Below are 57,671 nucleotides of genomic sequence, written 5' to 3'. Positions count from 1 at the left end.
CGGTCACCGGTGCCGGCGTCGCCCCGGCACCAGACGCCGAACTCTCCCGAGCCCTCCGTCAGCCGCGCCGAGCCGCTGACGACCACTCCCCCCTCGGGCTCGTCCGGTGCGGGCGCCGACTTCCACAGCCGCCAGCCCGGATTGACGGTCAGGAGGTAGGACCCGTCGGTGACATCCGCCCGCCCGGCGGCGCTGGAGCCCACCGACCAGGAGTGATCCGCGCTGCCGAAGTCGGCGTGGAAGGGCCACTCCCCGCCGGGGGAGGCCACGGCCCGCCACGCCACCACCCCTGCCGCCGCCACGGCGACAACGGCCAGCCCGGCGAGCAACGGCGTCCGCCACCCGCGCCGGGAGGCCGGGACCGGGCCGCGCCCGTCGGTCACGGCGGCCGAGGGGCCGAGATCGCGCCCGTCCACCATGGTCGGCGCGGGACCGGCATCGCGCCTCCCGGCCGCATCCGGCAACCGGCCCTGTCCGGCCGCCCCGGCCGCATCTTGCGACCAGCCTGCTCCGGCCGCATCCGCTCCGGGCCGTCCGGCCGCGCCTTCCAACCGGTCCGCCCACGACCGCTCCGGCACACCTGACGGCCGGTCCGCCCACGACCGCTCCGGCGTGTCCCCCCGCCGGCCGGGCCGGGTCTCTCCGAGCGCGTCCGGAGGCCGGCCGGTCCAGGTCCGCTCGACCACCTGGGTGGCCGTCGCCGGAGTCATGTGCCGGCCGCCGACCAGCTCGCCGAGCAGTTCCGGGGCGCTCGGCCGGCGGGCCGGGTCCTTGGCCATGGCCCGCTCGACGAAGCCGCGGATCCGCCCGTCCAGGCCGTCGAGGCGCGGTCCCTCGTTGACGATCCGGTAGAGGACCTCCGCCGGCGCCCCGCCGCCGAACGGCAGCCGCCCGGTCCCCGCGAACGCGATCACCCCGCCCCAGGCGTAGACGTCGGCGGCCGGTGTGGGTGTTTCCCCGCGTACCTGCTCTGGGGCCATGAACGCCGGTGTCCCCTGGATCCCCTGGCTCACCAGGCTGTCCCCGTCGACCAGCTTCGCGATCCCGAAGTCGATCACGCGTGGGCCCATCGGCGACAGCAGCACGTTCGACGGCTTGAGATCCCGGTGGATCACCCCCGCCCCGTGGATCGCGTTCAGGGCGACCGCGATGCCGACCGCCAGGGCCTCCAGGTCGGAGCCGGTCATCGGCCCCTGTTCCCGTACGGCCTGCGCCAGGTCGGGGCCCTTGACGTATTCGGTGACGAGGTAGGCCACGTCCCCGTCGATCCCGGCGTCCAGCACGGGGGCCGTGCAGAATCGGGCCACCATTCGGGCGGCGGCGACCTCACGCTCGAAACGCCGCCGGAAGGCCGGGTCGCGCGCCAGCTCCGGGTTGATCACCTTCACCGCGGCCAGGCCGCCGGTCGGGGTGCCTGCGAGGTACACGGTGCCCATGCCGCCGCGCCCGAGCACGCGCCGGAGCAGGTAGCCGCCGATCACCTGCGACTCGCCTGGTGCGGCCCGTTCCGAAGGGTTCATCGGAGTTAGCGTAGCTTTCCAGCGTTCCTCCCATTTTCCGGGTGTTCCTCACGCGCCATCGGGGGAGGTCACCGTCAGGTCTGGTCGATGGTGCGCATCAGGAACTCCGGATAGCGGTCGCCCGAGGCGGTCCCCAGTGCCTCCAGCGCCTCCAGCTCCCCGGGGGTGAGCACGAGACCCGCAGCCGACGCGTTCTCCTCGACCCGGGAGGCGCGCCTGGTCCCCGGGATCGCCACGACGTCCTCACCTCGCGACAGCACCCAGGCCAGGGCGAGCTGGGCGGGCGTGACGCCCTTGGCTCCGGCGAGCTCGGCCACCGCGCCGGCCAGGGCCCGGTTGAGGACGAGGTTGTCCCCCTGCAAGCGCGGGTCCCCCCGCCGGAAGTCCCCCTCGGGCAACTGGTCGGGGCTGGTGACGGAGCCGCCGAGGAACCCGCTGCCCAGGGGGCGGTAGGCCACCAGGCCGACGCCCAGCTCGCGCAGCGCGGGAAGGATCGAGGCCTCGACGTGCCTCTCCCACAGCGAGTATTCGCTCTGGAGGGCCGCTATCGGGTGCACGGCGCAGGCCCGGCGGAGCGTGGCGGCGCTCGCCTCGCACAGGCCGAGGTGGCGCACCTTGCCCGCGGCGACCAGCTCGGCCATGGCACCCACGCTCTCCTCGATCGGGACGCGGGGGTCGACCCTGGCCAGGTAGTACAGATCCACGTGATCGGTGCCCAGCCTCCGCAGGGACCCGTCGATCGCCCGCCGGATGTGGGCGGGGCCGCCGTCGACGCTCATCCCGCCGGGACCGCGCACGCTTCCGGTCTTGGTGGCCAGCACGGCCTGCTCCCGCCTCCCCCGCAGTGCCCTGCCGACGATCTCCTCGCTCACCCCGCCACCGTAGAAGTCGGCCGTGTCGAGCAGGGTGACGCCCAGGTCGAGCGCCCGGTGGACCGCGTGGACGGACTCGCTCTCGTCGGCCGGGCCGTACGAGCCGCCCATGCCCATCGTGCCGAGGCCGACCGCGCCGACGCCGAGGCTTCCGAGCTTCCTCATGACCGTATCGCCTTTCGTTTGCCGTCTATTGACATGGCAAAAGCTAACCGGCTAATCATTAGCCGTCAAGTCATTAGCCGACGAGTTACCATCGGGAGGTGACCGAGATCCTGGACCTGATGACCATGACCCACAAGGCCCTGCGCGCCGTCGCCGAGGAGTCGATGCGCCGCCACGGCCTCCACCTGGGCCAGAACCTGGTCCTGGCGGCCCTGTGGGAGCAGGACGGCCGCACGCCCGGCGAGCTCGCCGCCCTGCTGAACGTCACCACCCCCACCGTGGTGAAGATGGCCACCCGCATGAGCGCCTCGGACCTGCTGGTACGGCGCCGCGACGACGCCGACAACCGCCTGGTCCGGCTCTATCTCACCGACAGGGGGCGCGCACTCCGGGGGCCGGTCACCGGCGACCGGGAATCACTCGAACGCCACATCACCCAGGGCCTGACCGGCGACGAGCTGCGCGCCCTCGCCTCCGCCCTCGCGAAGGTCCGCGACAACGCCCGCTCCCTCGGCGCTCCCCCCGCCGACCACACGGACGAGGCCTGACCCCCCGCGAGCCGGACGGCGGAGACCTCCGTTCCGGTGCGAGCCGCACAGAGATCCGATCCCGCACGGAACTCGACCCGCACGAGAATCCGGCTCCCGGATATCGCCATCAGAGATGTGCTACTTCATGGCACCAGGTAGCACCTCGGGCGTACGGTCGACGCATGGGCACGCCTGAGCTCGTCAATCCGGCGCGGATCTCACGGCGTGATCTGCGCAACCGTTCGGCGGAGATCATGGACGCCCTCGAACGCGGCGAGCGATTCGCCGTCACCCGCAACGGCGACCACATCGGCGATCTGGTGCCCATCCGTCGCAGACGGCGCGCCGTCTCCCGCGCGGAGTTCGCCGCCATGTCCCGTGGCATGCCACGCCTGGACGACCGGGAGTACCGCGCCGACCTGGATCGCCACGTCAACGACGATCTTTATGATCCCTATGACCGCGCGTACGGCAGGGGCGAGTTCACCGAGGGCCGGCGGTGACCCGCCCCGGGCTCGGCCCTCCGCGGTGAGGTGTCACGCCGTACGACGGAAGCGGGGGGCGTGATCCACGGAGCGAGGACCAGCGGGGTGGCGGCCGCAATGCGCCGCGGCCGGGCAGGCGGGGGCCGGAAATGACAACAGCGGCGTCCCCCCGAGGGGGGCGCCGCTGACAGGGGGTCGCCCGCCCCGGCTCGGGTGAGCCGGTGGCCGAACGACACCGAGGTGGTGGAGGTGGCGGGAATCGAACCCGCGTCCTTCAACTCCAAGACAGGGCTTCTCCGGGTGCAGCCTGCTGTGTTTTTCTCAGCCCCGGCGTTCACACAGGCAAGACGCCGACGGGCTCAGCCACTGTTTGATTTCCCGATCTTCCCCGTGGCCGGGTCGATCGGTTGAGCCTCCTAGCGATGCCGGATCCGGGCCGGAGGCGCTCCCGGGCCGGCAGAAGTCACTCGCTGCTTAGGCGGCGAGTGCCAGGTTGCCCTGGCTGACTTCGGAGTGCGTCTTATTGGCACTTGTTGGTCGCGGTCACAGTGTTAACGAGGTTATGTCCGCAGTCCTCGACCCGCTTCCCCTGAATTGCAAAGTCAAAGTCGAAACCAGTCACCCCCCTGTTGAGTTGTCAACCCGGTCCCGCGGGACCGAGCTATCCGAAGATACCTGTTACAACACGGGTAACGCCAACTGAATTCCCGTCCGGCCGGCCCTCCCCGCGCCCGGGAGGCCCCGCGGGGCCCGGAACCCCGGGGGCGCGGCTCTGCCGCACGCGCCCCCGGGGCCGACCGGCAGGGTCGAGCCGGTCCGGACGGCAGGGCCTCCCCCGAGACGAGGCCCTGATCTCATCACGACGACTGAGCCGCAACCCCCAAGCGGTACCCAGTCACTTTGAAGGACGCAGACAGGGCACGCGATGGTTGCTCGGAGTGATGGAAATATTCCACTGGGTCACAGACCGGCGTGCAGGCCCCGGAAGAACCGCCCGGCGATGGCCGCTCCCGCCGTGGAGTCGGTGCTCTCGGCGAGCACCGCCACCGCCACGTCCTCCTGCCAGCCAACGAACCAGGCCAGCGGCTTGCGGCCCTGCGTCGCGGAGGCGGTGATGCCGGAGACCGGGTCGCCCGGAGCCGCCGCCAGGCGGGCCGACCCGGAGGTCACTCCGGCGCGCATGAGCGTCTTGAGCGCGCTGATCGTCTTGTCATCGATCCTGATCGCGTCGGGGGTCTTCGCCGGCTCGGCATCGGCCGAGGGGTCCGGCGTCTTCGGCTCGATGACCAGGACGGGCGGATGCCAGGTGCCCGACGCGACCGCCCCGGCGACCAGCGCCATGGAGAGCGGGCTGACCGAGACGTTCTGCCCGGCGATGGCCTTGGCCGTGGCGGCGTCGTTGGTCAGCGGCCGCATCCTGCCGCTGAAGGTCTTCAGCGGCAGGCTCCACTGCGCGCCGATGCCGAACCTCGCGGCGCTGGCCGCCAGCTCGGCACCGTCGATCTTGCGGGCCAGCGAGGCCAGCGCGGTCACGCAACCGCTGGCGAAGTTGCCCTGGAGGCTCAGCGTGCTCCCGGCCGGCGGTGCGGCCTGGTGGAACTGCGCGCCGCCGACGGTCCGGTCGACCGGGCAGGCGAGCTTCTGCTTGAGACTCACCTGAGCCTTGAGGAGCCCCTCGACGGACATGATCGAGAAGAGGCTGCCGGCGTGGAACTTCCCGGCGAGCGCGTGCCGCTCCTGGTGGTACTCCTTCGTGCTGGCGACGGCCAGCACGTTGCCGGTGGAGGCCTGGACCGCGACCAGCATGGCGGGCGAGCCGCCGAGCAGGGCGCTGTCGGCGGCCTTCTGCATGGGGCGGTCGAGCGTGGTGCGCACCGACGAGGTGGAGCGGCCCGGACGCCACTTGCGCAGCTCGGCGACCGTCTTCGACGTCTTGACGTCCAGGATGATCACGCTGGTCTCGGTCGAGCCGGTGAGGTATTCCTGGTAGGCCTTCTGCAGCCCGCTCCGGCCGACCGTGTCTCCGGCCCGCTGGGGGCCGCCGAGCTGCTGCTCGGTCTCCGGGGTGACGGCGGTGACGGCGCCGACGATCTGGGCGGGCGAGTCGGGGGCTACCGGCAGCGACTCCGGGGTCATCTGGAGGCCCGGGATCGCCTCAAGCTGGGCACGGAGCTGGGCGTACTTGGCGCGACCGAAGGTGACCAGCGGGACCTGGACGTTGGGGATCGCCGAGCGGATCCGGCTCAGCAGCCGGTCCTGCGGGAAGCCGGTGATCTTGGAGAGCTGCCTGCAGACCGCAACCTCGTCCTTCAGCAGGGACGGGATGACGTTGGCCACGTAAAGGGTGGCCTCCTGCTGGAGCGGGTCGTTGTTGCGGTCGAGGATCGGCTGGCGCCCCTGCGGCTTGACGTCCACGGCGAACCGCTGGCCCTCGCGCAGCTGGGGGTGGATCACGCTGGGCGACCAGTGCACCTTCCAGCGGCCGTCCACCAGGTGGAGGGGGAGCTTGCCGGCGTACTCCCAGAGGGGGTTGTTCTCCCCCAGGTCGACCTCGGCCGCGAAGTCGGCCTCGGTCTGCTCTCCCGCGCTCCGGATCCCCTTGAGCTTGAAGCGGAACGAGGCGGCGTCGAGGTGGACCTTGGCGTCCTCCAGGGCCTGACGGACCGCCTTCTGGTCCCCGTCGGTGCGCCGGGCGGCCGCGGCGTAGTCGCCCGTCTGCCACCCGACCAGGAAGTCGCGCACCGCCTCGTGGGCCGACGGCTCCTCGAAACACGCGGACAGCATGGGGACCGCCGCCGCCAGCGTGAGCGCCGCGGCGACGGTCCGCCGAGCCTTCCCCGTCACAATTACCTGTTCCTGTACCTCAGTGAGCGGGCCATCTCACGCTTGGCCTGATTCTCGGCCAGCGTCTGCCGCTTGTCCCAGTCCTTCTTGCCCTTCGCAAGACCAATCTCGATCTTGGCCTTGCCGTCCTTGAAGTAGATCGCGAGCGGTATCAGTGTGAGACCGCCCTCCTTGGTCTTGGAGACCAGCTTGTCGATCTCCTTACGGTGCAACAGCAGCTTGCGGGTGCGGCGTGCCGCGTGGTTCGTCCACGTCCCCATGGTGTATTCGGGGATGTGGACGTTGATCAACCAGGCCTCGCCGTCCTTGATGACCGCATAGCCGTCGAGGAGGGAGGCGCGGCCAAGGCGGAGCGACTTGACCTCGGTGCCCTGTAGCACGAGACCAGCTTCGTAGGTGTCCTCGATGTGGTAGTCGTGCCAGGCACGCTTGTTCTGGGCGATGACCTTCCGCCCGGTCTCACGTGGCATGCCCACGAGCCTACCGGGGACCGGAGCGGCGAGCCGCGCCCGAGAGCCCGAGAGCGCCCGACGGGCGACCCGTCAGCACGGCCGCGTCACACCCGCAGGTAGCGGCGGAGCGTGACGAACGAGGCGAGCACACAGATGACCACACCGATGATCATCGTAAGGGTGATCACCCAGGCGACGGTCTCCCACGTGAGCGGGGTGTTGGCCAGGTACGCCTGCACCTGGTCGAAGAGGAACACCTTGCTGACGATCAGCATCAGCGCGGCCACCACACCGCCGAGCAGGCCGGCGATGACCCCCTCCATCACGAACGGGAGCTGGATGTAGAGGTTGGAGGCGCCGACCAGCCGCATGATCCCGGTCTCACGCCTGCGGTTGTAGGCGGAGAGGCGGACCGTGTTGCCGATCAGCAGGGCGGCCGCGAAGACCAGGATGATCGCGACCACCAGGGCGGCCCAGCGGAGGCTCTCCAGCAACCCGAAGAACTTCTCCAGGATCGCCTTCTGGTTGACCACGTTGGAGACCCCCGCGGCGCCCTTGAGCGAGTCGATCACCGCCCCGTAGGTGTCGGGGTCCTTGAGCTTGACCCGGAACGACTCCGGCATGTCCCCGACCTGGATCGCGGAGAGCATCACGGTGTTGCTGGCGTTCTGCGCGCGGAAGTTCGCGTAGGCCTTCGCCGCGTCCTCGAACTCCACGCTCTGCACCTGCGGCAGGGACTCGATCTGCGTCTTGAGCGCGGTCTGCTCCTGCGCGTTCACTCCGCCGCTGCCCTTGCACTGCGGGAAGGGGTCGTTCTTCTTGCACAGGAAGACCGAGACCTCGACCTTGTCCGACCAGAAGTCCTTCATGCCGGAGATCTGAGAGTTGATCATCAGACCCACACCCAGCAGCGCCATGCCGATGGCCACGGTCACGATGACGGCGATGGTCATCGTGAGGTTACGGCGGAGGCCAATCCAGACCTCGGAGAAGATGAAGTTTGCCCGCATGCTCTTCCTGTCGCTCTTCTGGTCCTGGTCTCAGTACGCCTGGCCGTACACGCCACGCGACTGGTCACGGACGATCTTGCCGTCCTCCAGTTCCACTACGCGCTTGCGCATGGAGTCGACGATGGCCGCGTCGTGCGTGGCCATGACGACCGTGGTACCGGTCCGGTTGATCCGGTCGAGCACCTTCATGATGCCGATGCTCGTCGCCGGGTCGATGTTTCCGGTCGGCTCGTCGGCAAGCAGGATCATAGGCCGGTTGACGAAGGCTCGGGCCATCGCGACCCGCTGCTGCTCGCCACCGGACAGCTCGTCGGGCATCCGGTGGGCCTTGCCTTCCAGGCCGACGAGCTCGACGACCTCGGGCACGACCTTGCGGATGAACCGGCGCGGCTTGCCGATGACCTCCAGGGCGAACGCGACGTTCTCGTAGACGTTCTTGTTCGGCAGGAGCCGGAAGTCCTGGAAGACGCAGCCGATCCGGCGGCGCAGGTGCGGGATCTTGAAGTTGGACAGTCGGGCGAGGTCCTTGCCGGCCACATGGATCGCTCCGGAGTTGGGGCGCTCCTCCTTCAGGACCAGGCGCAGAAAGGTCGACTTCCCGGACCCCGAAGGGCCGACGAGGAACACGAACTCGCCCTTGTCGACATCGACGCTGACGTGGTCCAACGCGGGCCGGTTCTGGTTCGCGTAGACCTTGGTGACATTATCAAAATGGATCACGGGCGCATCACGGCATGCCAGTCTAGGGGTTAGGACGGTCGCGGGAGTGGCAGAGGTCCACTTCCGCCTCTCGCCGGCCGGGGGGCGCCGGTCTTTACTCTTGATCGACGTTCCGGTTGGCCGGAGCCCAGTCTAGGGGGAAGACTGGCATGGAAAGTCCATAACGGAAACAAAACGATTCGGCGCCCGGTAACGACCACATAAAGTAGTTCTTACCTCGGAGAGGGAGGACATCATGAGCTGTGAGGACCTGGTCTGCGCGGGGTGCGCCCACCCTGTGGCGGAGGGCCGCTGCCCGCTGTGCCGCGCCAACCGCGAGCGGATGCACCATCACGGACTGGGCGGGATGACCCCCGCGCTCGTCTCCCTGGCGCTGATCGCGCTGTTCTTCCTCACCCTCGCCCTCAAGCACCTCTCGGGCGCCTGAGGCGCCTCACGGGGCGCCTGAGACGCCCCCAGGGCACCTCACGCACCCGGGGTGCCCCCTCACCGAACCGGCCGGCCCTCACCGCACCGGGCAGGCCCCGGCGGCCGGCTACTGGTCGACGCCCGACTCCTGGCGGCGGGTCCACCGGATCTCGGACTCGATGAACTCGTCGAGGTCGCCGTCGAGCACCGAGCTCGGGTTTCCCGCCTCGGTGCCGGTCCGCAGGTCCTTGACGATCTGGTACGGGTGCAGCACGTAGTTGCGGATCTGGGTGCCCCACGAGGTGGTGGCCTCGCCCCGGATCTCGTTCAGCGCCGCGGCCTCCTCCTGCCGCTTGCGCTCCAGCAGCTTGGACTGCAGGACCGCCATCGCGGTCGCCTTGTTCTGGAGCTGGGAGCGCTCGTTCTGGCAGGAGACCACGATGCCGGTGGGCAGGTGGGTCAGGCGGACGGCGGAGTCGGTGGTGTTGACACCCTGGCCGCCGGGGCCGGAGGACCGGTAGACGTCGACGCGCAGGTCGTCCTCGTTGATGTCGATGTGGTCGGTCGTCTCGACGACCGGCACCACGTCGACGCCCGCGAAGGAGGTCTGGCGGCGGCCCTGGTTGTCGAACGGGCTGATGCGGACCAGCCGGTGCGTGCCGTGCTCGCCGCGGAGCGTGCCGTAGGCGTAGGGGGCCTTCACCGTGAAGGTCGCCGACTTGATCCCGGCCTCCTCGGCGTAGGAGGTCTCGTAGACCTCCGTCGGATAGCCCTTGCGCTCGGCCCACCGGATGTACATCCGCAGCAGCATCTGCGCCCAGTCGGCGGCGTCCACGCCACCGGCCTGGGAGTTGATCGTGACGACCGCCTCACGCGCGTCGTACTCGCCGGAGAGCAGGGTGCGGACCTCAAGGGCGCCGATGTCGCTCTTCAGGGAGGCCAGCTCGCGGTCGGCCTCCTCGCGGGTCTCCTCGTCGTCCTCGGCCGCGGCGAGCTCGTACAGGACGGTCAGGTCCTCCAGGCGCTGCCCCAGGGACTCGACCCTGTTGACCTCGCCCTGCAGGTAGGAGAGCTTGCTGGTGACCTTCTGGGCGTGCTCCTGGTCGTTCCACAGGTCGGGCGCGGCGGCCTGCTCCCCGAGCTCCTCGAGCTGCTTGCGTATCGCGTCGAGGTCGAGCACGTCCTGAATGCTGTTCAGTGTGCCGGTAAGCTCGGTGATCTCTTCTGCCGGATCGATGAGTGCCACGTCTGTAAAGGGTACGCGACCGCCGAACCCCGTTGTGTACGGCTCGCGCCCCCGCCATGGCTAGCATGGGCCCGCGAGGGGACCATCGGGAGGCGGACGTGCGAGAACGTGGGCGACGGGATCTGCTCGTGCTCGCCCTCGCCCTGGTGACCGCGACCGCCGCGTGCTCGGGCTCCGGCGCCCCCGCGGGGAAGGGCCGTCCGGCGACCGGCTCCTCCCTCACCCCCGCCGCCCTGCCCGCGCCCCGGGTCACGCTCGCGGAGGCGGAGAAGGAGCTGGCAGGTTTCCTGGGCGCGCAGGAGGTGCTGAGCCGCGCCACGCCGCGCCAGGACGCCGACGACAGGAACATGCTGGAGCAGACCGACGACGGGCAGGCGGCCCTCGCCCAGGTCGCCCTCAACGGCCCGGCGGGCACCTCTCCCCCGCACTACACCTGGGGCAGGCCGCAGCTGCTGGTCCCCCGGGCGCAGCGGAGCCCTTTCTGGTTCGCCGCGGTCGTGAACCGCACGGATCCGGCGGGCGAGGTGCGCCCCGCCGTACTGACCTTGATCAAGTACGCCGGGGAGCGGTGGACCCTCAGCTCCGCCTCGCTGCTGGCGCCCGGCACGCGGATACCGGAGGTCGCCAAGGACGCGGAGGGCTACGCCACCGCGCTGGACTACGAGGACACGAGCGTCGAGATCAGTCCCCGGCTCATGGCCCCGCTCCACGCGACCTCCGCCGAGGAGGGCACCGAGGGGTTCACCGCCGGGCTGATCGAGGCGGGCCCGCACACCACCGGCTACGCCGACGAGATCGCGGCCAACCGGCTGGACTACAAGAAGGAAGACTGCCTGGGCTACGACTCGATCTTCGCCGCGAGCAACTACCCGGTGTACGCGCTGCGCACCGTCGGCGGCGGCGCCCTGGTCACCTACTCGCTGGTCAGGACCACCACCGTGACCTCCAAGGTGGAGCCCTGCGCGGAGATCCTGGTGCCGCCGGACGCCAAGCGGCTGGTCAAGGAGCGCCGCGCCCCCAAGGAGCTGCGCACCGTGGAGCTGCAGCAGTACGTGAGCACCGTCCCGGCCAAGAACAGCGGCAGGCCGGCGAAGATCATCGGCTATCTGGGCGGCATCACCAAGGTGTTCGTCTCCTGAGGCTCCCCAGCGGGGAGGCTCCCTCGGAAGACCCGGTCCTTCGGAGCTCCGGTCCCCGGAGCCCCCGGCCCCGGGCCCCCTGGACATCCGGCCCCGGCTCCTCGGGAGACCGGGAGCCGCTCCCCGGAGACCCTGCCCCTGACGTCCCCGGGAGCCTCGGCCCCTGGGCGCGCCGGAAGACCCGGCCCCCGGGTCGGGGGCCGGGTCGCCGGCGGGCGGTCAGGCCTCGCTGCGCGGCAGGTTGGTGGCGGCCACCAGCGTGCGGATCGCGCGCAGCGCCACCGACAGCGTGGCGAGGTCGAAGTTGTCGCTCTCCCAGATCTCCGACAGGGTCTGCCGGGCCCGCGCCATCGCCGCCGAGTTGGCCTCGGTCCAGCGCGCCAGGCGCTCCTCCGGCGACAGTCCGGGCTCGCTGTGCGCCAGGACGTCACGGGTGAGAGTGGCGTGCGCGGCGTAGAGGTCGTCGCGGAGCGCGGCCCGTGCCATGGAGTTCCACCGGTTGTCCCTGGGCAGCGCGATGATGCGCTCGCGCAGCCCGGAGAGCTGGAGCCGGTCGGCCAGGTCGAAGTAGACCTCGGCCACCTCGTTCACCGGCCTGCCGGTGTGCACGGCCGCCTCCACCAGGTCGAAGGTGGAGTAGGCCGGGACCATCGCGGCGACCCGCTCGGCCAGCTCCGGTGACACGCCCCGGGCGGCGAAGCTGTCACGCCGCTCCTCGAACGCCGCCAGGTCGGAGCCGGTCAGCAGCTTGGGCAGGTGCGCCAGCAGCCCGTTCATGCCCTTGGCGAAGAAGTTCACCGTGGAGGCCAGGTCCAGCGGCGCGCGGCGGTTGCCGAGCAGCCACCGGGTGCCGCGCTCGGCCAGCTTGCGGGCCTCCAGCTCCATCGCGATCTGGGTGGAGGTGTCCACCTTGTTGTCCAGCTCCTCGATCTGCCGCCAGAAGCTGGCCAGGTCGAAGACCTCGCGCGTGACGAGGTAGGCGCGGGCGATGTCCGGGGTGGAGGCGCCGCTCTCCTCGCCGAGACGGAACATGAAGGTGGTCCCGCTGGAGTTGACCAGGTCGTTCACCACGCCGGTGGTGATGATCTCCCGGCGGAGCGGGTGGGCGTCCATGTAGTCGCGGAAGCGCTCGCGCAGCGCCGTCGGGAAGTAGGACACCAGCCAGGAGGCCAGGTAGGGGTCGTCGGGCAGGTCGGAGCCGAGGATCTCGGCGTCCACCACCAGCTTGGTGTAGGCCAGCAGCACCGAGAACTCCGGCGCGGTCAGCCCGAGTCCGGCCTGGCGCCGCTCGGCGAGCGTCTTGTCCGACGGCAGGTACTCCAGCTCGCGGTTGACCAGCCCGGCCCGCTCCAGCTTGCGGAGCTGGCGGGAGTGGATGTGCAGCATCTCCGTCGCCTGCGCGCGGGCGGCGGCCAGCACCACGTTCTGGTCGTAGTTGTCCCGCAGGACCAGGTCGGCGACCTCGTCGGTCATGTCGAGGAAGAGCTGGTTGCGCTGCTTGTCGGTGAGCTCCCCGTCACGGACCGCCCGGTCCAGCAGGACCTTGATGTTCACCTCGTGGTCGGAGGTGTCCACGCCCGCGGAGTTGTCGATGAAGTCGGTGTTGACGAGCCCGCCGTTGAGCGCGAACTCGATCCGGGCGAGCTGGGTGAAGCCCAGGTTGCCGCCCTCGCCGATCACCTTGCAGCGCAGCTCGGAGGCGTTGACCCGCAGGCCGTCGTTGGCCTTGTCCCCGACGTCGGCGTGCGACTCGCCCGACGCCTTGGCGTAGGTGCCGATGCCGCCGTTCCAGAGCAGGTCCACCGGGGCCCGCAGGATGGCGCTGATCAGGTCGTTGGGGGCCAGCGAGGTCACCCCGTCGGCGATGCCGAGCGCGGTGCGCATCTGCGGGGAGACCGGGACGGACTTGGCCGTGCGCGGCCAGACGCCGCCGCCCTGCGCGATGAGCGAGGCGTCGTAGTCGGCCCACGAGCTGCGCGGCAGCGCGAACAGCCTGGCCCGCTCGGCGTAGCTGCGCGCGGCGTCCGGGGCGGGGTCGACGAAGATGTGCCGGTGGTCGAAGGCGGCGACCAGCCGGATGTGCTGGGAGAGCAGCATCCCGTTGCCGAACACGTCACCGGACATGTCGCCGACACCGGCCACGGTGAAGTCGGTGGTCTGGATGTCGACGCCGGCCGTGCGGAAGTGGTATTTGACCGACTCCCAGGCGCCGCGCGCGGTGATGCCCATGGCCTTGTGGTCGTAGCCGACCGAGCCGCCGGAGGCGAAGGCGTCCCCCAGCCAGAAGCCGTACTCCTTGGCCACCGCGTTGGCGATGTCGGAGAACGTCGCGGTGCCCTTGTCGGCGGCGACCACCAGGTAGGTGTCGTCCTCGTCGTGCCTGACCACGTCGGCGGGCGGGACCACCTGGCCGTCGACGAGGTTGTCGGTGATGTCCAGCAGGCCGGAGATGAACATCCGGTAGCAGGCGACGCCCTCGGCCAGCACGTCCTCCCGGGCGCCCGACTTCGGCGGGTTCTTCACCACGAAGCCGCCCTTGGACCCGGTGGGGACGATGACGGTGTTCTTCACCATCTGCGCCTTCACCAGGCCGAGGACCTCGGTGCGGAAGTCCTCCATCCGGTCCGACCAGCGCAGGCCGCCTCGCGCGACCTTGCCGAAGCGCAGGTGCACGCCCTCGACCCGGGGCGAGTAGACGAAGACCTCGAACTTCGGCCGGGGCAGCGGCAGCACGCTGATCGACGGCGAGTCGAACTTCAGGCTGATGTACGGCTTGCGCTCGCCGTCCACGGTCTGGAAGTAGTTCGTCCGCAGCGTGGCATTGATCATCTCCAGGTAGGCCCGCAGGATGCGGTCCTCGTCCAGGGAGGCCACGTCGTCCAGGGCGCCGAGGATCTCCTCGTTCAGCGCCTCGCCCAGGTCCGACCGGACCTCCTCCGAGCGCCGGGGGTCGAGCCTGGCCTCGAACAGCCGCACCAGCAGCCGCGCGAGCCGTACGTTGCCGAGCAGCACCCGCTCGATGTAGTCCTGGCTGAACGTGGTCCCGGCCTGGCGCAGATACTTGGCGTAGATCCGCAGGGTCTCGGCCTGCTCCCAGGTCAGCCCGGCGGCCAGGACGAGCGCGTTGAAGCCGTCGCTCTCCACCCGGCCCCGCCACAGCGCGCCGAACGCGTCCTGGAACAGCCGCTTGAACTCGTCCCTGTCCACCTCCGACGAGGGGGTGTAGCGCAGGCCGAAGTCGTAGATCCAGGCGTCCTTGGTCTGCGCGTCGCCGTCGCGGTTGATCTCGTACGGCCGCTCGTCGACCACCTCGACGCCCATCCGCTGGAGCAGCGGCAGCACGTGCGACAGGGAGATGGCGGCGCCGATCCGGTAGAGCTTGAACCGGCGCTCGCCCTCGGCGGCGTCGTAGGGCTCGTAGAGGTTCATCCCGATCTCGTCGGAGGAGACGGCGAGCGCCTCCAGGCGGCGCAGGTCGGCGACCGCCATCCGGGCGGGGAAGTCGGCCTTGTAGCCCTCGGGGAACGCCGAGGCGTAGCGGCGGACCAGGCCGGGCGTCTCCTCCTCCGAGCTCAGCTCGGCGATGGCGGTGGCCAGGTCGTCCTCCCAGGAGCGGGTGGCGGCGGCCAGCTTGGCCTCCAGCTCCTCCACGTTGACCGCCTCGGCGTTCAGCGGCCTGCCCCGCTCGCCGCGCACGACCACGTGCAGCCGGGCGAGGGCCGACTCGCCGATCATCGCGCTGTAGTCGAAGGAGGTGCCACCGACCACCTTGAGCAGGATCTCCTGCATCTTGACGCGGATCTTCGTGGTGTAGCGGTCACGCGGGAGGTAGATCAGGCAGGAGATGTAGCGGCCGTAGTCGTCCGGGCGGAGGAAGACCTTGACCTGCTTGCGCTCGCGGAGCCTGAGCACGCCGAGCGCGATCGGCAGGAGCTGCTCCACCGGGGTCTGGAAGAGCTCGTCGCGGGGAAAGGTCTCCAGGATCTCGATGAGGTCCTTGCCGTCGTGGCTGTCGGGGGCGAACCCGGCCAGGTCGAGGACCTCGGCCAGCTTGCGCCGGAGCACCGGGATGCGGGAGATCGACTCGCTGTAGGCCACGTGGGTGAACAGGCCCAGGAAGCGCCGCTCGCCGATGACCTCGCCGGAGGCGTCGAAGAGCTTCACGCCCACGTAGTCGAGGTAGGCGGGGCGGTGGACGGTGGCGCGGGTGTTGGCCTTGGTGATGATCAGCATCTGCTGCTTCTCCCGGGCCTTGGCCCGCAGCTCCGGGGAGAGGGCGGCGAAGCTGTCGGAGCCCGCCTTGTCGTGGCGGAGGATGCCCAGCCCGGTCCCGGCCACCGGGCGCAGCGTGTCGCCCTCCGGGGTCTCCTCCAGGCGGTATTCGCGGTAGCCGAGGAAGGTGAAGTGCCCGTCGGCCAGCCAGCGCATCAGCTCCAGGCTGTCCTCGACCCCCGCCAGGTCCAGCGGCGGCGGGTTGACCGACACGTCCTCGGCGGTCTGCACGGCGAGGGCCCGCATCTTGACGAAGTCCTCGACGGCGTAGCGCACGTCCTCCAGGACGCGCTGCAGGTCGGTTTCGAGCTCCTTGAGCGTGGCCGGGTCGGCCTGCCTGTCGATCTCGAAGTGCATCCAGGACTCGACGAGTGTCTGCCCGGTGACGTCGTCCTGCTCCCGGCCGAGCAGCTTGCCCGTCATGTCCCTGCGCACCCTCATCTGCGGGTGGACGACGAGCTGGGTGCCGATCTGGTGCCGGTCGAGCTCCATCGTCACCGAGTCGACGAGGAAGGGCATGTCGTCGGTGACCACCTCGACGACCGAGCAGCCGGGGTCCCAGCCGTGCTCCTCCAGGCTCGGGGTGTAGGCCCGCACCATGGCGCGGCCCTGGGGGCGCCTCTCCGCGAGCTGACGCTGGGCCATCGCCGGGCCGTACACGTCGACCGGGTTCCGGCTCAGCAGGTCTTCTGTCGCGACATGCCGGTAGTAGAGCCTGAGGTAGGCGAGCGCCTCCTCAGCACCCACGTGGTCACTGCCCGGTGTGTGCGCGCACATCTCGGCGGCACTCCTCAGCAGCTCGTCCTTGGCCTCGTCGAGCGGCATGTCGCTCTCACTCCTTTGTGAGGGGTTTTTCCACATTTGATTAGGGATCTAGGACCAAGTCCGTAGTTCCCACATAAGGGGGAGGTAATGCGGGCGCGGGCGCCTTCCGGGGCACGACGGCCCCGGCTCCGTCGCGATCCACGGCTCGGCCGCCGACCGCGGACACGTCCGCGGCGGGGCGGCGGTCTCGTCATGGGTGAGCCGGTCCTCGGCCAGTCGCCGCGGGTCTTCATGTGACCCGCGGTCCCTCGCCACCGTCAGCGGAGAACCGGAGGTCTCCTGGTCGGAGACGGCGAATCCTCGCTGGGAGAGGGCGGTGAGGCCAGCATCCCACAGGGTGGGCTCGGAAGAGCGGCGACGGCGCCAGGCGAGTCCGGTCACACCGGCGCCCCTCGGACGGTCCAGACAGCTCACGTCACTCCGCTCACCGGACATGGCCCGCGGCACAACACCTCCAGCGGCCACCTGCCCCGATCCCCGTTGACCGGAACATGCCGCCGCTCCTGAATACCACCCGAAAAGCCGTAAAACGTCAACGTGGCAGCCCTGCCGCCGCTGAGGAGATCGAAAGGTCCCCGTCGGCGGTGCCCGGCGGCCATGGCGTCGCACCCGGCTCCCGGAAGGGAGGATCTCCTCCCCACCGCCAATCGTAGGGGTCCGCGGCGGGTGCGGTCGATGTGATGCGAATGTGACCAACCAGGCGGGCCAGGCGACCGTCTCAACGGGCAGGAAAACGGCAACCCTCGGGGAGACGATCATGCGGCCCGCTCCGGACAGACGGACATTTCTTCGGATCGGCGGCATGGCCGCCCTGACCCTGGGAGCCGGGATGTCCGCGTCGGCAGGTCCCTCCCGATCGGATTGGAACGCTCTGGCGGGAGGGCTGGACGGCAGGCTCATCAGGCCGGGCGACGCCTCCTACGACACGGCCCGCCGCCTGTTCAACCCCTCCTTCGACGGGGTACGGCCCGCGGGCGTGGCCTACTGCGCCACCCCCTCCGACGTGGCCGAGTGCGTCGGCTTCGCCCGGCGGACGAACGTGCCGCTGGCCGTACGGTCGGGCGGGCACTCCTACGCCGGATGGTCCACCGGCACCGGCCTGGTCATCGACGTCTCCCCGATGGACAAGGTCAGCCACGCGTCCGGCCGGGCGACCGTCGGGGCGGGCGCCAAGCTCGTCGACGTCTACGAGAGGCTGGGCGCGAGCGGGGTCAGCATCCCGGCGGGCACCTGCCCCACGGTCGGGGTGAGCGGGCTGGCCCTGGGCGGCGGGATCGGCGTGGTCTCCAGGAAGTACGGCCTGACCTGCGACGTGATGGAGTCCGTCCAGATCGTCACGGCCGACGGCCGGCTGCTGACCTGCGACGCCGACCACAACGCCGACCTCTACTGGGCCTCGCGCGGCGGGGGCGGCGGCAACCTCGGCGTGGCGGTCTCCTTCGGCTTCCGGACCCACCGCACGCGTGAGGTGACGGTGTTCTTCCTGCACTGGCCGTGGGCCAGGGCCGCCAAGGCGCTCCGGGCGTGGCAGGCGTGGGTTCCCTCCACGCCCGACGAGCTGTGGTCCACGATGCATCTGAGCCGCGACGGCGGGACGGACGTGCAGATCGGCGGCCTCTACCTGGGGGACAGGGCGGGCTGCGAGCGGCTGCTGGACCGGCTGGCCGACCGGATCGGCGCGGTCTCCTCCAGCTACGTCCGGCAGACCTCCTACCGCCATGCCATGATGATCATGGCGGGCTGCTCCACCCTGTCGGTCTCCCAGTGCCACCGGGGCGGTTCCCTGCCCGGCCAGACCCGCGACGGCAGGCTCTCGCGGGACAACTTCACCGCGAAGTCGCACATGGCCTACCGCCCGCTGTCGGAGGCCGGCGCCAGGGCTCTGGTCGCCGAGGTCGCCCGGCCGGGCAACCACACCGTGCTCCTGGACGCCCTCGGCGGCGCCGTCGGCCGGGTCCGCCCGGAGGCCACCGCCTTCCCGCACCGGGCCGCCCTCTACAGCGTGCAGTACTACGCCCACCGCGCCGGGGCGGCGAGCTGGGCCAGGACCGCGCACGCCAGCATGCGTCCCCACTTCGGCGACCACGCCTACGTGAACTACGTCGACGCCGAGCTCCGCGGCTGGCGATCGGCCTACTACGGCGCGAACGCCGAGCGGCTCGCCCGCGTCAAGGCCGCCCACGACCCGGGCCGCCTCTTCCGCCTCCCCCAGGGGATCTGAGACCGGTTGGGCGGGAGATCTGAGACCGGTCCGGGCAGGGGATCTGAGACCGGTTGGGCGGGAGACCTGAGACCGTCCGGGCAGGGGATCTGAGACCGGTTGGGCGCCGCTCCGCCCGTGCGGGTCCCGGGACACCGTCCCTCCTTTTCCGGGCGGAGGCGCTTGTACGGTGGGGCGACCGGCTCGGGAGGGACAGTGACGACAGCGGCGCGCATCGCGTGGCCGTGCTGCGCTGTGACCCTGCTCCTGGTGGCCCTGTCCGTCGTCCTGGCCGTGCTCGACGGGACCGATCCCCGGACGCTCAGCCACCTGCTGTTCGTGGTGGCCTCCGCGCTGGCGGGCGGCCTGATCGGCTCGCGCCGGCCGGAGCATGCGGTGGGCCGGCTGCTGGCGCTGAGCGGGTTCTGCTTCGCGCTCATGGAGGCCTGCGGCCAGTACGCCATCTTCGGCCTGGTCACCCGCCCCGGACTGCCGCTCGCCCAGGCCCTGGCGTGGCCGCAGACCTGGCTCTGGGTGCCCGCGAACCTGTCGCTCGCCCTCATCCCGCTGATCTTCCCCAGCGGGCGGCTCTCCTCCCCCCGGCTGCGTCCTCCGGTCCGCGCGGTGGCCGTCGCCGCGGTGCTGACCATGGCGGTGAGCGCGCTGCGGCCCGGGGAGAACCACCAGGTCGGCACGGACACCGGCGTGGTCAACCCGCTCGGGGTCGCGGGGCTGGCCCGGGTGGCGCCGGCGATGGAGACCGCGATGACGGCTCTCATGGCGGTGGTCTTCGTCGCCGGAGGGATCGACCTGCTCGTCAGGGCCCTGCGGAGCGGCGAGCCGGAACGCCGCCAGATCAAGTGGCTGGCCTACGTGGTCGGGCTCCTGGTGCTCGTCGTCGCGGCCCGGCTGGCGGCCGGGCTGACCGACGGGTTCCCGGACACGATCTGGCCGGTCACCAGCTCCCTGTGGGAGCTGCCCGGCGCCCTGGGCACGGCCCTCGTGCCCGCCGCCATCTGCGTCGCGATCCTGCGCCACCGGCTCTTCGACATCGACCTGGTGATCAACCGCACGCTGGTCTACGCGCTGCTGTCGGGCTGCGTGACCGGCGGCTACGTGGCCGTGGTGGGCTATCTCGGCGCGATCTTCCCCGGCGGGGACCTGCCGGTCTCCGTGCTGGCCGCCGGGCTCGTGGCGCTCGTCTTCGCGCCGCTGCGGGAACGCCTGCAGAGCTGGGTCAACCTGCTGACGTACGGCGAGCGGGACGACCCCTACGCGGCGCTCACCCGCCTGGGCCGCCGGCTGGAGAACACCGGCGAGCCCGGCACCGTGCTGGCCGGGGTCGCGCGGTCGGTGGCCGAGGCCCTGCGCCTGCCGTACGCGGCGGTGGAGACGGCCGCGGGCTCGCGGCACGCCTTCGGCGCGGCCGTCGGCGATCCGGTACGGCTGCCGCTGACGCACAGCGGGGAACGGGTCGGAGACCTCATCCTGTCGCCCCGGCCGGGAGAGAGCGGGTTCGGCCCCCGCGACATGCGCGTCCTCACCGACCTGGCCAGGCAGGTGGCGGTGGCCGTGCACGCCGTACGGCTCTCCGCCGACCTGCGGCGCTCGCGCGAGCGGCTGGTGATGGCGCGCGAGGAGGAACGCCGTCGCCTCCGGCGCGACCTGCACGACGGGCTCGGCCCCACGCTTGCCGCGCTGACCATGCGGGCCGAGGCCGTGCACGACCTGGTCGAGGAGGAGCACGCGCGGCGGCTGCTGGCCGACATCGTCGGCGACGCCGAGGCGGCGGTGACCGACGTGCGGACCCTGGTGGACGGGCTGCGCCCGCCCGCGCTCGACTCCCTCGGGCTGCTCGGCGCGCTCCGCGCCCACGCCACCCGGCAGCCGCCCGGCCTGCGCGTCACCGTGCACGCTCCGGACGGCCTGCCGCCGCTGCCGGCGGCCACGGAGGTGGCCGCCTACCGCATCGCCGCCGAGGCGCTGGCCAACGTGCGCAGGCACGCGGCCGCGACCGGCGCGGAACTGCGGGTCGAGGTGGCCCGCGGCACGCTCAGGCTTGAGGTGTCCGACGACGGCGGCGGGATCGGGCCGTCCGGGGGCGGCGGGACGCGGCCGGACGGGCCGGGCTCCGGCCGTACCGGGGTCGGGCTGGCGTCGATGCGCGAGCGGGCCCTGGAACTGGGCGGAACGTGCACGGTCGAGGAACGCCCGGAGGGCGGGACCCTGGTCAGGGTCACGCTGCCGGCGCACGAGGGAGAGGACGCCTGTGGTCCGGATCTTGCTGGTTGACGACCACCCCGGGTTCCGCGCGGGGCTGCGCGCCCTGCTGGCGGCGGCCGAGGGGATCGAGGTCGTCGACGAGGCCGCGAACGGGGAGCAGGCACTGGCCCTGGTCGGGCGGGCGCAGCCGGACGTGGTCCTGATGGACCTGGCGATGCCCGGCATGGGCGGGATCGCGGCGACCGAGCGGCTCGTCCACGATCACCCGCACATCCGGGTGATCGTGCTCAGCATGTCGGACGACGACGACTCGGTGTTCGCCGCCATGCGGGCCGGGGCCCGCGGCTACGTCCTCAAGGGCGCCCGCAAGGCGGAGCTGGTCCGCTCGGTGCAGGCGGTGGCCGAGGGGGAGGCCATCTTCGGCCCGGCGATCGCCGCCCGGCTGACGGGCTACTTCACCGAGCGGGAGCGGAGCGAGCCGGCGCTGCCCGAGCTGACCCGGCGGGAGCGGGAGATCCTCGGCCTGGTGGCCGAGCACCTGACGAACCCGCAGATCGCCGCCAGGCTCGGGCTGAGCCAGAAGACCGTGCGCAACCACGTCTCGGCGGTGTTCTCCAAGCTTCAGGTGGCCGACCGGGCTCACGCGATCATGCGTGCGAGGGAGGCGGGGCTGTGAGGCCCGCCCGCCAGCCGGCGTCCGGCATCCGCAGCACGTGGAGCGCGATCCAGCCGTAGGCGGCCAGGTGGAGCAGCGCGCCCGTGGACTGCACGGCGGGCGGCTGGTCCATCGTCACGAACGGCACCACCGTCCCCGCGAGGGCCGCCAGGGGCACCCACCAGGGGGCCACCCCGGTCACGACGAGCCCCACGAGCAGGGTCAGCAGCCCGACGTGGGCCAGGAACCCCGGCAGCAGCATGCCGTACAGGAAGCCCGGCAGCTCGCCGGCCCGCGCGGTGACCGCCTCCGCCTGCGCGTCGGGCAGGGTCTGGGCGAGGGCCAGGTCGTAGAAGTCGGTGGTGAAGAGCGTCAGCGCGTGTCCGGCGCCGACCAGGCCGAGCGCGGCGCCGATGTTGCCCGTCACCGGGGCCCGATGGCGCAGCAGGTGGGCCAGGCCGAGCACCACCGGGATGAGGGCGAGCGCCGTCCAGAGGTAGAGCAGGCCACTGACCTGGACGAGGGCCGGGTGCTCGCGGAAGACGGCGGGGTCGTGCTCGGCGCCCGGGGGCGAGGTCAGAAAGGCCAGGAACTCCAGCACCGGCCAGGCGAGCAGCGCGACCCCGGCGACGATCCGGCGGAACGAATCAGGATTTTTCAGCATCTGTTCACCGAACCCGGAACGTGTCCCGGGCCGCATGAGCCGGTGTCCGCGTCCCCCGGGACGGATGTCCCCCTCAGGACAGTCCTGGAGATCCGGGACAGCCCTGGAGATCACGTAGATCGCCGGGCGGAGACACCGGTCACGCCTGTCCCGCGACGGCCGGGCCGTTCCGGCGGGGCCGGAGATCCACTGCCCCGGACCCCGCCCGCCGCTCTCCGGCACCGCGGACGCCTCGGCGGGCCGAGGCGTCCGCGGTGCCCCCGCGTCAGTCCTTCACCGGCGCGAAGTAGGACAGGACCTCCGGGTTGGCCATGGCGTCGAGGTTGGCGGCCTTCTCCGGGGGGACGCCGAGGAGGATCTTGCGGACGGGGACCTCCAGCTTCTTGCCGCTGAGCGTGCGCGGGATCCCGGGGACCTCGATGATCTCGTTCGGCACGTGCCGGGGGGACAGCGCGTCCCTGAGGGCCGCGCGCAGGTCCGTGACCAGCGCGTCGGACAGGGCGGCCCCTTCGGCCATGGTGACGTAGAGCAGCAGGCGGCCCTCCTGGCCGAGCTGGCCGGTGTCGATCACCAGGCTGTCGGCGATCTCGTCGAAGCGCTCCACCACGCGGTAGAACTCGCTGGTGCCCATCCGGACGCCCCCCCGGTTGAGGGTGGAGTCGGAACGGCCGTAGATCACGCAGCCGCCGTCGGGGAGGATCTTGATCCAGTCGCCGTGCCGCCAGACGCCCGGGTAGTCGGCGAAGTAGCTCTCCCGGTATCTCGACCCGTCGGCGTCGTTCCAGAACATGACCGGCATCGACGGCATCGGCGCGGTCAGCACCAGCTCACCGACCTCACCGACCACCGGCGCGCCCGACGAATCGAAGGACTCGACCCTGGCCCCCAGGCAGCGGCACGGGATGACCCCCGCCCGGACCGGCAGCAGCGGCACCGCGCCGACGAAGCCGGTGCAGACGTCGGTGCCGCCGGAGAACGAGCCGAGCTGGACCTCCGGCAGCGCGTCGTGCACCCAGGCGAACCCCTCGGGCGGCAGCGGCGAGCCGGTGGAGCCCAGGCCGCGCAGCGCCGTGAGCCCGGCGGGCCGCAGGCCCGCCTTCATGGAGGCGACCAGGTACGGCGCGCCGGTGCCGAAGTAGGTGACCCCCTCCTCGGCGGCCAGCCGCCACAGCGCGTCGGTGCCCGGATAGGTGGCCGCCCCGTCGTAGAGGACCACCGTCGAGCCGACCAGCAGGCCGCCGATGAGGTAGTTCCACATCATCCAGCCGGTGGTGGTGTACCAGAAGAAGACGTCGTCCTCGCCCAGGTCCTGGTGGAAGGAGAGCGCCTTGAGGTGCTCCAGCACCACGCCGCCGTGGCCGTGCACGATCGGCTTGGGCAGCCCGGTGGTGCCGGAGGAGTAGACGATCCAGAGCGGGTGGCCGAAGGGCACCGGCTCGAAGGCCAGCGGCCCGGCGGAGTCGCGCAGGTCCGCCCAGCCGAGGATGGTGGTGCCGCCCTCCGACGGGGCCCGCCCCGCGCCCGGCGCGCCGGAACCGCCGGACGTGCCCTCGGTGCCCGGCTCATCGGGACCGCCGGACGGGCTGCCGGTGCCGGACGCGCCGTCGGCGCCCGGCGTGCCGGGGCCGTACGGCGTCGCTATCCGCACCTGCGCGACCAGGGTCGGCAGCTTGGCGGCGATGTCCCGGACGACCTCGGCCCGGTCGAACCGCTTGCCGTTGTAGTCGTAGCCGTCGACCGCGATGAGCACCTTCGGCTCGATCTGGGTGAAGCGGTCGATCACACTGGGCGCGCCGAAGTCCGGGGAGCAGGAGGACCAGATCGCCCCCAGCGAGGCGGTGGCGAGGAAGGCGACCAGCGTCTCGGGGATGTTCGGCGCGTACGCCGCCACCCGATCCCCCCGGCCGACGCCCAGCCCGGCCAGGCCCGTACGGACCCGGGCGACCTCCTCGGCCAGCTCTCCCAGGGTGAGCGTCCGCCGCCCGCCCGCCTCGTCGCGGAAGACCACCGCGAGCCGGTCGGGGTCGTTCCCGGCCCGGCGCAGCGCGTTGGCCGCGTAGTTCAGCGTGGATCCGGTGAACCATTCGGCGCCGGGCATCGTCCCGGATATGACGGGCCCGTCACCACGCTCACCCACGACACCGAAGTAGTCCCAGACCGACGTCCAGAACTCGGCCGGGGCGTCCACCGACCACTGCCACAGGGACTCGTAGTCACCGGGCCGGCCGAGCCACTTCATGTAGCGGGTGACCTTGGCGTCCCTCACGACCTCCGGGGCGGGTTCCCAGAGCAGCGCACCTTCCTCAACCATGGCCCCATCCTCTCGGCGGCTCGCCGGAATGTCATCCCCGGCGACCACACACCCTCGGGATTCGCGATGTGGGTCACCCACGTAGCCGTTCCACGGCGGCCCGCGCCGCGGTGCCGATCACCGCGTCGGCGCGGGGCTGGTTCTGCGCGGTGCCGTAGGAGCGGGTGAAGACCGCGACCGCGTAGCGACCGCCGTCGGGATACTCCACCACGCCGACCTCGTTGCGGAGCGTGGGCAGCGTGCCGGTCTTGCCGCTGACCGCCACGTCGTCGTAGGGGAATCCGGCGGCCAGCCGGTGCGGCCACACCTGCAGGCCGAGCAGCCTGCGCATCGAGGCGCACGACGCGGCCGAGGCCGCCTCGTCGCGCCAGACCATGCCGAGCAGCCGGGTCATGTCTCGCGGGGTGCTCCGGCTGGTGCGTGCCGGGTCCAGTGCCCGGAGCCGGGCGATCACCGCGGGGTCGGTGGGCATCTCCTCCTGTCCGGCGTCCTCGACGATGCTGGCGAACAGGCTCCGGCAGTCGTGCTCGACCCATGTCCCGTCCAGGCCCTCGGCGGCGAGCATGGTGTTGACCGCCGACAGGCCGACCCTGCCGATCAGGGCGTCGGCGGCGGTGTTGTCGCTCACCGCGATCATCAGGTAGGCCAGGTCGCGCAGGGACATCGTCACGTCGTCGGCCATGGCCGACACTCCGGTGGGCCCGGGAGTGTGGCGGTCCGCCATGACCGTGACCCGCTCGGTCACGTCCAGCCGTCCCGCGTCCGCCTGCCGGAAGAACTCCACCAGCAGCGCCAGCTTGAACACCGAGGCCATGACCACGGGCTCGTCGGCGCCGTGGGCGACCTCGGCCCCGGTGTCCACGTCCACCGCGTGCAGGAACCCGGTCACTCCGGCCGCGCGGAACAGGCCGCCGAGGTCGGTCACGCCAGGAATCCAGAGGCGGGCCTGGCACGGACGCGCCGCGCAGGCGCCACACCGTCGTCGGTCATCCCGGCATTCTCCTTCAGCACTCCAACGGCCACCGCCCCGAAGGCTACGGCAGCGTCCGTCGCCTCTCCCCGCCAGGCCGTGGAGATCCGCCATGCCAGGGGACTGCCCAGCAGCGGCCTCCACCGGAGTCCCGGCAGCTCCACCCGGGGCCCGAAGGCGACGGCCGTACCGGCCAGGACCAGTCCGAGGGTCTGCGCCTCGTGCACCTTCTCCGGGACGAACCCGTGGTGACGGCACTCCGCGAGCGTCTCCTCGTGCAGGCCGGGCTCCCGGGGGAAGAGCACGAGCTGCCGGCCCGCCAGGTCGGCCAGGTGCACCGACGACATCGCCGCGAGCGGGTCGGCCTCGGCCAGCACCACGCCTGGACGCTGGACGAGCACCGGGCCGAAGCTCAGCCCGGGGGCGGTCACCGGGTGGCGGAGCAGGCCCACGTCGAGGGTGCCGTCGGTGAGCGCGATGACCTGGTCGGCGCTCCACATCTCGGCGGGCGCGGGCCGTACTTCGGGCGCGCGGTCGCGGAACCCGGCGATCAGCGCCGCGATCAGCGCCGATCCCAGGTCGGGGGTGACCCCCACCCGGAGCACCGCGCTCTCCCCCCGCCCGGCCAGGTCGCGCAGCCGGTCCACCCGCGCGACGATCTCGCGGGCCTCGGCCAGCAGCAGCCGGCCCGGCTCGGTCAGCCGGACCTGGCGGCTGGATCGGTCGAACAGCCGCACGCCGAGCTCCTCCTCCAGCCGCCGGATGCGCTGGCTGAGCGGCGGCTGGGCCATGCCGAGCCGGACCGCCGCGTTGCCGAAATGCAGTTCTTCGGCGACGACCGTGAAGTAGCGCAGATGTCGCACGAGGTCCATGAACAGCAACTATATCCGTTTCTGTATTAATAATGGCCACATACCAATATTGGACATCAAGGACATATCTCTGGTCTCCTCGGTCCGCGAGGATAAGGGGACGACTGATGAAGCTGAAATACCTGGCGGCGGCCGTACTGGTGCCGGTCGCCGTGGTCGGCGGGGGTGTTTGGGCGCTGAGCACCCAGGGATCGGCCGAGCAGACGGCCCGGGAGTTCCTGGCGGCGTGGGGCAGGCAGGACTACCCGGCGATGCGGGCGCTCACGGTCGAGCCGCCCGGCGACTTCGACCGCTGGTACAAGCGGTTCCGGACCGACCTGAAGCTGTCGGGGGCCGGCTTCGAGGTCACCGGGAGCACCGACTCCGAGGTCGCCTTCCACGCCGAACTGGACGGGCCGGTGGACTGGGCCTACGACGGCTCGCTGGCACTGGTCGAGCACGAGCGGACCTGGCGGGTGAAGTGGAGCCCGGCGGCGATCCATCCCCGGCTCGAATCCGGCCTGCGGTTCAAGACCGTGCTGGTCAAGGCCGAGCAGGCGCCGATCCTGGCCGCCGACGGGACCCGCGTCGACACCGCCACCGCGCCGGGCTCGGTGCAGCAGCTCGTCGAGGGGCTCAGGGAGAAGTACGCCTCCCGGCTCACCGGCACCTCCTCGGCCCGGGTGGACCTGGTCCGGGGAGGGAGGCAGGTCGCCACGCTCGCCACCGCCGAGGCCAAGCCCGGCGAGGAACTGCGGACCACGATCGACCTGCGCGTCCACCGGGCCGCCGCCGCGGCCCTGGACACGGTGGACAAGCCCGCCTCCCTGGTCGCGCTGCGGCCCTCGACCGGCGAGATCCTGGCCGTGGTCAACAAGCCCGGCGGGTTCAACCGGGCGCTGCTCGGCCACTACCCTCCCGGCTCGACCTTCAAGGTGGTCACGGCCTCGGCCCTGATCGCCGACGGCATGACCGCGGGCGGGCTCGTGCCCTGCCCGGCCGAGCAGAACATCGGCGGCTTCCCCTTCCACAACGCCGGGTTCAAGGACTACGGCACGGTCGCGCTGCGCGAGGCGTTCGCCCACTCGTGCAACACCACGTTCGGGCGGCTCAGCGTGGACCGGCTCGGCGGGAAGCGGCTGGCCGCGGTAGCGGCGAGCTTCGGGTTCGGAGGCCCGGTGGACCCCGGAGTGCCCGCCGTACGGGCACAGTTCCCCGACCCGAAGGACGACACCGACCTCGCGTCGGCCTCGATCGGGCAGGGCCGCGTCCTGACGAGCCCGCTGAACATGGCGACCGTGGCGGCGGCGATCGCCGACGGCTCCTGGCGCCCGCCCCGGCTGGTGGACGCGGGCCTGCTGCCGGCGGTCCAGCCGAGGAAGCTGGAGCCGGGGGTGGTGCGGGCGCTGCGCACGCTGATGCCCGCGGTGGTGGTGGAGGGCACGGCGAGCGCGGTCTCCTTCCCCCCGGGTACGGCGGGCAAGACCGGCACCGCCGAGTTCGGCTCGGGCAAGGAGCCGCCGTCCCACGCGTGGTTCATCGGCTACCGGGACGACCTGGCGTTCTCGGTGATCGTGGAGGGCGGCGGCGCGGGCTCCACGGTGGCCGCGCCCATCGCGGGCCGGTTCCTCGGCGGGCTTACGGCGCCCTAGCCCATCGAAGATCGAAAAGAGGCTGGCGGGCCGCGACCGGCGTGTGTTCTCCTGAGGGATGAGTGATCCTTTGAACGAACGCGACCAGGCCGCGGCCGCGCTGGAGATGGTGGCCGGAGCCGCCGGCCCCTACCTCGAATCGCTCGGCGGGCGTCCCGTTCACGATCACGGGGCCGACGACCTGCTCGACCTGCTCGACGGCCCGCTCCCCGAGGACGGCGAAGGCACGCTGGACAGCGTCGAACGTCTGCTGCACGTCGGCACCGAGGCGGCGACGCACTCCTCGGGACCGCGTTTCTTCCACTTCGTCGTCGGCGGCTCCACCCCGGCGGCCCAGGCGGGCGACTGGGTGACCTCCCTGCTGGACCAGGCAGGCGGGCTCTGGCTGACCTCGCCGTTCGCCACCCGGGCGGAGACCGTCGTGCTGCGGTGGCTGAAGGACCTGTTCGGGCTGCCGCGGTCCTACGGCGGCGTGCTGACCCCGAGCGCGACCTTCGCCAACCTCACCGGGCTGGCGTGCGCCCGGCAGTGGTGGGGCGAGCGCCACGGTGCCGACGTGACGGCCGACGGGCTCGCCGGACTGCCGCGGATGCCCGTGCTGGCCGGGGGGTACATCCACCCCAGCAGCCGCAAGGCGCTGCTGACGCTCGGCTGCGGCCGGGACGGCGTCCGCGTCTTCGCCCGGGACGAGGCGGGGCGGGTCGACCTGGAGGCCATGGACCGGGAGCTCGGACGGATCGACGGCCCGGCGGTGATCGTCGGGAACGCGGGCGAGGTGAACACCGGAGACTTCGACCCCATCGACGACCTCGCTGACCTGGCCGGGCGGCACGGTGCCTGGCTGCACGTGGACGGGGCCTTCGGCCTGTTCGCGGCGGCCTCGCCCCGCCTGTCGCACCTGGTCAGGGGGGTGGAGCGGGCACACTCGGTGGCCGCGGACGGGCACAAGTGGCTCAACGTCCCCTACGAGAGCGGGTTCGCGTTCGTCCGCGACCCGGAGCTCATGGGCCGGACCTTCGGCCCGTGGGGCGCGGCGTACCTCCCGGCCGAGGACGACCCGCACGTCAACTACAACTGCCTGGGCCCGGAGTCCTCCCGCCGCGCGCGTGCGCTGCCCATCTGGGCGACCCTGCGGGCCTACGGCAGGCAGGGCCACCGGGAGATGGTCGAGCGCCACCACGATCTGGCCCTACGGCTGGGCGCGACCGTCGAAGAGGCCCCCGACCTGGAACTGCTCGCCCCGGTACGGCTGTGCGTGGTCTGCTTCCGCTACCGCCCGCCCGGCGTCCCCGAGGAGGAGCTGAACGCGCTGAACGCGTGGATCGGCCGGGAACTGCTCGCCGACGGCCGGGTCTACGCCGGGACCACCACCTACCGGGGCATGACCGCCCTGCGACCGGCCATCCTCAACTGGCGCACCACCGAGGCCGACATCGACCTGCTGGCCTCGGTCGTCCGCGAGATCGCCGCTCGCCGTCCGTGACGACCACGCGTCGCGCGGGCCGTGGGGCGAGGGCCGGGCGGAGGCCGTGGGGCGGGAGCCGTGAGGCGGGGACCGGGCAGGAGCCGTGAGGCGGGGCCGGGCGAGGCCGTGGGGCGGGGGCCTAACCGGCCTTGCGGGCCGGTGAGGTGAGCCCGGCCACGGCCGCGACGACCTCCGACGGGTTGGACAGGTCGGGCAGGACCACGTCGGCCCCCGCCTCGTGGAGCTCGGCCGGGAGGGAGCGGCCGGTGGCGACCGCGATCATCGACGCCCCGGCGATCCTGGCGGCCTGGACGTCCCTGGCCGAGTCGCCGATCATCACGGTGTTGCCGCCGTCGAAGGTGCCGCCGTACTTCTGCCTGGCCCGGCCCTGCGCGACCTGGAGCAGGGTGGCCTTGGGGTAGACCTCCTCGCCGTAGCCGCCGACCTCGAAGTCCACGTGCCTGTCCAGGCCGAAGGCGGTCAGCTTGTGCACGGCGTTGCTCTTTATCGTGCCGGTGAGCACCGACTGGACCGTGCCGTCGAGCCTGGCCACGGCCTTCAGCGCGTCCGCCGCCCCGGCCATCGTCCGGCCGTCCTTGGTCAGGCGCTTGCGCCGCGCTCCGAAGGCCTCGCCCAGCGCCTCCAGGAACTCGGGGAGGTGGTCGTCCTCGGCGACGATCCCGTTGATGGCCAGCGTCTCGAAGACGATCTCCGAGTCCGGGCGGCCGTTGTGCTGGGTCAGCTTGACCAGAGGCCGCCCGGTGACCTTCCGGAAGGCGTCCGCGTACGCCTCGCGGGTGATGATGGACACATCGACCAGCGTGAGATCGACGTTCCAGAGAACGAGCCGGCTAATCGGGGCCTCCCGGAATGGTGCGGATGCCCAGGGTACGGGCTACGGCCGTACCCCGACCGCCACCAATGCCGAAATCATCCGTTTCAGGCGTAGTCGATGGCGTTCGCGAGGGTATCCACGACCGGGACGCCGAACGCCATCAGGTCCCTCCGGCTGGTCATGCCGCCGGTGTAGAGCACGGCCCGCGCCCCGACGTGCTGGGCAGCGTGCGCGTCGTCCAGGCTGTCGCCGATCACGAGCACCTCGGCGGGGTCCAGGCCGAGGGCCGCGAGATGGGTCACCATCGAATCGGCCTTGTGCCCGCCGGAGGCGCTGCGCAGCCCGTCGATCCGGGTGAAGTGCCGGTCGATGCCGAACTCGGAGACCTTGGGCCCCAGCCGCTCGTGCGCCCACATCGACAGCAGCGACTGTTTGCCGCCCTCCCGCTCCCAGCTCTCCAGGGTGGAGGCCGCGTCCGCCGCGAGACCGCACTCCAGCATCAGCCGGTGGTAGTTCTCGTGGAAGCCGAGGTCCAGCCTCTCCCACTCGCCGTCGTGGAGCGCCCGGCCGAGCATGCGCTCGTAGGCCGTCCAGATGGGGCGTGTGTACACCGCCCGGAAGCCGTCGACATCGTAGGAGCCCAGCCCGTAGGGCGCGAACACCTCGTTCGTCGCTCCGACGACGGCGTCGATGTCGTGGAAGAGCGTGCCGTTCCAGTCCCAAACAATGTGTCTCATATCGCCCTCCAGGATAGTCAGACCGCGCCGCCGGAGGCATCCCCGACCACCGCCGCGGACCCCCGGCGGAGCGCTCAGCCGACCAGGTCGGGTATCTCCTGGGTGGCGTACCACAGCAGCTCGTTGGCCTCGGCGCCGTCCAGGGCGAACCGGGCGTCGTCATCGCCCCGGTCGGCGGCCGGGAGCGCGGCGATCGCGGCTTCGACGTCCTCCACCGCGGACAGGTCGTCCACGTGGACCGCGGCGATGTCGGCCATCGGGATCGCCGCGGCGAGCCGTACGCGGGCGCGCTCCTCCAGCTCGGCGCCCGCGCTCACGCTCCCGTCCGGCACCTCGGCGGCGATCACCACCCGGCGCGCGGCCACCTGCACGCCGTCGGCGCGGTCGGCGGCCAGCATCCGCAGCGACGCCCTGGCCGCCTCGGTCAGGGCGACGTACTCCAGTTCCTCGGTGTCACCCGAGACGTACCACTCGACCAACGCGGGGGTCACCGCGTAGCCGGTCAGCGGGGCCGGGCCGAGCTCCCCCAGGGTGACCACACGGGCCAGCGCGGGGAGCGTGCACGGCAGGTAGACGCGCATCCATGCCTCGATCTGTTTCTCCGACACCGGCGTCCGGTGCGACGCCGATCATCCATCGAGTGTGCCAGTCCCGGCGACCCGGTCGCGAGATCCGGCGCCCCGGGACGGAGCGGCGGCGTGACCCCGCGACCGGTGGCACCCGGGAACGGCACGGGCCGTCAGCGCAGCGGCACGCTGAAAAGCCGCTCCAGCTCGGTGATGGTCAGTTCGGGGTCCCGGTGGTGCACGCCGACGATGCCGAGCGCGCGGGCGGCCGTGATGTTGGCCTCCATGTCGTCCACGAACACGCATTCGGGCCCCGCCAGGCCGACCCTGCCGAGCGCGTGCTCGAAGATCCTCGGTTCCGGCTTGCGCATGCCGACCTCCCCCGAGATGACGATCTCGTCGAAGAAGTCGTCCCAGTCCTCGCGGGGATACTCGTTGGCCCAGGAGTTGGAGACCAGGCAGGTCCGCAGCCCGGCCGCGCGGGCCTGGCGGAGCATGTCGTACATCGGCTCGACCCGCTGGAACCCGGCGAACATCCTGGCCAGGAGCCCCTCGGCGACCGGCGGCACGCCGTCCGTGGTGACCAGCCTGGCGGCCAGGTTCCGCTCGAAGTCCAGCCCGGAGATCTCGCCCCGCTCCAGCGCGTGGATCGCGTTCTCGCCGGACCCGGAGCCCTCGTAGGCGTGCAGGACCAGCCGGCGCATCACGTCGCGGTAGTGGCCGGGGTCGATCCGGTCGGCGACGATCCACTCGGTGATCGCCTCGGACAGCCCCGTGGTGAGCACGCCACCCCAGTCGATCAGCACACCCTTGAGCATCCCGCCTCCTCATCTGGAACCGGATCCAGGTTAGGCATGGCCGGTGAGTGAGCCGGAGAGGGGTGGTGCCAAACTGACCGCCATGGACTTCGCGCTCAGCACGAAGGCGGAGGAATACCTCGCCAATCTGACCGATTTCATGGTGTCCCATGTGTATCCCGCCGAGCCCGTCTACCACGGGTGGCGGCTCGCCAAGGGGCACGACGACCACACCCTGCCACCGGTCGTCGAGGAGCTCAAGGCCGAGGCTCGCTCGCGTGGTCTATGGAACCTGTTCCTGCCTGACGAGTCGGGCATGTCGGTGCTCGACTACGCCAGCCTGGCCGAGGTGACCGGCCGCTCCATCGACCTCGCCCCGGAGGCGCTGAACTGCGCGGCCCCCGACACCGGGAACATGGAGGTCCTGCACATGTTCGGCTCGCCCGGACAGCGGGAGCGCTGGCTCAAGCCCCTGCTCTCCGGCGAGATCCGCTCGGCGTTCGCGATGACCGAACCCGCGGTGGCCTCCAGCGACGCCACCAACATCGCCACCTCCATCACCCTCGACGGCTCCGAGTACGTGATCAACGGCCGCAAGTGGTTCATCACCGGCGCGGCCGATCCGCGCTGCGAGATCATGATCGTGATGGGCAAGACCGACCCCGACGCCCCGACGCACCGCCAGCAGTCGATGATCCTCGTCCCCATGGACACCCCCGGCGTGGAGGTCGTCCGCCACCTGCCGCTCTTCGGCTACCAGGAGCAGCACGGCCATTCCGAGATCGTCTTCACCGACGTCCGGGTGCCCGCCTCGAACCTCCTCGCGGAGGAGGGCGACGGTTTCCGCATCGCCCAGGCGCGTCTGGGACCGGGCCGCATCCACCACTGCATGCGGGCGATCGGCATGGCCGAGCGCGCCCTGGAGCTGATGTGCTCCCGCGCCGCCAACCGCGTGGCCTTCGGCCAGACCCTCGCCCAGCAGGGCGTCGTCCAGCAGCAGATCGCCGAGTCCCGGCTGGCCATCGACCAGGCCCGGCTGCTCACCCTGAAGGCCGCCTGGATGATCGACACCGTCGGCGCCAAGGCCGCCGCCGCGGAGATCTCCGCCATCAAGGTCGTCGCCCCCCGGATGGCCTGCGAGGTCATCGACCGGGCCATCCAGGTCCACGGCGGCATGGGTGTCTGCGACGACGTCCCGCTCGCCATGATGTACGCCCAGGCCCGCGCGATGCGCATCTTCGACGGCCCCGACGAGGTCCACATCCGTACGGTCGCCCGCCGGGAGCTCAAGCCCTACCTCCTGTGAGCCCGCCGGGCCTGCTGTGAGCCTTCCGGGCCTCCTGTGAGCCCGCCGTACCCGCTGCCGGTGCCACCGTGCCTGCTGCAGGCGCGCCGGACCTTCCGCAGGCGCAGCGGGCCTTCTGCCGGGGCGTCGGGCGGAGGGCCGCGGACCGGCAGCGAGCCGGGATATTTATGACTCGATGTCCGGTTAACCGGGTGGGTCACGTTTCAGAACCTCGGTTCGAGGAACGTTACGGGGATGGCCCCAGAGCCAGATAACCGCACGTGGGAGGCACCATCGACCTCCCACGTGCGCCACCCGAACCGATGCCTCGACGTCTTCTGAGGAGGGGCCTTGAACGTAGGCCAGAGGGTCCGTGAAACGCGCACCCCCGCATCGTCGAAGTCCGCCACACCTGTCAGGCGCAAGCCCGCGGAGGGCCGGACCGCGCGGGAGAGACCCACGGAGCGGGCCGTGGAGCAGCAGCCGGCGGAACACGGGCACGACGGGCACTCGTTCACGCTGAACCTGCCGATGATGACCGTGCAGTTCCGGCCACCGCGCCTTCATCTGCCGCACCTGCCGCACGTCAACCGGCAGGAGGCCGGCCACGCCGTCGACGTCGCCAGGTCGTTGCTCCCGCCGCCGGAGCGCCTGATCTACTACGGCGGGCTCGGCGCACTCGCGGTGGTGGGGGCGATCGAATGGCCGGTGGCTGCCGCGATCGGAGTCGGGACGCTGGTCGCCCAGCGTGCCCGCGCCGAGCGCCGGCCGGAGAGCCCCGCGTTCCAGCCGGCGGCCCCCTCGGACCGCACGCCCACCGCCGCCCGGCCCACGACCGCCCGTACGGCCACCGCCCGCACGGCCGCCACCCGGACGACCACCGCCGCAGGCCGTACCCCCGCCACCCGGACCACCACCTCAGGCACCCGGACCGCCACCGCCCGCACGGCCACCGCCCAGACCGCCACCGCCGCAGGCCGCACCTCCGCCACCCGGACCACGACCGCCTCGGACCGCGGGAGCGCGGCCACGCCCTGACGGCGGTCCGGTGACACGGCCGGTCGGGCCGTGTGCCGCCACAGCCTGACGGTCCGAGTGTTTCCCCGCTGGAGAGCCGAATGTTGCTGTCGCGTGTGCTCACGCTTTCCACCGAAGCGCTGTGGGGCGCCGTGCCCGACGCGATACGGAACGCCTTGCCGCGTCCTCGCGGGAGGCGGCCCGCTCCCGGCGGGTTCCACGTCGACCTGCGCGCGATCGGCGGGCCGGGCACCGAACGGGTGGCGCGGCGGCTCGAAGAGCTGTTGCTCGCGCTGGACGGGGTGGAGCGGGCGGAGGTCAACGGCGCCCTCGCCGCCGTCTTCGTGGGAGGCGACGCCGACCTGGTCGACCTGGACGAGCTGATGTCGATCATCGATGAGCTCGACTCCGAGCAGGATGCCGCGGAGGACCGGGAGCAGGCCTGGGGGTCGTCGCTGTCCAGCGTGGTGGAGCAGCACACCCGCGCGGGCCTCAGGCTCGGCGCGAGCCTGGTCGGAGCCGGGCTGGCGTTCGCCGGGCGCGCGGCCCACCTGCCACCGCTCTTCCCCACCGTCCCGACCCTGCTGCACCTGGCCGAATCCACCCCGGCGGTCCGCGCCGAGCTGGAACGCCACCTCGGCCGGTCGGCCACCGGCGCCCTGTTCACAACGGCGAACATCGTCGCCGGCACGCTCGCCCTGCGCCCGCTGGGACTGCTGGTCCACTCCGTCTCCGCCGCCGGCCGCTACGCGGAGGCGCGCGGCACGCAGCGGGCGTGGGAGCTGCACGGGCGGCGGCTGGCCTCCAGGGAGGGCGCCTACCGGCACACCCGGGCGCCGAAGAGACCGCGCCCGGCTCCCCGGGTGCACAGCCCCGTGGAGAGGTTCGAACGCGCCGTGGCCCCGGTGGCGCTGGGCGCGTCGGGGCTGACGCGCATCGTCGGCGCCGGTCACCGGCGTGGGCTGGCCATGCTGGTCGCGACGACGCCCAAGGCGGCGAAGGTGGGCCGCGAAGCCTTCTCCTGCGCGGTCGGACGCGCTCTGGCCAGGCGGGGCACGGTCGTTCTCAACAGCGAGGCCCTGCGTCACATGGACGGCATAGACACGGTCGTCCTCGACGCGGCCCTTCTCGACACGGGCTCCTGGACGGTCGACCGCGTCGTGCCGCTCGCCGACGACGTGACCGCCGACGAGCTGCACGCGCGGCTCTACGCCCTGCTCGACCTCACCGACCCCGCGGCCCGGCGGGAGCGCGGCACCTGGGCGGCCGGGCCTCTGGCGGACCTGGCGGGACTCCTCCCGGCGGACGCCCCGGAATGGGCGGCTCGGGGCCTCCGGCCCGTCGGCGTGACGCGGCGGGGCCGGCTGGTCGCCGTGGCCGGGCTGGCGCCGGAGGCCGACCCCCTGGCGGAGGCGGTCGTGGCGGCGGCCAAGGGCGGCTGCACCGTCATGCTGGCGGGAGGCGACCGAGGGCTCGCCAAGCGCCTGGCCATCGACGAGGTCGTGCCGGGCGGCCCCCGGCTGGCCGCGTCGGTCCGCGCGCTCCAGGCGGGCGGTCACGGGGTCGCCGTGGTGTCGAGGCGTTCCAGGGCCGCCCTGGCCCAGGCCGATCTGGGCATCGGCGTGCTGGGCCGGTCGGGCCGCGTGCCGTGGGACGCGGACGTGATCGGTGAGTTCGACGGGATCCACCTGCTCCTGAGCTGCCTGGCACCGGCGAGGAGGACGAGCGAGCGGTGCGTGTGGCTCAGCGTGGCGGGGGCGGCCGCCGGGGCCACGCTGACGGCCGCCGGAGCGCGGGAGGCGTCGGTGCGCCGGGCTCAGCTCGTGAACGACTGCGCGGCGCTGGCCGCGATCGCCCTGGGCGAGTGGGCGGGCCGCGAAGCCGGACGCGGAGCGCCCCCGGTCGGCGCCGACCGCACCCCCTGGCACGCCATGCCGGTCGGGGAGGTGCTGTCCCGGCTCGGCTCCTCCCCCTCCGGCATCTCCGAGGCGGAGGCCCTGCGGCGCAGGCCCCCGCCGGGACCGGACGGGCCCGACGGCCCCGATTCACTGCTGCGCGTGTCCGCCCAGGAGCTGGCCAACCCGCTGACCCCGGTGCTGGCGGCGGGAGCGGGCGTGTCGGCCGTGGTCGGCTCGCTCGCCGACTCGGCGCTGATAGGCACGGTCCTGATCGTCAACGCGCTCATCGGCGGGGGCCAGCGGTTCGCCGCCGACCGGGCGCTGCACCGCCTGACCGAGACGGTCGCGGTCCGCGTACGGCTGCGCCGTCCCCACGCGAACGCGAACGCGGGCACGGGCGGGGGCGGGGGCGCGAACGGGGGCAGGGGCACGAACGCGGGCACGGGCGGGGGCACGGGCGGGGGCGCGACGGCCGGCGACCTCGTGGCGGGCGATGTCGTCGAGCTGCGCGCGGGCGACGCCGTACCGGCCGACTGCCGGGTGCTCAGGGCCGTGGGCCTGGAGATCGACGAGGCGGCGCTGACCGGCGAATCCCAGCTCGTCGCCAAGTCGCCGGCGCCCGTCAGCGCCGCCGCCGTCGCCGACCGGAGCTCGATGGTCTACCAGGGCACGACGGTGGCGGCCGGCCATGGACTGGCCGTGGTCGTCGCGGCGGGCGAGGCGACGGAGTCGGCCCGGACGGCCCGGCTCACCGCGGACGGGCGTCCGCCGACCGGCGTGCAGCTGCGGCTGCGGGCGCTGAGCCGGCGGGTCCTCCCGGTCGCGATCGGTTCCGGCGCCGTCCTGCTGGCCGCCGACCTGCTCCGCGGCAGGTCGCTGTCGGAGGCGCTCGCACCCGCGGTGAGCCTGGCCGTCGCCGCCGTGCCCGAGGGGCTCCCCTTCGTCGCCTCGGCCGCGGAGCTCGCCGCCGCCCGGCGGCTGTCGACCCGTAACACCCTGGTGCCCACCCCCTCCACGATCGAGGCCCTGGGCCGGGTGAACGTGCTCTGCTTCGACAAGACCGGGACGTTGACCGAGGGGCACATCAGCCTGCGGCGCGTTTCCGACGGGCGTGCCGATCGTCCCGTGGAGGAGCTGGTACCCGGGCTGCGGCGGATCGTGGCCGCCGCGCTGCGCGCGAGCCCCCGCCACGACACCGGGCGGCTCGTTCCCCACCCCACCGACCGCGCCGTGCTGGACGGCGCCCGGCGGCTGCGCGTGACGCCCGAGGAGGGGCCGGGCACCTGGCAACGGGTCGACGAGCTCCCCTTCGAGCCCGGCCGCGGCTATCACGCGGTGCTCGGCCTGAGCGGGCCGGGACACCTGCTGAGCGTCAAAGGCGCCCCGGAGGTCGTGCTCACCCGATGCGCGGCCCTGCTCCGTGAGGGCGGCCCCGTCCCCCTTGACGGACCCGCCAGGGCGGAGCTCGAAGAGGAGATCGACAGGCTCGCCCGGCAGGGGTACCGGATGCTCGCGGTGGCGGAGCGGCCCGCCTCCGACCGCCGGGACCTCGACGAGTCCCGCATCGAGGGACTGACCTTCCTGGGCTTCCTCTGCCTGGCCGACCCCGTCCGGCCCACCGCGGCCGAGAGCGTCGGCCGCCTGACGCGGGCGGGCGTCCGGATCGTCATGGTCACAGGCGATCACCCGAGCACCGCCGAGGCGATCGCCGCCGAGCTCGGCGTGCTGAACGGCGCGCGGATCATGACGGGGCCGGAGCTGGACGACCTCGACGACGACGCCCTGACGAAGGTGCTGCCGGACGTGACGGTCTTCGCCCGGACCACTCCGGCGCACAAGGTCCGGATCGTCGACTGCCTGCGCCGCTCCGGCATGGTCGTGGCGGTCACCGGCGACGGCGCCAACGACGCTCCCGCAATCCGCGCCGCGGACGTGGGGATCGCCCTCGGGTCCCGTGCCACTCCGGCGGCTCGGGCGGCGGCCGACGTCGTGGTGACCGACGACCGCATCGAGACGATCGTCGATGCGATCATCGAGGGCAGAGCCATGTGGAGTTCGGTCCGCGACGCCCTGAGCATCCTGCTCGGCGGCAACATCGGCGAGATCGTCTTCGCGGTCGCGTCCAGCCTCCTCACCGGCCGGAACGTGCTGAACGCCCGCCAGCTCCTGCTGGTCAACCTGCTCACCGACATGCTGCCGGCGATGGCGGTGGCCGTCCGGCCTCCGGCGGCGACCAGCCCCGAGAGGCTGCTCGCCGAGGGGCCGGAGGCCTCGCTGGCCGCCTCCCTGACCCGGGACATCTACCTGCGCGCCGCCGTCACGGCGGCCGCGGCAGGCGCCGCGTGGTCGATCGGGCGGATGACCGGCACGCGGGCACGGGCGGACACGGTCGGGCTGGTCGCGCTGGTGTCGGCGCAGCTGTTCCAGACACTGGCCCTGGGCGGCCGGGACCGCGTGGTCGCACTGGCCTCGCTGGCGTCTCTGGCCGTTCTGGGCCTGGCCGTCTCGCTCCCGGGCCTGTCCCGGTTCTTCGGCTGCCGCCCGCTCGGGCCCGTGGGGTGGGCCATCGCGTTCGGGAGTGCCGCCGTCGCCACCGCTCTCGGCACGGCGGTCCAGACCTCGACGCGCGAGATGTCATCGACCGTTCACTGAACGGCCACCCCGAGACGCCGGTTCATATAACTTCCTCCTGAAATATCCAATTAAGAGCTTCTTATTAGCTGTGAGGTAGTTATGTCCGGATTCCTGGCCTCGGTTCTCGCCAAGGCGGCGTTCCTTCTGCTCGAAGCGCTCGTCATGCGCGTCGTCCAGTCCCTCGTCCTCGCGATGGCCCGGCGCGGCGTCCACCAGCCCGCATGACCGGTCTCGCATGACCGGTCACGCACGGCAGGCTTCACATGACCGGTTGCGCATGACCGGTCTCGCACGGCAGGCCCGCGAGCGGGGGGAACACCGGCTCGCGGTCAGCGGGCCCGCGCGTTGATGAGCTGGGCGACCTTGCGGTGCTCGGCCGAGCGCAGCACCCGCTCGGCCTCGGCCGGGTCGGCGACCGGCGCCCGGTCCAGCAGGCCCCGCGCGGCCTTCAGCTTCAGCAGCCGCCGGACGGACTGGTCGAGCCGCGCGGTGGAGATCTTCCCGGACTTCACCGCGGCCAGCACCGCCCCGTAGGCCTTGGGGAAGTCCGGCGGCATCAGCAGCAGGTCCACCCCGGCCTGGATGGCCCGCACGGCCACCTGCCCGTCCCCGTACTTCTTGCGCACCCCCGCCATGTCCAGCGCGTCCGTCGAGACGACCCCGTCGAAGCCGAGCTTCTCGCGGAGCAGCCCGGTCAGGATGGGCTTGGAGAGCGTGGCGGGGTCACCGGACGGGTCGAGCTTGGGCATGACCACGTGGGCACTCATGATCGCGTCGATGTTCTTGCCGATGGCCGCGGCGAAGGGAGGCGCGTCCAGCTTGTTCCACTGGGACAGGGAGTGCTGGATCACCGGCAGCCCGGAGTGGCTGTCCACGTTGGTGTCGCCGTGGCCGGGGAAGTGCTTGGCCGTACTGGCGATGCCGGCGTCGTGGAAGCCCTGGACCGCCGCGGCGACCATCGGCGCCACCTTCTTCGGGTCCGAACCGTAGGCCCGGGGGCCGATCACCGGGTTGCGCGGGTTGATGTTCACGTCGGCGACCGGGGCGAAGTCGAGGTTGATGCCGAGGGCGCGCAGCTCGGTGCCCGTGACCTTGGCCGCCTTGCGGGCCAGCGAGGGATCGCCGGTCGAGCCGATGACCGAGGCGCCGGGCATCTCGGTGACCAGCGGGGCCATCCGGGAGACCCTGCCGTTCTCCTGGTCGGCGCCGACCAGCAGCGGGATCTCCGGCGACGCCTTCTGCAGCCCGTTGGTCAGCGCCACGACCTGCCGGACGTTCTTGACGTTGCCCGCCCAGGGGAACAGGATCACCCCGCCCGGCCGGTATCTGGCGACCGCCTTGGCCGGGGTGCCGACCCCGAACCGCGCCTGGTTCTCCCCCGACACCGTGTCCGCCGCCGAGCCGTACAGCACCGGCATGAAGAGCTGCCCGACCTTGTCCTCCACGCTCATCCGCGCGAGCACGGCCTCCACCTTGGAGGCCCCCGGGGTCGCGGACGCCGCGGACGTCGCGGACGGCGAGGGGGCGGTCGTGGCCGTGCCGTTGACCTGCCCCGCGGCCTGCCGGGCGGGCGGGGTCGCCCCCGCTCCCGTGCCGGCACATCCGGCCACCATAGTCGCGATCACTGCCAGACCAGTCGTACGAATGCACCGAACCATGAGACCCACGCTATCCGGGCCGGCGACCCGAGGCGCCGGACCCGGCCACTTCACCGGCTCACAGAGCCAGTCCGGCCAGTCCGGGCAGGTGGGAGCGGGCCGCGGCACGCGCCTCCTGCGGGGAGGTCCCGGCCAGGGCCGCCTGCGCGGCGAGACGGCACTGCTCGCGGGTGTGCCGCGACAGCGCGGCCCGTACGGCGGGCAGCGCCGGAGGGGCCATCGACAGCGAGGTGACGCCGAGCCCGGCCAGCACGCAGGCCAGGACCGGGTCGCCGGCGGCCTCCCCGCACACCCCGCACGGCCTGCCGTGCTCGGCGGCCCCGGCCACGGCCAGGGCGACCAGGTCGAGCAGCGCGGGCTGCCAGGCGTCCTGCAGCGCGGTCAGCGCGCCCACCTGTCGGTCGGCGGCGAAGGCGTACTGGGTCAGGTCGTTGGTGCCCAGCGAGAAGAAGTCCGCCTCCTCGGCCAGGTCGGCGGCGCGCAGGGCGGCCGCCGGGATCTCGATCATCACGCCCGCGGACGGCAGCCCCGCCTCCTTGCAGGTCGCCACGTACCAGGCGGTCTCCTCAGCGGTGGCCACCATCGGGGCCATCACCTGGAGCTTGGCCGAGGAGCGGGCGGCGGCTCTGGCCAGGGCGGCCAGCTGCGTGTTCAGGATCTCCGGATGCGCCCTGAGAAGCCGCAGCCCGCGCTGCCCCAGCGCCGGGTTCGGCTCCTCGCCCTGCGGGGGCAGGAAGGCGAGCGGCTTGTCCGCCCCCGCGTCGAGCGTCCGCACGACCACCCGGCCGCCCGGGAAGGCCTCCAGCACCTCCAGGTAGGCGGCCTCCTGCTCCTCCCCCGACGGCGCCGTCGTCCGGTCCAGGAAGAGGAACTCCGTCCGGTAGAGCCCGACGCCCTCCGCCCCGTGCTCCAGGGCGCCGTCCACATCACGCGGCCCGCCGATGTTGGCCAGCAGCGGCACGGCGTGGCCGTCGGCGGTCATCCCCGGCCCGGTGGTGGCGGCGAGCACGGCGTCCCTGGCGGAGGCGGCGTTCCTCGCCGTGGCCACCTCCTCCTCCGAGGGCGCGGGCCGTACGAGACCGGAGACCCCGTCCACCAGCACCGGCGTGCCCGGCGCGATCGAGGTGGCCCCCGGACAGGCGACGACGGCCGGCACCCCCATCGCGCGGGCGAGGATCGCGGTGTGGCTGGTCGGCCCGCCCTGCTCGGTGACGAAGGCGGCCACCACGTCCCGGGAGAGCAGCGCGGTGTCGGCGGGCGCCAGGTCACGGGCGATGAGCACGTACGGCTGCGCCGCCCGGGAGGGCAGGCCGGGCACCGGCAGACCCTCGATCACCGCGATGGCGCGGTCCCTGACGTCGTCCAGGTCGGCGGCGCGCTCGCCCAGGTATCCCCCGGCGTCGACGAGCATCTCGCGGTAGCCGCCGAACGCCTCGTAGACCGCGCGGGCCGCGCTCTTGCCCGCGTCGATCAGGCCGGCCACCCCGACGGCGAGGCCGGGGTCACGGGCCATCAGCGCCTGGGCGCTCAGGATGTCCTGAGCCTCTCCGCCGGCCCGGACCCCCCGCTCCTCCAGGTCGGCCGCGACCCGCTCCAGCGCCCGCGCCGCCCTGTCCCGCTCCGCCCCGGCGTCCCCTCCGTGCCGGGCGTCGGGCGCCGGCACCGGTGTCTCGTACGCGAGGACGTAACCCGGCCCGAAGCCGACGCCCGGACTCACGCCCACCCCCGTGAGCGCGGTCATGGTGCCGCGGCGATGAGGGCGAGCTGGTCCAGGATCTCGTCGGCGCCCTCGCCCTCGGCCTTGATCACCACCGTGTCGCCCTTCCGGACGTCGAGCGACAGGACCGCGAGGATGCTCTTGGCGTTCACCGGTTGCCCGCCTCCCTTGGCGACGGTGACGTCCAGCGGAGCCTTCGCCGCGGTCTGCACGAACGTCGCCGCGGGACGGGCGTGCAGACCGACCTCGGACTCGACGGTGACTTGGCGCTCGGCCACATGCTCCTCCTGCAAGAGTCGGCCGGGCGGTCTAGACCGCCCGGCTCACTGATCGGTCGGCGGAGGCCATTGAACCCCCGTCAGATCGGCGACCACGAGATCCGCCGCGGTGAGCTCCGTGCCCGCATGGGTCGTCGCTATGCCCACACACCTCATACCCGCCGCCTTGGCCGCCGCAATCCCGGCGATCGAGTCCTCGAAGGCGACGCAGTGCGCCGGATCGACGGAGAGCCGCCGGGCGGCCAGCAGGAACCCCTCCGGGTCCGGCTTGCCCACGACCACGTCCTGGGCCGACACGACGGTGAGCACCAGGTCGCGTATCCCGGTCTCCGCGAGCCGCGCCTCCGCCCAGTCCAGGGAGGCGGAGGTGACGACGGCGATCGGCGAGCCGTGCGCCGAGACCCTGCGGACCAGGTCGGCGGCGCCGGGCACCGGCACGACGGCGGGCAGGCCGGGCTGCTCGTTGAAGGACATGACCTCGCTGATCAGGTCGTCGATCCGCCTGCCGGGAAAGAGATGGGCCCGCTCGGCCAGGACGTCGCGCCCGCGCCGTCCCATGAAGCCGCGCAGCACGACCTCGTCGTGGCCGACCCCGTGCCGGTCGAGCAGCATCGCCCACATCGCCAGGCTCCGGTGCTCACTGTCGATCAGTGTGCCGTCCAGGTCGAACAGCGCAGCCTTCATGGTCGTACTCGCCTCCGGGTCTGTCATCGTCGTGGATCGCGCTCCGCTGCCGTCCGCCGCCCGGATCTCCATACCCACCGGCCCCGGGGCCTCATGCCCACAGGAAGAGCTCGTCTCCCGCGCGGACGGCGCCCTGGGCGAGTGTGGTGACGGATCCCTCGACCGCGTCCAGCGCGACGACGGGGCAGACGGGGGAACGCCCGCCCGCCTCGATCTCCAGGGGGTTCCACACCACCACGGGCTGTCCCGCGCTCACCTGGTCCCCCTCGGACACCAGCAGCCGGAATCCCTCACCTTTGAGCTGCACGGTGTCGATGCCCAGGTGGACCAGGACTCCCCGGCCGTCGTCGCCGACGACGACGAACGCGTGGGGGTGCAGCTTGACGATCTTACCTGTGATGGGTGAGACGGCCTCGCCGGGCTCCCTGGCGGGCTCGATCGCCGCTCCGGGCCCGACCAACCCCTCGGAGAACACCGGGTCGGGCACTGCCCTCAGGCCCACGGCCGCCCCCGCGACCGGGGCCAGAACTGTGGTCATCACAACCCCCTCGGCATGTCCCCGCCCGTGCGGGCGGGGACGGCCCGGCCTCTCAGCCGATGATGTCCTCGATGTCGCTGGCGATCGTGTCCGCCTCCGGGCCCACGACCACCTGGACGATGTTGCCCGCGGCCATCACCCCGTGCGCTCCGGCCGCCTTGAGAGCCGCCTGATCGACTTTGGAGGCGTCACGCACCTCGGTACGGAGCCGGGTGATGCACGGTTCGATCTCAATGATGTTGTCCACACCACCGAGCCCCGCGATGATCGCGTCGGCGTTGGCCGCCATGTCGCCCTCCAGTCGTCATCGGTCTTTGACCAGGCTAAACGACGCCGGGGGATCAGTCGGTCTGGGTCACCTTGTTGAGACCGCGGGGTGCGTCGGGGTCGATCCCCAGCCTGCGCGCGAGGGCCTCGGTCAGCAGCTGCCCGGGGACGATGAGGCCGAGCGGGGCGACCCATTCGGGGAGGTCGGGGCCGTTCAGCGCGGCGGTGGCGACCGAGGAGAGCGCGGTGCCGCCACCGACGGTGAAGGCCGAGGCGCCGGCGCCGGTGACCCGCTCGGCGAGCGCCACGGTGCCGGCCAGGGTCGGCCCCTCGCCGGCCGCGACCAGGATGGCCGGGGTGTCCTCGTCGACCACGGCGATCGGACCGTGCAGCAGGTCGGCGTAGGACAGGCCCATGGCGTGCAGGTAGCACGCCTCCTTGAGCTTGAGCGCCAGCTCAAGCGCGGTGGAGAAGGCCAGGCCGCGGCCGGAGACCACGACGCCCGGCTTGTCGGCCAGACCCTCGACGATCGCGTCCAGGTCGCCGGGCTCGGCGATCAGCTTCTCCACCGCGTCCGGCACCCGCTGCAGGTCGGCGGCGTCGACGTCGGCGCCCAGGCCGAGGCCGAGCACGGCCAGCGCGGCGAGCTGGGTGGTGTAGGTCTTGGTGGCCGGGACAGCCTTCTCCTCGCCCGCGAGCGTGCACAGCGCGAGGTCGGCGGCCTGGGCGAGGGGGCTCTGCTCGCCGCCGTTGGTGATGGCCACCGTCCTGGCGCCGCAGTCCTTCGCCCAGGCGAGGGTCTCGACGATCTCCTCGGTCCGGCCGGACTGGGAGAGCGCGACGGCCAGGACGCCGTCGAGGTCCAGCTTGCGCTTGTAGGTGGTGGCGATCGAGGGCGCGGCGAGGGTGGACAGACGGCCCGTGTGCGCTTCAGCCAGGTAACGGCCGTAGACTGCGGCATTGTCGGAGGTGCCACGGGCGATGAACAGCAGCTGACGGGTCTGTCCCGCGAGCTGTTCCACCTCCCCGACCCTGGGGAGGAGGGCGTCCAGCGTGGCTCGCAACGCAGCGGGCTGCTCGGCGATCTCGCTGCGCATCTTGGTCGTCATCTAACGCTCATCCTTCGGTTCGGGCCGGCGAGATCGGGCCGTTATCGATCCGTCGCCGGTCCGTACATTGACACCCTTTTCCGGCCTGTGGTCTAGTCCGGACTAGACCAGTACGAACCATAACTCATCACCACATCTCAGATCGAGAGGGGAGGATTCCATGGCTCAGATCGATCCGGACAGCCCGGTACCGAAGTACTTCCAGCTTCGGGAGATCCTCCTCGACCTCATCGAGAACAACGAGCTGGCGATCGGCATGGCGATCCCGTCCGAGCGCGAGCTCTGCCAGCGCTTCGGGCTGTCCCGGATGACCGTACGGCAGGCCGTCGACCACCTGGTCTCCGAGGGCAGGCTGCAGCGCGTCGCGGGCAAGGGGACCTTCGTGGCCCGCCCCAAGATCGAGATGGCCCTCCGGCTGACCTCCTTCAGCGACGAGATGCGCGCCCGGGGCATGGAACCCGGCTCCCGCGACCTGGACCGCCGGGTGGTCAGGGCCAGCGCGCACCTCGCCAGGGAGCTCGGCATCCGGCCCGGGGACGAGGTGCACTTCATCGAGCGGCTGCGCACCGCGGCCGACGAGCCCATGTGCATCGAGCGGGCCCACATCCCGGTCTCCCTCGCGCCCGACCTCGACACCCACGACCTGACGGGCCGTTCCCTGTACGCGCTGCTCGAGACCCGCTACGGCCTGGTGCTCGACGCGGGCGAGCTCACCATCGACGGCGGCATAGCCGATCCCGGGGACGCCGACCTGCTGAAACTGCCGCGCGGCGGAGCCGTCCTGCTGCTCCAGCGACGCTCCTTCGCCGGAGGTGTCTGCGCCGAACTCGGGGTCTCCACCTACCGCGCCGACCGCTACCAGCTCCGCACGGTCCTGGAAATACCGGCGCGCCGCGCCTGACCTCCTCCCTCCCCCCACCCCCTGGAGGAAAGTCCGATGAGTTCCACCTCAGCGGACGCGGGTCTCCCCGCCCCGCCCTCGGCCGGATCCGCCGTGATGAGCGTGCTCCAGCGCCTGGGCCGCTCCCTCATGCTGCCGATCGCGGTCCTGCCGGCCGCGGGCCTGCTGCTCCGGCTCGGGAAGGACGACCTCGTAGGCCGGACCGACAACCCCCTGCTCGACGACGTCGCCCACGTCCTCGGCACCGCGGGCGGCACGCTCTTCGACAACCTGCCCATCCTGTTCGCGATCGGCGTCGCCATCGGCTTCGCCCGCAAGGCCGACGGCTCCACCGCCCTGGCCGCGCTCGTCGGCTACCTGGTCTTCCACGCCGTCAGCATGACCATGTTCTTCAACCTCTTCGACGACCGGCTGAAGGTCTCGATCTCCAACCGGCTGTTCGACCCCGCCAACCCCGGCGTCCCGGAGATGGCGCTCAACCTCGGGGCGCAGAACCCGACCCGGGTGCTCGGCGGCATCGTCATGGGCCTCGTCTCCGCGCTGCTGTGGCAGCGCTACTACCGCACCAAGCTGCCCACCTGGCTGGCCTTCTTCGGCGGGCGCCGTCTCGTGCCGATCCTCACCGCCTTCGCCGGGCTGGTCCTGGGCGTGTTCTTCGGCTTCATCTGGCCGATCATCGGCAACTGGCTCCGCGCCTTCGGCACCTGGCTCGCCGAGAACAGCACGGTCGGCGCCGGGGTCTACGGCATGGTCAACCGCGCGCTGCTCCCGCTGGGCCTGCACCACATCGTCAACAACGTGGTCTGGACCCAGGTGCCGGAGTGCGTGGTCGACGGCAAGCAGCTCGCCGGCGACCTGGTCTGCTTCAACAACGGCGCCATGGGCTACGGCGGTTTCGAAGCCGGCCTCTACCCGATCCTCATGTTCGGCCTGCCCGCCGCGGCGATCGCCATCTGGCGGGCCGCGCCGCCGCACCGCCGTACCGCGGTCGGCTCGATCATGATCTCCGCCGCGCTCACCGCGTTCCTCACCGGGATCACCGAGCCGATCGAGTTCGCCTTCATCTTCGTGGCCCCGGTCCTGTTCGTGGTGCACATCGTCCTGACCGGCATCTCCCTGGCGATCGCCTCCGCCCTGGGCGCCAAGCTCGCCTTCAGCTTCTCCTCCGGGCTGATCGACCTCGTCCTGTACGGCACCGCCCCCAACGCCCAGGGCGTCCCGATCATCATCGTGATGGGCCTCGTCTACGCGGCGGTCTACTACACCGTGTTCAGCTTCCTGATCAGGAAGCTGAACATCATGACCCCGGGCCGGGAGCCCGAGCCCGACGTCGACTCCGGCGAGCCCGCCACCCCGCCCCCCGCCAGACCGGCCTGATCCGGCCCCTCCGGGGCGCGGGACGTTCCCGGGATCCCCGGACCCGCCGGGCTCCGGGACCCCCGCCTCGGCGGCTCCGAGGCCGCGGCGTCCGGCCCCGGCGGCGCGTCGACGGCCGCGGGTTCACGACCACGTGGCCACGGAGCCGTGTATTCACGGGGCCGGGTGGTAGATACCAGACATCCCCCTGTACGGCGCGGCACGCAGGGGGTTCGGGGATGGGCACGGCAGCCGTGGAACGCGGCCCTTCGATCTGGTCGTCGGTCTTCGCGATACTCCAGCGCATCGGACGCTCGCTGATGATGCCGATCGCGGTGCTGCCCGCCGCCGGCCTGCTGCTCAGATTCGGCCAGGAGGACCTTCTCGGCCGGACGGACAACGCCTTTCTCGACCAGGTGGCCGCCGTCTTCGCCGCCGCCGGCGGTGCCCTGTTCGACAACCTGCCGCTGCTGTTCGCGGTCGGCGTCGCCATCGGCTTCGCCCGCAAGGCCGACGGTTCCACCGCCCTCGCCGCGGTGGTCGGCTACCTGGTCTTCGACCGGGTCAGCAAGACCCTGTTCTTCACCGCCTCCCCCACCTCCGAGGTCTACAAGAAGATCGCGCTGACCGTCGTGGGCCCCGACGGACGCCCCCTGCCCCTGCTCAACCTCGGCGTGCAGAACCCCACCGGGGTCCTGGGCGGCATCGTCATCGGCATCACCGCCGCCCTGCTCTGGCAGCGCTACTACCGGGTCAAGCTCCCCTCCTGGCTCGCCTTCTTCGGCGGACGGCGGTCCGTCCCGATCGTCACCGCCGTCGCCGCCCTGATCCTCGGGGTGATCTTCGGCCTGCTCTGGCGGCCGGTCGGCGACTGGCTGGCCACCGTGGGAGACTGGCTGGCCGCCCACGGCACCGCGGGCGCGGGCGTCTACGGCGTGGCCAACCGCCTGCTCATCCCGATCGGCCTGCACCACTTCCTGAACACGATCGTCTGGTTCACCCTCCCCGAGTGCCAGGCCGGGGTCGACGGCGCGACCAGGAACGCCTCCGGCGACCTGAACTGCTACTTCGCCGGCCAGGACGGTGCCGGGATCTTCATGACCGGCTTCTTCCCGGTGATGATGTTCGGCCTGCTCGGCGCCGCCATCGCGATGTGGCAGGCGGCTCCGCACGGCAAGCGCGCGACCGTCGGCGGCATCATGCTGTCGGCCGGTCTCACCTCGTTCGTAACCGGCATCACCGAGCCGCTGGAGTTCGCCTTCATCTTCGTGGCGCCCGTGCTGTTCGTGGTGCACGCGCTCCTCACCGGGCTGTCGATGGCCCTGATGGCCGAGCTGGGGGCCCGGCTCGGGTTCACCTTCTCCGGGGGCGCCATCGACATGCTCCTCAACGCGGGCAAGTCCAACACCCACCGGGTCGGCCTGATCATCGTCTTCGGCCTGATCTACTTCGTCGTCTACTACCTGCTGTTCACCATCCTGATCAGGAAGCTGAACCTGGCCACCCCGGGCCGCGAGCAGGAGGACGCCGAGCCCCCGCCGAGCACGGCCACCACCGGTCCCCCCACCCCCTGAACCGGATACGGCCACCGGGTCCACCCTCTGAGCCGGGTACGACCACTGGAGTCCCCCTGAACCAGGTACGACCGCCGGAGTCCTCCTGAACCGGGTACGACCACTGGAGTCCTCTCCCTGAACCGGTGCGGCCACCGGGTCCCCCCGCCCCCCGAACAGCGTTTCGGCCGTCCTTCCGGAGATCACGACTCATTCCGGAACCGCTCCCACCAGGTCGGGAACCGATCCAGCTTTAGGTCATCTTCTCCGCCTAAACGGGCGAAACACCGGGGATCACGGGGAAGTTGGCGCCCGATGTATCTGGACAGGGGGCCGGAAACTCCTAGATGTGTCAGTTCCCCCGACGAAAATCGGAGTTGCCATGTCCCGTACGCCACGGCCGGTTCCGCTCCCCCGGATCGCGCCGTCCCCCTCCGCCGAGCCGCCCTACGACGACGAGCGCCCGGCAGGGGACGTCCCGGCCGCCCCGCCGTACGTCCAGGGGGCGCTCGCCCTCGCCTACGACCCCGAGCCGGTCGAGCCGCCGGTCCGCAGGCCGTTGATCTGGGGGCCGCCGGGCGCGGTCCCCGACGAGCGGCGGCTGCGAGCCCTCGGCCAGGCCGTCGCCGAGATCCTGTCCGGCAGGCGGCCGCCTTCGAGCGTCTCCTCGCTCCTGACCGAACGCGCCCACGCCGAGCTGGTCAGGAGCGGGAAGATCATCAACTGCACGCGGCCGCCGCTGGTCGGCACGCCGCACGTGTCCCAGCCCAAGGACGGGGTCGTGGAGATGTGCGTGCTGGTGCACTGCGGCGACCGGCCGCGCGTGCTGGCGCTGAGACTGGAGCGCAAGGGCGTGCAGTGGCTGTGCACCGACTTCGAGGCGACCCCCTGACCGCACGCCGTGGCGCGTGCCGTACCGCGTGAAAGCCGAAGGGCCCGCACGGTCTGTGCGGGCCCTTCGGTCGGCGGTCAGGCCTCGACGTGCCTGGGGTCGCCGTGGCAGCGCTTGTACTTCTTGCCGGAGCCGCAGGGGCACGGGGCGTTGCGCTCGACGTTGCCGTAGGCGTCGCGCTCCGCCTTGCTGCTGATCCGGGTGTGCTCGACCTCGCCGCTCTCGCCGGGCGCGGTGTATTCCAGCTCGGAGGGACGCTGCGGGCCACGCAGACCGCGAGCGATGATCGAGCGGGTCTCCGCGACCGCCGCGTCCTCGTGCTCGTGGTCGTGGTCGTGCTCTTCGACGATCGGGTTGGTCTGCACCTCGACCTCGAGGTTGAACAGGTAGCCGACCGACTCCTCCTTGATGCCCTCAAGCATCTGGGAGAACATGTCGAAACCCTCACGCTGGTATTCGATCAGGGGGTCGCGCTGCGCCATCGCGCGCAGGCCGATGCCCTCCTGGAGGTAGTCCATCTCGTAGAGGTGCTCGCGCCACTTGCGGTCGAGGACCGACAGGATGACCCGGCGCTCCAGCTCCCGCATGGTATCGGGGCCGAGCTCCTCCTCACGGAGGTCGTAGGCGGCCATCGCGTCCGCCTTCACCTTCTCGTTGAGGAACTCCGCGGTGAGCTCCTCACGCCCGCCGGCCTCCTCAAGGACGCCGTCGATGGTGAGGGTGGTCGGGTAGAGCTGGCCGATCGCCTTCCACAGCTTGTCGAGGTCCCACTCCTCGGCGAAGCCCTCGGCGGTGGCGCCGGCGATGTATTCGTCGACGACGTCGTTGATGAAGCTCCGGATCTGCTCGTGCAGGTCCGCGCCCTCCAGGACCCGGCGGCGCTCGGCGTAGATCACCTTGCGCTGCCGGTTCATGACCTCGTCGTACTTCAGAACGTTCTTGCGGATCTCGAAGTTCTGCTGCTCGACCTGGTGCTGGGCGGAGGCGATGGCCTTGGAGACGATGCCCGACTCGATCGGGACGTCGTCCGGGATGTTCAGCCGCGTCATGATCATCTCGACCCTGGCCGAGTTGAACAGGCGCATGAGGTCGTCTTCGAGCGAGAGGTAGAACCGCGACTCGCCCGGGTCGCCCTGGCGGCCGGACCGGCCGCGGAGCTGGTTGTCGATACGCCGCGACTCGTGCCGCTCGGTGCCCAGCACGTAGAGGCCGCCGAGCTCGGTGACCTCGTCGTGCTCGGCCCGCACGGCCTCCTTGGCCTTCTCCAGCGCCTCGCCCCACGCCTTGTCGTACTCGTCGGGGGTCTCGACGGGATCCAGGCCGCGGTTGCGCAGCTCGACGTCGGCGCGGAAGTCGGGGTTGCCGCCGAGCATGATGTCGGTGCCTCGACCGGCCATGTTGGTGGCCACGGTGACGGCGTGCTTGCGGCCCGCCTCGGCGATGATCGCCGCCTCACGCGCGTGGTTCTTGGCGTTGAGGACCTCGTGCTTGATGCCCTTGCGCTTGAGCTCCTTGGCCAGGCGCTCGGACTTGGCGACGCTCGTGGTGCCGACCAGGACCGGCTGGCCCCTGTCGTAGCGCTCCTTGATGTCCTCGACACACGCCATGAACTTGGCGTCCTCGTTCTTGTAGACCACGTCGGCCTGGTCCTTGCGGATCATCGGACGGTTGGTCGGGATCGGGACGACGCCGAGCTTGTAGGTCTGGTGGAACTCGTTGGCCTCGGTGGCCGCGGTGCCGGTCATGCCGGAGAGCGTCTTGTAGAGGCGGAAGTAGTTCTGCAGCGTGATCGTGGCGAGAGTCTGATTCTCGTCCTTGATCTTCACGCCTTCCTTCGCCTCGATGGCCTGGTGCATGCCCTCGTTGTAGCGGCGGCCGTGCAGGACTCGGCCGGTGAACTCGTCGACGATCAGGACCTCGCCGTCGACGACGATGTAGTCCTTGTCCTTCTTGTAGAGCTCCTTGGACTTCAACGCGTTGTTGAGGAAGCCGACCAGGTGGGTGTGCTCGGGCTTGTAGAGGTTGTCGATGCCGAGCCAGTCCTCGACCTTCTCCACGCCGGACTCGAAGATGCCGACGGTGCGCTTCTTCTCGTCGACGGCGTAGTCGCCGGTGTTCTCCTCGCCGTCCTTGCCCTCGGTGCCCCTGCGGAGCCGGGGGACGATCTTGGCGAACTCGGCGTACCACTTGCCGGACTGCTCGCCGGGGCCGGAGATGATCAGCGGCGTCCTGGCCTCGTCGATGAGGATCGAGTCGACCTCGTCGACAAGGCCGTAGTTGTGGCCGCGCTGGACGCACTCCTCCAGCGACCAGGCCATGTTGTCACGCAGGTAGTCGAAGCCGAACTCGTTGTTCGTGCCGTAGGTGATGTCCGCGTTGTACTGCTTGCGGCGCTCGTCGGGCGGCATGTTCGCCAGGATCACGCCGACATCGAGGCCGAGGAAGCGGTGGATGCGGCCCGTCTCCTCGGAGTCACGCTTGGCCAAATAGTCGTTGACCGTGATGACGTGGACGCCGTTGCCGGAGATGGCGTTGAGGTAGGCGGGGAGCGCACAGGTGAGGGTCTTGCCCTCACCGGTGCGCATCTCGGAGATGTTGCCCATGTGCAGGTTGGCCCCACCCATGATCTGCACGTCGAAAAGACGCTTGCCCAGCACGCGCCGGGAGGCCTCACGGACGGTGGCGAAGGCTTCGGGGAGCAGGTCGTCGAGCGACTCTCCGTCAGCGTGACGCTGCTTGTAGTCAGCAGTCAGCGCGCGGAGTTCGGCGTCGGTCAGGCTCTTGAAGTCGTCCTCAATGGAGTTGACCTGGTCGGCGATCCGCTTGAGCTTACGCAGAAGCTTGCCTTCGCCTGCGCGAAGAATCTTATCGAGAAAGGCTGGCACTTTAGGTAAAGCTCCTCGCAGGTCTTCCGTGGCCGGACCGGCCCGGATGAGGACGAGACACGGTTCTCCGCTGCCATCGTAGGCGGTTCTACCACCAGACACAGCCACCCTGAAAGACGCTCTTCGCATCCGGGGAGTTCCCCGCGCCCTTTTTATTGGGAGTAGTAGCCAGCCTAAAGGGTATGCCGGTTTGCGCACGCGCATGGCGAAGAGCTCGACCGTACGGGCGCGTCGCGACCCGAGGGAGCCGCCGTGGAGGACGACGCGCAGCGGGCGAGCCACGGGGGCAGGGCGTCGTCGTGGCTGGCAGTGACCGTGATCGTGCTGGGTTTCGCCATCGGCGGGGTGGGGCTGTGCCTGGGCCCCATGTGGCCGCTGTTCTGGATGGGCGCGGCCGTGTGCGTCCTGGGCGGAATCCTCCTGCTGGCCTTCCAGGTCTTCCGGGACGTCGTCCTCGACGCCCCGCGCGCGCCGTACCGGCAGGCCGGGGCGGAACCGTCCGAGTGACACCTGCATAAACATTTTGTCGGTGTGGGACGCTAACCTCGGCGTCATGCTGACGTTCCGCCCCCTCCCCGGCTCCCCCGGGGGTCGATCATGACGGTCACACTCTCCGCCGACGAGGCCCGCCGGATCATCCTCCGCGCCCAGGGCCTCCTCGGCGCCGACGCCCGCCGCGGCGGCGCCCCCGCGACCCTGCGCCGCCTGGGAGCCGTCCAGCTCGACACGATCTCCGTCCTCGCCCGCTCCCACGAGCTCGTCGCCTACGCCCGTCTCGGCGCCGTCGGCAGGCAGCGGATCGAGCGCGCCTACTGGGACGACCCGGCGCAGGCCTTCGAATACTGGTGCCACGCCGCCTGCGTCCTGCCGATCGACGACTGGTCCCTCTACGCCTTCCGGCGCAGGTATCTCCGCGCCAGGAAATACCGCTGGCACGAGGTTCCCGGCAACGTGGACAAGGTGCTCGAGCAGGTGCGCGAGAGCGGCCCGATCACCACCGCCGACATCGGGGGCGCCAAGAACGGCGGCCTGTGGTGGGACTGGTCCGACTCGAAGATCGCCATCGAGTGGCTGCTGGACATCGGCGAGGTCGTCTGCACCCGCCGCGTCGGCTGGCGCCGCGTCTACGACCTGACCGAACGCGCGGTCCCCGCCCACCTCCTGGCCGAGGACCTCTCCGACGCCGAGTGCATCACCCGCCTGGCGGGGATCGCCGGCCGCGCCCTCGGCGTGGCCACCCGGGCCGACCTCGTCGACTTCCTCCGCCTCAGGCCCGCCTATGCCGCCCTCCTGGACGCCTCGCTGCTCGACGGCAGCGCCGGCCTCACCCCGGTCCAGGTCTCCGGCTGGCCCGACCGCTCGGCGAGCGCGTGGGCCGATCCGGCCGCCCTGGAGGGCGAGCCGCGGGGCCGCCACCGCACGACCCTGCTGTCGCCGTTCGACTCCCTCGTCTGGGACCGCGCCCGGACCGCCCGCGTCTTCGGCTTCAGCCACCGGCTTGAGGCCTACGTCCCCAAGGAGAAGCGCGTCCACGGCTACTTCACGATGCCCGTCCTCGCCGGGGGCCGGCTGATAGGCCGGGTCGACCCCGCCCGCGAGGGCTCCACGCTGGTCGGCCGCCAGGTCAGCCTCGAACCCGGCGTCAACCAGCGCAAGGGCGCCGAGTCCCTGGCCGACGCGCTGTGGGAGGCCGCGAGCTGGGTCGGCTGCGACGACGTCCGCGTCGACCGCGTCGACCCGCACCTGTCCGCGCCCCTGCGGCACGCCCTGGCCCGCTGAACTCCAGGCCGAGGCCCGGCCGAACCCCGGACCCGCCGGCCACCAGGCCCAGGCCCGGCCGAACCCCGGACCCGCCGGCCACCAGGCCCAGGCCCCGCTGAACCCCGGACCCGCCGGCCACAAGATCGTGGCCCGCTGATCACCGGGTCCGCCGGTCACCGGACCCGCGGGTGCGGCGTCCCGGACGGGGCCGCCGCACCCGGCGGGTCAGGTGATCTCGAGCATCCGCTCGCGGACCGCGTAGACGACCGCCTCCATCCTGGAGTGGAGCTGGAGTTTGTCCAGGATGTTGCGGACGTGGTTCTTCACGGTGTTCTCGGAGATGAACAACTGCTTGGCGATCTCGCGGTTGTTCATCCCCTTGGCGACCAGGCGGAGCACCTCCATCTCCCGGTCGGTCAGCCGGGGGACGGGGAGCTGGGGAGGCCGCTCGGCCTCCTTGCGGCTCATGTTCGCGAACTCGGTGATGAGCTTGGCGGCCATCGCCGGGTTGATGAGCGACTGTCCCTCGTGGACGCCGCGCACGGCCTCCGGGACCTCGTCGAGCTGCACGTTCTTCAGCAGGTAGCCGGTGGCACCCGCCTTGATCGCCTCGAAGAGGTCCTCCTCCTCGTCGCTCACCGTCAGCATGATGATCCGTGTGCTCGGCACCGAGGCCTTGATCGCGCGGGCGGCCTCGATGCCGCTCCTACGGGGCATCCGGACGTCCATGAGCATGACATCGGGGGTGAGGCGGTCGGCGAGCTCGACCGCTTCCTGACCGTCGCTCGCCTCGCCGACCACCTCGATGTCCGTCTCCGCGCTCAGCGCCATTTCCAGACTGCGCCGGATCAGCGCGTGGTCATCGACGATGAGCACGCGGATCGGGTCACCGCTCCTGGCAGGGCGGGTCGCCTCGTCGGGTTCCGTCACGCCTCCTCCTCGGGGGGCCAGAGCCGTTGGACCGCCATGATTACACGGGTTTCAGGGTCCTCGGGTTGGTCGGAGAGGATCTTCAAACGCGGCCGTCAGGGTTCCACGAGCCGTAGCACGCCGTAGTTGTAGCCCTGGCGCAGGTACACGACGCTCGGCTGGCCGCTCTCCTTGTCGCGGAACAGGTAGAAGTCGTGACCGACCAGCTCCATCTCGAGCAGGGCCTGGTCGATGGTCATCGGGTCGGCCTGGTGGGCCTTCTCCCGGACCACGAGCGGCCCGTCACCGTCCATGTGGATCGGGACGATGGTCTTGTCCTCGGACAGATCGGCCTCGAAATCCGACTGGACCTCGGGCTCCTCCCGTGGCCGTGGAGGCACGGCCTCCAGCGTCTCCGCAAGGGCGGTGGCGGCCAGTTCGGCGAGCGACGGGGGGCAGTGGTTGCCGTGGTGGATCTTGCGTCGGTCAGCGAGGCGCCGGAGTCTTCCTTCAAGCTTTCCGAGTGCAATATCGAGGGCGGCGAAGCGATCGTCGGCTGTGGCCTCGGCCCGGACTGCGGGACCGCGGGAGTGGATGGTGAGCTCGACCCGCTCACGCTGTCCGATGATGCGAGGATTGCTCTCTTTGGTCACCTCCACATCAACGCTGATGAGCTTGTGGTCCAAACGCTCGATCCTGGCCAGCTTGGTAGTCACGTGGTCGCGGAATCGGTCACTCACTCCGGTGTGCCGACCCTTGACGATGATGTCCATGCACGGACCCCCTTCGAACCTCGACGGTGGTACTGCTGCGGCACCCGCTCGGCCGACCTGGTCTTCGTCCCCACATCCGCCTGCTGAGGGTTTCGCAGCTCTTTGCCACTACATGCCCTTCTCTTCTGGCGAGGAACATCTGGCTCCCCGGGAAGGCAGGACTTACCTCTAAGCCGCACCGTGATCGATCGACAAAGAGTCGTCTTACGTGGACCGTTTGGCCTGCGGCTGGCATCGGCTAACCGAGCCGGCCCCCTTGCGGGAGTCGGTCCGGCGCAACCACGGACCCGAGCGGGTGCCATGGCTCAGACGCTATCCGCATCCCGACCGAATGTCAGCTTGGACACCGGCCAAAGGATCACTTTGCGTGATCACCAACCGGCCGATCCGGCGCAGGGACAGTCGCTTTGGCCGCTCGATATCCCTATATACAAGCGCTTCTCACATCGATTGAGCAGCCGCAAATCCTTGATCGAGACAGGGAGGTGTGGCCCTGCGGTGAGACCGGCCACCCACTCGCCCTTCACCCTCCGTCACGAGAAGGACTTTGCCCTCTCCGGCGTGTCGCGGCGATCGTGGCGGCGAGCGGGACCGCCACACCGGCCTCACGCAGCGCTCTGGCCGCCTCGGCGAGCGTCGCGCCGGAGGTGACGATGTCGTCCACCAGCACAATCGGGCCCGCGCCGCCCCAGGAGCCCGGCAGAGCCCCTTTCCGGGCAGCCGTAACCCTGAATGCCAGGGAGAGGTTCTCGGCCCGCTGGGGCGAGCTCAGGCCCGCCTGGTCGGCGACCCTGCGGCGCTGGGCGAGGATCTTCGCCACGGTCACCGGCCACCCCGCCGCGCGGAGGTATCCGGCGGCCAGCACCGCCAGCCGGGTCACCGGATCGTGCCCGCGCCGCCGGAGGGCCGGCCGGGCGCTCGGCACCGGGACCAGCGTGACCGGCCGGCCGCCGACCGCGGCGGCGACCGTCAGCGCCAGGGCCCCGGCGAGGGGATGGGCCAGGGCCGTACGGCCGCGCTCCTTGTAGGCGATGATCGCCCGTCGCGCGGCCCCCGTGTAGTCGGTCGCCGACCAGCATTCGGGCAGGCCGGGCGGGGACGGGACGGGCATCCGGCACGCGGGCCGCCCGTGCAGCTCCGCC

Annotated in this window: 46 protein-coding genes and 1 other RNA gene (2 of these 47 cut by a window edge); 19 read left to right on the top strand and 28 right to left on the bottom strand. The window is 71.6% G+C overall.

The features are described 5' to 3' along the window. A protein-coding gene (locus SROS_RS45750) for a serine/threonine-protein kinase (RefSeq protein WP_012888199.1) crosses the window boundary here: on the bottom strand, nucleotides 1-1,520 show its 5' portion. Its footprint begins 316 nt before the window's first position; only the first 1,520 of its 1,836 coding nucleotides appear in the window; its start codon is at nucleotides 1,518-1,520; its stop codon lies beyond the left edge, outside the window. Nucleotides 1,521-1,594: 74 nt separating this feature from the next. Further along, a complete protein-coding gene (locus tag SROS_RS07010) occupies nucleotides 1,595-2,557 on the bottom strand; it encodes an aldo/keto reductase (RefSeq protein ID WP_012888198.1) in 963 nt (320 codons plus the stop codon). A gap of 98 nt (nucleotides 2,558-2,655) precedes the next feature. On the opposite strand from SROS_RS07010, the gene SROS_RS07005 reads away from it, so the two are divergent. Further along, nucleotides 2,656-3,105 carry a MarR family winged helix-turn-helix transcriptional regulator gene (locus tag SROS_RS07005; RefSeq protein WP_012888197.1) on the top strand — a complete coding sequence of 150 codons (450 nt, stop codon included), beginning with the start codon at nucleotides 2,656-2,658 and terminating at the stop codon, nucleotides 3,103-3,105. A 164-nt stretch (nucleotides 3,106-3,269) separates the two neighbouring features. Further along, complete coding sequence (locus SROS_RS07000; RefSeq protein ID WP_012888196.1) at nucleotides 3,270-3,590, top strand: type II toxin-antitoxin system Phd/YefM family antitoxin; 321 nt, start codon at nucleotides 3,270-3,272, stop codon at nucleotides 3,588-3,590. A 223-nt stretch (nucleotides 3,591-3,813) separates the two neighbouring features. On the opposite strand, the gene ssrA is transcribed toward SROS_RS07000, so the two are convergent. The 5 genes from ssrA to ftsE all read right to left on the bottom strand — a co-directional run bounded on the left by ssrA (nucleotide 3,814) and on the right by ftsE (nucleotide 8,598). Further along, nucleotides 3,814-4,198, bottom strand: a transfer-messenger RNA (tmRNA) gene (gene ssrA / locus SROS_RS46855). A gap of 334 nt (nucleotides 4,199-4,532) precedes the next feature. Beyond that, nucleotides 4,533-6,416 (bottom strand): penicillin-binding transpeptidase domain-containing protein, encoded by a 1,884-nt coding sequence (locus SROS_RS06995; RefSeq protein WP_012888195.1) that lies wholly within the window; start codon nucleotides 6,414-6,416, stop codon nucleotides 4,533-4,535. A 2-nt stretch (nucleotides 6,417-6,418) separates the two neighbouring features. Further along, nucleotides 6,419-6,886, bottom strand: a complete 468-nt coding sequence (gene smpB / locus SROS_RS06990; protein WP_012888194.1) for an SsrA-binding protein SmpB — start codon at nucleotides 6,884-6,886, stop codon at nucleotides 6,419-6,421. An 86-nt stretch (nucleotides 6,887-6,972) separates the two neighbouring features. Then, nucleotides 6,973-7,878, bottom strand: a complete 906-nt coding sequence (gene ftsX, locus SROS_RS06985; protein WP_012888193.1) for a permease-like cell division protein FtsX — start codon at nucleotides 7,876-7,878, stop codon at nucleotides 6,973-6,975. A 30-nt stretch (nucleotides 7,879-7,908) separates the two neighbouring features. Further along, nucleotides 7,909-8,598, bottom strand: a complete 690-nt coding sequence (ftsE, locus tag SROS_RS06980; protein ID WP_012888192.1) for a cell division ATP-binding protein FtsE — start codon at nucleotides 8,596-8,598, stop codon at nucleotides 7,909-7,911. 235 nt (nucleotides 8,599-8,833) lie between these two features. Here ftsE and SROS_RS06975 point away from each other — a divergent pair, with 235 nt between their 5' ends. Next, entirely contained in the window at nucleotides 8,834-9,025 is a 192-nt protein-coding gene (locus SROS_RS06975; RefSeq protein WP_012888191.1) for a hypothetical protein, read from the top strand. Nucleotides 9,026-9,133: 108 nt separating this feature from the next. Here the strand turns inward: SROS_RS06975 and prfB are convergent, their stop codons facing one another. Then, nucleotides 9,134-10,252: a peptide chain release factor 2 gene (prfB, locus tag SROS_RS06970; protein ID WP_012888190.1), complete on the bottom strand. Its 1,119-nt coding sequence runs from the start codon at nucleotides 10,250-10,252 to the stop codon at nucleotides 9,134-9,136. 98 nt (nucleotides 10,253-10,350) lie between these two features. Here prfB and SROS_RS06965 point away from each other — a divergent pair, with 98 nt between their 5' ends. After that, nucleotides 10,351-11,391 carry a DUF8094 domain-containing protein gene (locus tag SROS_RS06965; RefSeq protein WP_012888189.1) on the top strand — a complete coding sequence of 347 codons (1,041 nt, stop codon included), beginning with the start codon at nucleotides 10,351-10,353 and terminating at the stop codon, nucleotides 11,389-11,391. A 219-nt stretch (nucleotides 11,392-11,610) separates the two neighbouring features. Here SROS_RS06965 and SROS_RS06960 read toward each other — a convergent pair whose 3' ends face one another. Further along, nucleotides 11,611-16,488, bottom strand: a complete 4,878-nt coding sequence (locus SROS_RS06960; protein WP_012888188.1) for an NAD-glutamate dehydrogenase — start codon at nucleotides 16,486-16,488, stop codon at nucleotides 11,611-11,613. 802 nt (nucleotides 16,489-17,290) lie between these two features. On the opposite strand from SROS_RS06960, the gene SROS_RS06955 reads away from it, so the two are divergent. The 3 genes from SROS_RS06955 (at nucleotide 17,291) to SROS_RS06945 (ending at nucleotide 21,587) form a co-directional block, all read left to right on the top strand. Further along, the gene (locus SROS_RS06955) at nucleotides 17,291-18,709 is read left to right on the top strand and encodes an FAD-binding oxidoreductase (protein WP_218919822.1); all 1,419 of its coding nucleotides are present in this window, start codon (nucleotides 17,291-17,293) and stop codon (nucleotides 18,707-18,709) included. Nucleotides 18,710-18,904: 195 nt separating this feature from the next. Beyond that, complete coding sequence (locus SROS_RS06950; protein ID WP_012888186.1) at nucleotides 18,905-20,980, top strand: sensor histidine kinase; 2,076 nt, start codon at nucleotides 18,905-18,907, stop codon at nucleotides 20,978-20,980. Then, on the top strand, nucleotides 20,967-21,587 hold the full coding sequence (locus SROS_RS06945; RefSeq protein ID WP_245564719.1) for a response regulator: 621 nt from the start codon (nucleotides 20,967-20,969) through the stop codon (nucleotides 21,585-21,587). Before SROS_RS06950 ends, SROS_RS06945 begins: the two co-directional genes overlap by 14 nt. On the opposite strand, the gene SROS_RS06940 is transcribed toward SROS_RS06945, so the two are convergent. From SROS_RS06940 to SROS_RS06925, 4 genes are all read right to left on the bottom strand, one after another. Further along, nucleotides 21,559-22,230: a hypothetical protein gene (locus SROS_RS06940; RefSeq protein WP_043651513.1), complete on the bottom strand. Its 672-nt coding sequence runs from the start codon at nucleotides 22,228-22,230 to the stop codon at nucleotides 21,559-21,561. The two genes, SROS_RS06945 and SROS_RS06940, sit on opposite strands and share 29 nt — an antisense overlap. A 265-nt stretch (nucleotides 22,231-22,495) precedes the next feature. Continuing rightward, entirely contained in the window at nucleotides 22,496-24,541 is a 2,046-nt protein-coding gene (locus SROS_RS06935) for an acetoacetate--CoA ligase (RefSeq protein ID WP_012888183.1), read from the bottom strand. Between the two features lie 73 nt (nucleotides 24,542-24,614). Beyond that, nucleotides 24,615-25,466: a serine hydrolase gene (locus tag SROS_RS06930; RefSeq protein ID WP_012888182.1), complete on the bottom strand. Its 852-nt coding sequence runs from the start codon at nucleotides 25,464-25,466 to the stop codon at nucleotides 24,615-24,617. Continuing rightward, nucleotides 25,463-26,383, bottom strand: coding sequence for a LysR family transcriptional regulator (locus SROS_RS06925; RefSeq protein ID WP_012888181.1), 921 nt, complete (start codon nucleotides 26,381-26,383; stop codon nucleotides 25,463-25,465). The genes SROS_RS06930 and SROS_RS06925 overlap by 4 nt, the downstream gene beginning before the upstream one ends. A 107-nt stretch (nucleotides 26,384-26,490) precedes the next feature. Here SROS_RS06925 and SROS_RS06920 point away from each other — a divergent pair, with 107 nt between their 5' ends. Beyond that, entirely contained in the window at nucleotides 26,491-28,014 is a 1,524-nt protein-coding gene (locus SROS_RS06920) for a penicillin-binding transpeptidase domain-containing protein (protein WP_012888180.1), read from the top strand. A 70-nt stretch (nucleotides 28,015-28,084) separates the two neighbouring features. Then, nucleotides 28,085-29,497: a pyridoxal phosphate-dependent decarboxylase family protein gene (locus SROS_RS06915; protein ID WP_218919821.1), complete on the top strand. Its 1,413-nt coding sequence runs from the start codon at nucleotides 28,085-28,087 to the stop codon at nucleotides 29,495-29,497. 121 nt (nucleotides 29,498-29,618) lie between these two features. On the opposite strand, the gene SROS_RS06910 is transcribed toward SROS_RS06915, so the two are convergent. The 4 genes from SROS_RS06910 to SROS_RS06895 form a co-directional block, all read right to left on the bottom strand. Further along, nucleotides 29,619-30,290, bottom strand: coding sequence for an HAD family hydrolase (locus tag SROS_RS06910; protein WP_245564581.1), 672 nt, complete (start codon nucleotides 30,288-30,290; stop codon nucleotides 29,619-29,621). Between the two features lie 128 nt (nucleotides 30,291-30,418). Beyond that, nucleotides 30,419-31,051, bottom strand: coding sequence for an HAD family hydrolase (locus tag SROS_RS06905; protein WP_012888177.1), 633 nt, complete (start codon nucleotides 31,049-31,051; stop codon nucleotides 30,419-30,421). Between the two features lie 74 nt (nucleotides 31,052-31,125). Further along, nucleotides 31,126-31,632: a DUF6912 family protein gene (locus tag SROS_RS06900; protein ID WP_012888176.1), complete on the bottom strand. Its 507-nt coding sequence runs from the start codon at nucleotides 31,630-31,632 to the stop codon at nucleotides 31,126-31,128. A 158-nt stretch (nucleotides 31,633-31,790) separates the two neighbouring features. Beyond that, entirely contained in the window at nucleotides 31,791-32,435 is a 645-nt protein-coding gene (locus tag SROS_RS06895) for an HAD family hydrolase (RefSeq protein WP_012888175.1), read from the bottom strand. An 82-nt stretch (nucleotides 32,436-32,517) separates the two neighbouring features. On the opposite strand from SROS_RS06895, the gene SROS_RS06890 reads away from it, so the two are divergent. The 4 genes from SROS_RS06890 to SROS_RS53780 all read left to right on the top strand — a co-directional run bounded on the left by SROS_RS06890 (nucleotide 32,518) and on the right by SROS_RS53780 (nucleotide 39,473). Continuing rightward, nucleotides 32,518-33,720, top strand: coding sequence for an acyl-CoA dehydrogenase family protein (locus tag SROS_RS06890; RefSeq protein ID WP_012888174.1), 1,203 nt, complete (start codon nucleotides 32,518-32,520; stop codon nucleotides 33,718-33,720). Between the two features lie 450 nt (nucleotides 33,721-34,170). Next, entirely contained in the window at nucleotides 34,171-34,737 is a 567-nt protein-coding gene (locus SROS_RS48565; RefSeq protein ID WP_063610287.1) for a hypothetical protein, read from the top strand. 80 nt (nucleotides 34,738-34,817) lie between these two features. Further along, nucleotides 34,818-39,266, top strand: a complete 4,449-nt coding sequence (locus SROS_RS06880; protein WP_012888172.1) for a cation-translocating P-type ATPase — start codon at nucleotides 34,818-34,820, stop codon at nucleotides 39,264-39,266. A gap of 81 nt (nucleotides 39,267-39,347) precedes the next feature. Continuing rightward, complete coding sequence (locus SROS_RS53780) at nucleotides 39,348-39,473, top strand: hypothetical protein (RefSeq protein WP_012888171.1); 126 nt, start codon at nucleotides 39,348-39,350, stop codon at nucleotides 39,471-39,473. A gap of 104 nt (nucleotides 39,474-39,577) precedes the next feature. On the opposite strand, the gene SROS_RS06875 is transcribed toward SROS_RS53780, so the two are convergent. The 7 genes from SROS_RS06875 to SROS_RS06845 form a co-directional block, all read right to left on the bottom strand. After that, on the bottom strand, nucleotides 39,578-40,873 hold the full coding sequence (locus tag SROS_RS06875) for a glycoside hydrolase family 3 protein (protein WP_245564580.1): 1,296 nt from the start codon (nucleotides 40,871-40,873) through the stop codon (nucleotides 39,578-39,580). Nucleotides 40,874-40,964: 91 nt separating this feature from the next. Continuing rightward, complete coding sequence (ptsP, locus tag SROS_RS06870; protein WP_012888169.1) at nucleotides 40,965-42,647, bottom strand: phosphoenolpyruvate--protein phosphotransferase; 1,683 nt, start codon at nucleotides 42,645-42,647, stop codon at nucleotides 40,965-40,967. Further along, nucleotides 42,644-42,901, bottom strand: a complete 258-nt coding sequence (locus SROS_RS06865) for an HPr family phosphocarrier protein (RefSeq protein ID WP_012888168.1) — start codon at nucleotides 42,899-42,901, stop codon at nucleotides 42,644-42,646. The genes ptsP and SROS_RS06865 overlap by 4 nt, the downstream gene beginning before the upstream one ends. Nucleotides 42,902-42,946: 45 nt before the next feature. Next, nucleotides 42,947-43,585: an HAD family hydrolase gene (locus SROS_RS06860; protein ID WP_012888167.1), complete on the bottom strand. Its 639-nt coding sequence runs from the start codon at nucleotides 43,583-43,585 to the stop codon at nucleotides 42,947-42,949. 91 nt (nucleotides 43,586-43,676) lie between these two features. Then, nucleotides 43,677-44,123, bottom strand: a complete 447-nt coding sequence (locus SROS_RS06855; protein ID WP_012888166.1) for a PTS sugar transporter subunit IIA — start codon at nucleotides 44,121-44,123, stop codon at nucleotides 43,677-43,679. 52 nt (nucleotides 44,124-44,175) lie between these two features. Further along, nucleotides 44,176-44,412, bottom strand: a complete 237-nt coding sequence (locus SROS_RS06850) for a PTS sugar transporter subunit IIB (protein WP_012888165.1) — start codon at nucleotides 44,410-44,412, stop codon at nucleotides 44,176-44,178. 52 nt (nucleotides 44,413-44,464) lie between these two features. Beyond that, nucleotides 44,465-45,499: an SIS domain-containing protein gene (locus tag SROS_RS06845; RefSeq protein WP_012888164.1), complete on the bottom strand. Its 1,035-nt coding sequence runs from the start codon at nucleotides 45,497-45,499 to the stop codon at nucleotides 44,465-44,467. Between the two features lie 160 nt (nucleotides 45,500-45,659). Here SROS_RS06845 and SROS_RS06840 point away from each other — a divergent pair, with 160 nt between their 5' ends. From SROS_RS06840 to SROS_RS06825, 4 genes are all read left to right on the top strand, one after another. After that, the gene (locus tag SROS_RS06840; RefSeq protein WP_012888163.1) at nucleotides 45,660-46,400 is read left to right on the top strand and encodes a GntR family transcriptional regulator; all 741 of its coding nucleotides are present in this window, start codon (nucleotides 45,660-45,662) and stop codon (nucleotides 46,398-46,400) included. A 36-nt stretch (nucleotides 46,401-46,436) separates the two neighbouring features. Next, complete coding sequence (locus tag SROS_RS06835) at nucleotides 46,437-47,777, top strand: PTS transporter subunit EIIC (protein WP_012888162.1); 1,341 nt, start codon at nucleotides 46,437-46,439, stop codon at nucleotides 47,775-47,777. Nucleotides 47,778-47,995: 218 nt separating this feature from the next. Then, nucleotides 47,996-49,330: a PTS transporter subunit EIIC gene (locus tag SROS_RS06830; protein ID WP_012888161.1), complete on the top strand. Its 1,335-nt coding sequence runs from the start codon at nucleotides 47,996-47,998 to the stop codon at nucleotides 49,328-49,330. A gap of 361 nt (nucleotides 49,331-49,691) precedes the next feature. Further along, on the top strand, nucleotides 49,692-50,201 hold the full coding sequence (locus SROS_RS06825; protein ID WP_012888160.1) for an Rv3235 family protein: 510 nt from the start codon (nucleotides 49,692-49,694) through the stop codon (nucleotides 50,199-50,201). A gap of 77 nt (nucleotides 50,202-50,278) precedes the next feature. On the opposite strand, the gene secA is transcribed toward SROS_RS06825, so the two are convergent. Continuing rightward, a complete protein-coding gene (gene secA, locus SROS_RS06820; protein WP_012888159.1) occupies nucleotides 50,279-53,086 on the bottom strand; it encodes a preprotein translocase subunit SecA in 2,808 nt (935 codons plus the stop codon). 252 nt (nucleotides 53,087-53,338) lie between these two features. On the opposite strand from secA, the gene SROS_RS06815 reads away from it, so the two are divergent. Both SROS_RS06815 and SROS_RS06810 read left to right on the top strand, forming a co-directional pair. After that, the gene (locus SROS_RS06815; protein WP_012888158.1) at nucleotides 53,339-53,593 is read left to right on the top strand and encodes an HGxxPAAW family protein; all 255 of its coding nucleotides are present in this window, start codon (nucleotides 53,339-53,341) and stop codon (nucleotides 53,591-53,593) included. Between the two features lie 90 nt (nucleotides 53,594-53,683). After that, nucleotides 53,684-54,865, top strand: a complete 1,182-nt coding sequence (locus tag SROS_RS06810) for a winged helix-turn-helix domain-containing protein (RefSeq protein ID WP_012888157.1) — start codon at nucleotides 53,684-53,686, stop codon at nucleotides 54,863-54,865. A gap of 207 nt (nucleotides 54,866-55,072) precedes the next feature. Here SROS_RS06810 and SROS_RS06805 read toward each other — a convergent pair whose 3' ends face one another. The 3 genes from SROS_RS06805 to SROS_RS06795 form a co-directional block, all read right to left on the bottom strand. Further along, entirely contained in the window at nucleotides 55,073-55,777 is a 705-nt protein-coding gene (locus tag SROS_RS06805) for a response regulator (RefSeq protein ID WP_012888156.1), read from the bottom strand. A 95-nt stretch (nucleotides 55,778-55,872) separates the two neighbouring features. After that, entirely contained in the window at nucleotides 55,873-56,529 is a 657-nt protein-coding gene (gene hpf / locus SROS_RS06800; protein ID WP_012888155.1) for a ribosome hibernation-promoting factor, HPF/YfiA family, read from the bottom strand. Nucleotides 56,530-57,052: 523 nt separating this feature from the next. Continuing rightward, nucleotides 57,053-57,671: the 3' portion of a ComF family protein gene (locus tag SROS_RS06795; RefSeq protein ID WP_043651510.1), read on the bottom strand. Its footprint extends 86 nt past the window's final position; the window shows 619 of its 705 coding nt (coding positions 87-705); the start codon falls outside the window, past its right edge — the gene reads right to left on this strand; its stop codon occupies nucleotides 57,053-57,055.

The sequence above is a fragment of the Streptosporangium roseum DSM 43021 genome (genome assembly GCF_000024865.1).
Taxonomy (GTDB): Bacteria; Actinomycetota; Actinomycetes; order Streptosporangiales; family Streptosporangiaceae; genus Streptosporangium; species Streptosporangium roseum.
The sequence above is the reverse complement of the archived record's forward strand: the minus strand, read 5'-3'. Positions and strand labels throughout refer to the sequence as shown.

Coding starts and splice junctions, on each gene's coding strand:
- SROS_RS07010 (WP_012888198.1), bottom strand. CDS start 2,557: ATGAGGAAGCTCGGAAGCCTCGGCGTCGGCGCGGTCGGCCTCGGCACG.
- SROS_RS07000 (WP_012888196.1), top strand. CDS start 3,270: ATGGGCACGCCTGAGCTCGTCAATCCGGCGCGGATCTCACGGCGTGAT.
- smpB (WP_012888194.1), bottom strand. CDS start 6,886: ATGCCACGTGAGACCGGGCGGAAGGTCATCGCCCAGAACAAGCGTGCC.
- ftsX (WP_012888193.1), bottom strand. CDS start 7,878: ATGCGGGCAAACTTCATCTTCTCCGAGGTCTGGATTGGCCTCCGCCGT.
- SROS_RS06975 (WP_012888191.1), top strand. CDS start 8,834: ATGAGCTGTGAGGACCTGGTCTGCGCGGGGTGCGCCCACCCTGTGGCG.
- SROS_RS06960 (WP_012888188.1), bottom strand. CDS start 16,488: ATGCCGCTCGACGAGGCCAAGGACGAGCTGCTGAGGAGTGCCGCCGAG.
- SROS_RS06955 (WP_218919822.1), top strand. CDS start 17,291: ATGGCCGCCCTGACCCTGGGAGCCGGGATGTCCGCGTCGGCAGGTCCC.
- SROS_RS06940 (WP_043651513.1), bottom strand. CDS start 22,230: ATGCTGAAAAATCCTGATTCGTTCCGCCGGATCGTCGCCGGGGTCGCG.
- SROS_RS06935 (WP_012888183.1), bottom strand. CDS start 24,541: ATGGTTGAGGAAGGTGCGCTGCTCTGGGAACCCGCCCCGGAGGTCGTG.
- SROS_RS06925 (WP_012888181.1), bottom strand. CDS start 26,383: ATGGACCTCGTGCGACATCTGCGCTACTTCACGGTCGTCGCCGAAGAA.
- SROS_RS06920 (WP_012888180.1), top strand. CDS start 26,491: ATGAAGCTGAAATACCTGGCGGCGGCCGTACTGGTGCCGGTCGCCGTG.
- SROS_RS06905 (WP_012888177.1), bottom strand. CDS start 31,051: ATGAGACACATTGTTTGGGACTGGAACGGCACGCTCTTCCACGACATC.
- SROS_RS06900 (WP_012888176.1), bottom strand. CDS start 31,632: ATGCGCGTCTACCTGCCGTGCACGCTCCCCGCGCTGGCCCGTGTGGTC.
- SROS_RS06895 (WP_012888175.1), bottom strand. CDS start 32,435: ATGCTCAAGGGTGTGCTGATCGACTGGGGTGGCGTGCTCACCACGGGG.
- SROS_RS06890 (WP_012888174.1), top strand. CDS start 32,518: ATGGACTTCGCGCTCAGCACGAAGGCGGAGGAATACCTCGCCAATCTG.
- SROS_RS06880 (WP_012888172.1), top strand. CDS start 34,818: ATGTTGCTGTCGCGTGTGCTCACGCTTTCCACCGAAGCGCTGTGGGGC.
- SROS_RS53780 (WP_012888171.1), top strand. CDS start 39,348: ATGTCCGGATTCCTGGCCTCGGTTCTCGCCAAGGCGGCGTTCCTTCTG.
- ptsP (WP_012888169.1), bottom strand. CDS start 42,647: ATGACCGCGCTCACGGGGGTGGGCGTGAGTCCGGGCGTCGGCTTCGGG.
- SROS_RS06860 (WP_012888167.1), bottom strand. CDS start 43,585: ATGAAGGCTGCGCTGTTCGACCTGGACGGCACACTGATCGACAGTGAG.
- SROS_RS06855 (WP_012888166.1), bottom strand. CDS start 44,123: ATGACCACAGTTCTGGCCCCGGTCGCGGGGGCGGCCGTGGGCCTGAGG.
- SROS_RS06850 (WP_012888165.1), bottom strand. CDS start 44,412: ATGGCGGCCAACGCCGACGCGATCATCGCGGGGCTCGGTGGTGTGGAC.
- SROS_RS06845 (WP_012888164.1), bottom strand. CDS start 45,499: ATGACGACCAAGATGCGCAGCGAGATCGCCGAGCAGCCCGCTGCGTTG.
- SROS_RS06840 (WP_012888163.1), top strand. CDS start 45,660: ATGGCTCAGATCGATCCGGACAGCCCGGTACCGAAGTACTTCCAGCTT.
- SROS_RS06835 (WP_012888162.1), top strand. CDS start 46,437: ATGAGTTCCACCTCAGCGGACGCGGGTCTCCCCGCCCCGCCCTCGGCC.
- SROS_RS06830 (WP_012888161.1), top strand. CDS start 47,996: ATGGGCACGGCAGCCGTGGAACGCGGCCCTTCGATCTGGTCGTCGGTC.
- SROS_RS06825 (WP_012888160.1), top strand. CDS start 49,692: ATGTCCCGTACGCCACGGCCGGTTCCGCTCCCCCGGATCGCGCCGTCC.
- SROS_RS06810 (WP_012888157.1), top strand. CDS start 53,684: ATGACGGTCACACTCTCCGCCGACGAGGCCCGCCGGATCATCCTCCGC.
- hpf (WP_012888155.1), bottom strand. CDS start 56,529: ATGGACATCATCGTCAAGGGTCGGCACACCGGAGTGAGTGACCGATTC.